The organism is Streptomyces sp. NPDC048275, from assembly GCF_040652275.1.
In the GTDB taxonomy this organism is placed as follows: Bacteria; Actinomycetota; Actinomycetes; order Streptomycetales; family Streptomycetaceae; genus Streptomyces.
Genome location: NZ_JBEZLR010000010.1, coordinates 1 through 53141 on the forward strand (window position 1 = coordinate 1; position 53141 = coordinate 53141).

Here is a 53141-nt window from a genome sequence, read left to right on the forward strand (position 1 = left end):
CTCCTCCGCCTTGCAGCCGCACGCACCAAGCCCCGCTCACCGGCACCTACGAGGTGCCGGTGCTTCCCTGCAACCTGATCCGCCGGACAGGCCCTGGACGACCCCGGGGATGACTCCGTCGTTCGGCCCATCAAGGGCACCGGCTGCAACGCCGAAAAGGACCAAGCGGAGTTGCCCCACCCTCGCGTTCCGGTACGCCTCCGCGCCCCAGGCCGCCCCGATGACGGCGGTCCCGTACCCCGGCCGACAGGCCCGGAGGAGATCCCGCATGCGTGTCTTCCTGCCCCTGACCGCCGTCACCACCGCCGCGCTCCTGCTCGGCACGCTCACCGGCGCGACTCCCGCCGCAGCAGACCGGAACTCCGACGGCACACCACTGGTCAAGGTGTCCCACGGCGATCCGTACGCGAAGTGCACCATCGGAGCGAGGTCCCCCGACAGCATCGTCTACCCGGCCACCGAGGTCGAGCCGTACCTGTCCGTCGATCCGCGCGACCCCAAACGCGTGGTCACCGTGTTCCAGCAGGACCGCTGGAACGACGGCGGCGCCCGTGGCCTGGTGGCCGGCTGGACCACGGACGGCCACACCTTCCACCGGAGCACGCTGCCGTTCAGCCTGTGCGCCCCCGGCGGCGCGGACTACGAACGGGCCTCCGACCCCTGGGTGAGCACCGGACCGGACGGCACGGTCTACGCCGGCGGGGAGGGCGTCGACTTCACGAAGAGCACGCGCAGCGCCCTCCTGGCAGTCACATCCCGCGACGGCGGCCGCACTTGGCAGAACCTCACCACCACGCACGTCGACGAGCAGCCGTTTTTCAACGACAAGCCCTCACTCACCGCCGACCCGATCCGCAAGGGCACCGCCTACCAGGTCTGGAACCGCCTCGACAACGACCCACCCGGCCCCAGCTCCCTCGACGGTCCCGGCTACATCTCCCTCACCCGCGACGGCGGCCGCACCTGGAGCAAGGCCCGGCCGTTCGTCGACACCAGCACCGTGCCCAACACCCAGACCATCGGCCATCTGATCGTCGTCGACCGGCGCACCGGCACCCTGTACGACTTCTTCGACCGGATCACCTACTCCGACGACCTGAGCACCGTCGTCGAAGCCCGCTACGAGGTGGTCACCTCGACCGACGCCGGAGAGACCTGGAGCGCCCCGGTCACTGTGGCCCGGGACACCTCCGTACCGGAGGTCGACCCGAACGACCCCACCAAACTGCTGCGCGCCGCGGCCACCCTGCCGAGCCCGGCCGTCGACCCCAAGACAGGCACGCTGTACATGGCCTACGAGGGCTCGGACTTCTCCGGTGGAAAGTTCGACTCCGTGCAGCTTGTGCGGTCCACCGACGGCGGACGCACCTGGGGGACCCCGGAGTTGATCAGCCCCAAGGGCGTTCCGGCCTTCTCACCGTCGATCGCGGTCACCGAGCGGGGAACGGTCGCGCTCACTTACTACGACCTGCGCTTCCTCAAGCCCGGCAACACCACCACCCTGCCCACCGCCTACCAACTGGCCACGCTGCAGCACGGAAACCCGAAGCTCCGGACCGAACGACGGATCTCGCGGGTCTTCGACTGGCTGCAGGCGCCGTTCGCCGGGGGCTACTTCCTCGGCGACTACCAAGGCCTGGTGGCAGACGGCAAGGGAGTACGGGCGGTGCTCACCAAGACCCACTCCGGCGCACCACAGAACCGTACGGACGTGTACACCAGCAGTCTCCGCACCCGCTGACCGACGCGGACGCCGTCGGTCGCCCGCCCGCCAACGGTTGATCGGGATCTCATGGACGATCTCGCAATGAGCGACGGGCACCACGATGTCCGCCGTCTCCACGGGTCGCCCCTGGACGCTGTAGTACGTCCGCCGGATGTGCGTGACGAGCGCGGCCTTCTGGATGCCGAGCAGTGATGCCTCCTCGGCAGTCGCCTGCCTTGGCTCCGGCTGCTCCACGGCGTGGCTGACGGTGACCCCGATTACGGCCATGCGGTTCACCACGCCCGCCCCCGCGTGGGGCCCTCCCTCAGGGAGGACGACGAGAGTGCCGGCGGTGAGGTCGTACGGCTCCCAACTCGTCGACAGCTGCACTGGCCTGCCGTCCGCCAGGAACTCGTACGTCGTCCGGACACACAGCTCGCCCTCGGCGATTCCGAGCCGCGCCGCGATCTCCGCCGGAGAAGGTGCGGCCTACGGCCGCGCAAACCTTGGCAGCTCGCTGCGCTCGCGCGCGACGGCGTTCGGGAGCTCCCACCCGCCGCATGCTTCCGGGCCGACTCGGACCTGGCGTGCCCGACGGGTCGGCACAGTCCCTGCGACTCTCCCGGCCAGCTCGCGCGGGAGCGCCCCGCGGCGCGTGGCTGCGGGGCGCCTTGTGGGGTTTTAGTCGACCTTCTCCCCGTCGTGCGTACCGCCCTTGCAGAGGTTGTCCGTCAGATCGGCCGTTCCGCCGCCCTGCTTGCACTCGGAAGGGGTGACGTCGGATGGGGCAGCCTGTGCTGCGGTGGCGGCGCCTGTGAGGCCGAGTCCGGCGAGGGCTGCCGTGGCGATGACGGCGGCGAAGGTTCGTCGAATGCGCATGTGGTTCCCCTTTCACGGATTGCCTCGATTGGGGCACTTTGATCTTCACCCATGTGGGCGACGTCCGCAACCGGCCCATGCCAAGAGCCGTGTTGACCTGCGGAAGGCACCCGTCGGCACGCCCCGACCCAGGTGAGCTTGCGGGCTCTGGGGTCGGGGGGTGGGCACTCCCTCGGACGCGACCTGTCACAGGTGGTCAGTACAGGGCCTTGTATCCCTGCCAGCCGGCGGCGATCCCGGTGCGGGGACCGAATGAGCCCTTGCCGTCGCCGTTGTTGCGCCACAGCTTGCCGGAGGTGTCGCGGGAGACGATGTCCGCCCTCCCGTCCCCGGTGATGTCGCCGACGCCCACCACGACGTTGTAGGAGGCACCCCAGTTGTCGGCCACCTTGACCCGTGCCTTGAAGCCGCCGGTCGCCGCGCCCGCGTACCGCCACAGCTTGTTCGATGTGTCCTGCGCCAGCAGGTCTCCGTACCCGTCACCGTTGAGGTCGCCGACGCCGATGATCTTCTTGTAACCGGACCACTTGGAGAAGACCTTCACCCGTGCCGAGAGCTTTCCGCTGCTTGTGGCCTTGTACAGGTAGATGTCACTGGTGGACGCCTGGCGGGCGATCAGGTCCGCCCGGCCGTCACCGGTGATGTCGCCCGGTGAGGTCAGCACGTTGTACTGGTTCCAGCCCGACGTTCCCAGCGTGGTGTACGGCGTGGATGTCGTCAGCGCTTTGCCGCACCCCGGGCGGTATGCCCGCAGCGCACCGCTGCTGAGCCGCACGAGCACGTCGTTGCAGCGGTCGCCGTTCAGGTCTCCGAACGGCACCACCGTGGTCGACGCCGGCCAGCCCGAAGCCGAGGTCTTCGTCGAGAACTTCCCGGCGCCGTCGCCCCGGTGGAAGGAGAGCGCACCCTGGGAGGTGAGCGTGAGCAGGTCACCGATGCCGTCGGACCCGACATGGTCGCGTCTCACCGCGGCACCGCCGGTCAGCTTCAGCGAGCCGGACGCCGTCGCCGACGCACCGTGCTGGTCGGCCGGGGCCACCGTCAGCGTCCAGTTGTACGTGCCGTTCGGCACATACGCGCCCGTCGACGTCCTGCCGTTCCACGACGCATGGACCGCGTCGTGCGCGGCGCCACCGGACAGCGTCCGCACGGTGGCCCCGGTCGCCTTGTTCCTGAGCACCAGCGTCCACGAGGCGGCCGTCTTCGACAGCCACCATGTGCCGTCCCACGAGGACGCCGAGTCCACCAGGCTGACCGAAGGTTCCGTCCTCGCTCCCAGGACCGCGATGTCCGTGGCGGGGATACCGCTCCGTACGACATGGATGTCCTGGGAGGCCGGGTCCACGTAACCGACCAGGCCGGTGTACGGATCGACGTCCCACTTTCCGGCCTTGGCCGCCAGGGTCCGGCTCACCGCGGAGCCGCTCGTGACGTCCGTGAGGGTCAGCGCCCCGGATCCGGAGTCACGCGTGACCAGGAAGCCGTCGCCCAGGTGCTTCTCTCCCCCGGTGGGCACGGCGATGAGCGTCTTCCTACGGGTGTCGTACACAAAGGCCTTCTGCACGCTGCCCTGGGGAAGATCGCACGAGCCGGACCAGTACACCCAGCGTCCCACCGCCTGGAAGTCGCCCACTCCGCAGCCGCTGCCGACCACCCGGAACGACGTGATCGTGTTGCCCGAACGCACCTCCGTGGCCGTGACACCGCCGTCCCTGGCCGCCGTCCACAGCGTCTCCCCCCACAGGGCGGAGGGGACCGCACCGGCCGCGCCCGTGCGGGTGAGCACGACCTTCCGTGTGTCCAGATCCGCCACCATCAGGCCGTCTCCCGCGGGCGAGGGCCCACGCCAGGCCGCATACCGGCCCTCGACGTCCACGAGGCCATGGTCGTCCCGGAGGCCGGAGGTCAACACGGTGCCGGGAAGGGACTGCCCCCGGTCCAGGACGGAGACCTCCCCGGCCGTGTTCCGGATGACCGCCCGGCCGTCACCCGTACCCGACAGGTCGGGACAGTCCCCGTAGTCCCCGGCCATGACCCCGCACCTCGGGGTCGCTCCCCGGTCCGTGCGCGTGCCCGCCGTCAGGGTCCCCGCCGTGGCCAGCGACCGGCTGTACAGGTGCGTCGCCCCGTCGCCGGACTCGTAGGTCGTCAGCTCGCCGCCGCTCAGATCGAGCGACTCGATCCCCATGGGCACGGCCGGAAGGTCCACGATCCGGCGGGCCCGGGGCATACCGTCGGCCCCCGCTTCGACCTTGGCGATGCCGTAGTCCAGAGAGGACTCTCCGCCGGCGAGGACCAGGCCGCCGTCGGGGGTCACGACGGCAGCGAGATCCGCCCGCTCGACCAGGGGCAGCTCTGCGGAGCCGTCGAAGGGCAGCGCTGACACGCTCCAGACGGAGGAGTCGCTGCGCCGCGCGACGACGAGCGCGTCACCGACGACGCCGAGGATCTTGTTGTCGGAGGTGTGGGGGAACGCGACCTCGTGCGCGGGCGCGTCGTAGGCACCCTTGGCGTACACCCGTACCCGGGACGTGTCGTACCAGTTGACCAGGTAGTCGGATCCCACCACGGTGTCCATGTTCGCCACCTGTGGAGGCAGGATCGTGGCGGCACCGGTCTCCGCATCCACCCAGGCGTACTGGAAGACCCGGTCCGGGCCGTAGTAGTTGACGAGGATGCCAGAGGCGGAACCCCTGGGAAAGAAGGGGAAGACCGTCCCGTCCGGGAGTCCGGTCACGGGCTTCTGCACCGTGCTGCCGTTCTCGTTGTGCAGCAGGAACAGCCGAGTCCGTTCCCCACCCGTCGACGTGCTGGTCAGGACCGTACGTCCGTACGTCTGCAGATAGCTCTGGCCCGCCGGGACGGCCACGGTCTCCGTCGTACCGGTTCCCATGTCCCGGAGCAGGACTTGCCCACCACTGCTCTGGGACGGGCGAAGGGCGACGACGTCCGAACCGGTGCCGTACGCACCCGCAGTGCGCGGCGCGAGTCCCTCGCCGCCTTCCACCGGCTTTCGGCTGCCGTCGTAGCTGGTCCACCAGAGGCCGGAACCCTCGGCGGTGGAGCGGTACTCAAGGAAGCCGGAGGCCCCCGCGCTCTGCAGATACGCCGGGCGCGGAGTCGTGCGCATGGTGGCCGGAACGATGGTCTCCGTCGCGGTATCCGCGTGCGCGGGCGCCACCAGCGGCACGGCGGACATAGAGAGCGCCAACCCGATGAGCGTGGCAAGAGAGCCACGCATGAAGGTATGACGAGTCACTTGGTTCCCCTCCCCAACGGAGGGCCCCATCCCCCCGAACAAGCGGGCGGATACTAGCATTCTTTCAAGACGGATGACCTTGCCGAGCCGGTTGGCCGGCCCGTGTGCGGACGGCGGGGCCCGCCCGCGCGTACAAGCCGCGGAGTTCGACGGGCTGACGGCCTCCGACCGCGCCGCGTTGGGCTACTACGCGCCCGACGGGGTTGAAACGGTACGGATCTGGCGTACGTGGGAGGACGGGGACGATCGGATCCCTGGTCAGGCCCTGGCGTACCCGCCGTTCGACGAAATCAGGCGGCATCGTCGAGCAGCTCCTGCCACTGGGCGATCTGGTCACGGGTTTCGCCCGTGCCGGTGCGGATGGTGCGCGGGCGAGGCGGCCGATGCAGGCGAGGACAGCGGCGACTTCGCGTCGGCCCAAAGGCGGGTTGCTCCGTTCCGGTCGGTTCGTCGAGGGCGGCGAGCAGGGCGGCCGTGTACTCCTCGGAGCGCGTCATGCCAGGGGTCCTGGTGGGCGTACCTCTGGGCAGGGCGTAGAGGGTCGGGCGGCCTGGGGTGGGGGTGTGTTCCCGGGCGATCCAGGTGCGCCAGTCGGCAGCGGCTGGTCCCTTCCGGCCACCGGCCTGGGCTGGGCGCTGAGGCGGTGCCACGGTCATCAGCCGGGTCCTCCGAAGTAGACACACCTGTGCTCTGCCGCCCAGCGTGAACTGTCTCTTCGCGTACGCGACTTGGACCCACCCCCGAAGACCCTCCAATTGGGCCCTCGACTTAGGGCACGCAGAGGGCGCGCCACCCCCAAATTGGACTAGACAATAAACAAACCCCAGGCCACTGACCTGGGGTTTCTCTCTGGAGCGGGTGACGAGAATCGAACTCGCACTCTCAGCTTGGGAAGCTGGGGCACTCTGGGGTCAGTTGGTGGGCTGAACTGGGCGAACGGCTGAGGCGTGGCCCTGTGGGGCTCGGTTGCTTTCACCGTGAGTCCCCGCCGTTCCCCGCTCGATCTGGTGCGGTTGTGGTGCGGCTGTTTCAGAGAGCGGATGGCGCGGCGTTCAGTGTTCGCGGAGGCCGCATTCGGCCGCGTACAGGGTTGATCCCGGGATGATCCTGGTCGGTGTTTGCTTGAGTTGGAGGCACGCGGCGCCGGACGAGTCGGCCATCAGGGCTTCGATACATACCGTCGCAGCAGGTTGGACGAAGGACGGCACGTGCAGTTCGGCCTCAGCCGACGGTGGGAGCGGCGTGCCTTCGAGTATGGCGATGGTCGTGAGAGTGCCGTCGGGTTGGAGCTCCGTCTCCTCGATGGTCAACTGCCAGTGATGCTCTGCTTCTGCGAGGAGTTGCCTGCCGAAACGTCCGTGGGCGCGAAGGACAGCGTGACGGCCGCGGATGCGCCGCGCTATGGCGCAGCAGAGTGGGACGTTGGTGCCGTGGGGGGTGTCCACCCGATTGTGGCCGACGGGCGGCAGGGAGCACAGTGCGTCAAAGAGGAGGCCGAGAGCTGCGTCTTTGATGCGCGACCGTCGGCCGTGCTCGACAAGATTGAGCAGGATAGGGGTGGCCGCGTAGGCGGCCGGGATCTGTCGCTGAGTCCCGTGTCGTACCGCGATTCCCCGTGAGACCCCGTCCGTTCTGGCACGAGAGTGGCACGGCCCGCGGACCTTGCCATTTGCCGCAAGTCGATGACAGCCGGCCTCGGTCGCTTCGGTTGCTGTACTTCTCTGCTGTACCGCAGAGCTGAAACCTGTCGCGTTCGTCGTCGAGTAGCGCATCGGCTCAGCCAGCACCTCGGGCTATTGGTTCTCTTCAGCTACTGCTCTCCGCCCCTCTGCGTCGGAACAAGAGTCGGGTGCCGCGCATGAAGAGGATGAACACCGTTCGGACGGCCATGAACACAGTGGTGAGGGCGAGCGCACGGGCAATCACCTCAGAGATCGTGATCCAAGGATCGGGTACGTCAAGGAGTTGTGAGACCTCTGCGATCGCTACGACCAGCCCGAACATGAACGGCAACCATTCCCAGTGAGTCCGTGAGCGCCACCTCACTGCGGCCTGGCGCCTGTGCCGCCACCGACGAGTTACCAGGCTGAGGATGACGCTCAGGACAATCATCGAAGCAGGCGCCCATAGATCCCCCCAGTGCACGGTGAGCTGCACGGCTTCTCCCCCTTGCGGCCTTGGCCTGCCTATACGGGCGGTGAGCGTATCGCGCGATCGGCGGAGCGACTTTGGGCGGGAGCTGCCATGGGGCGAGTGATCATTGCCCCGTAAGCTTCCGGCGAGTCGGGCAGTCTGTGGACCTGCTGATGCTCGACGCGCTCGGCCACGGGAGGTGTTCGGTCGGCGGTGGGGCAGATCAGCAGACGTGGTGCCTCCGAGCCTCAGTGTCAGTGGTGGTCGCTAGCGTGACCGCGTGACTCTTACCGACGATCGGCGATTCCCTGAGGCCCTCGCCGCCGCACTCGTGCTCCCGTTCGACTATGACGACGGCAACGGTGTGGACTTCGAGCCATTCCCGGCCTTCCTGTCCATCGAAGAGACCACCGACTGGTTCCGCGCCTGGACGGGCAACGCGGAGTTGAACGGCGACTGCTTCCGTGTGTTCGGCCAGGACGGCACCGGCGGATACGCGGCCTTCTGGCTCATCCGGCCGAACCGCCCGCTCATCGACCAGCCCGTGGTCTTCCTTGGTTCCGAGGGCGAGATCGGTGTCGTGGCTCGTGACCTGGGTGCCTTCTTGTGGCTGCTAGCCGGGGGATACGGCCCATGGGAAGCAGCCACTTCATACGAACCCGACTGGACCCCGCGCCACAACCAGGAACTAACGGCTGTCGCCGAACGATTCGCGGCCGACCACAAGCAGTCGGCGGCTGCCGTCGTTAAGCAAGCGACCCAAGAGTTCCCACACTTCGATGACACCATCATGGAGCTCTGCCGCTGACCGGCCTCACATACGGCCGTACGTTGCTGGCTGCCAACTTAGACATCCCGAACCCAGGGTTTGAAGACGAGTGAGCAGGCCGGGAGTTCGCTGCCCTGACGGTGAGCGAGTGGCACGAAGAGCACGGGTCCCGCACCGCTGATGACCGTGGTTGTCCGCCCTTACGGGCACGCTGTGGGCACGCGGTTCTCCCGGAGGCGCGGAGAGCCCTTGCAGGTGACTTGCGGCTGCTCCAGGTCTGGAAGCGAGTGGTGGTGGCAATGGCGTCATTGCAGGCGCACACCGAGGAGAACTCAGCGGCGCACGAGCAACTCAGGAGATGACCGCTGACCGCAGCCGCATTGAGCGCGTGTTACCCGGCCACCTGGCTGCGGCAGACCGTATGCGGCTGCGCGCCTCACTCGCCGGTGTGCTCCGCGAGCGTGTGGGCGACGAGTGCGTTGGCGTGGCCGTGGCCCAGCCCGTGTTCGGACTTCAGCCAGTTGACCAGCTCTATGTGCCGGGTCAGCGGCGAGGAGCGGATGAGGTCCTGCCAGTCCGTGATCGGGCGGCCGTACTTCTTCTCGATGGAGGGGAAGTAGCTCGCGGGGCCCTTCACGGCGGTGGTCGAGGTGGTGGTCATGGCGGTGGTGTCTCCCGTCTGGTCCGGTGCAGTCCGTTGTATGACCGATGGCCGCGCCTGAAGTCGTCGGCAGTCGAAGGTGTGCTGCGTCATATGCTGCGCATGCCGTGCCTGTGCCTCACTTGGGCGGCAGGCCCGCCGCGAACGCGCGTCCCTCGTCGACCCAGGTGCCGAGCGCCTCGTCCTCCGCGACCGAGGTGCCCTCCACCACGACCCAGCCGCGCATCGGACGGCCGGTCATGTCGAAGATCCTTGCCTCCGGCCGCGCCAGCGCCGTGTCCGTCGCCTCCGGGCCGACCCTGACCATGAGGTCGTCGCCGGTGACGCCGACGGCCATGTTGCCGCGGTACAGAAACGCGAGCCCGCCGAACATCGTTTTCTCGCTGATCTCCGGGTCCGTGCCCAGCCGTTCCCGGATCCGCTCGGCTAGTCCTTCGTCGTACGCCATCGCCGTCTCACCCCTGTTCCACAAGCCGTGTATGCAGGTCGCGCAGGTCCTTGGCGAGGTTGCCCCGCACCTGGCGGGCGAGCAGGGGGGCGGCCAGGCGGTAGAAGCCACCGCTCCCGCCGCGGACGCGGATGTGGGCGAGGGTGCCGTCGGCGTGGGGCTCGAAGGTGTAGGTGACGTGCATCGGCATCGGGCCCGCCACCGAGACCATGTCCAGCAGCCCGGGCGGGTCGTATGCGGCGACTCGCAGCACGTAGTCGATGCGGCGGCCCAGGAAGTGCGCCGTGCGGGTGACGTCCGCCCCTACGCCGAAGCCCCCGCCGTCCGCCTCCCGCGTCAGCTCGGCCGTACGGATGCCTTGGGTCCAGTCGGCGTCGTGCCGCCAGTCCATTGCGTACGCGGCCACACTCTCGCGCGGCAGCGGGATCACGCGCTCGGCCGTCACGTCGATCGTCATGTCTCCACCTTCCGCTTCCACCTTCCTCGCTGCCGCCTGGCGTCACCACCCGGTGCGCAGCAGATGGTTGAGGAGGAGTGCGAGTACCGCCTGGGCGGCCAGCCAGGCGCGGGGTCGGGTGAGGAACGCGCAGGCCGGCAGTAGCCACACCGCGAAGGGGAGCCAGATGCGTTCCGTCTCGGCCTTGCTCATGCCGGACAGGTCGGCCGCCAGGAGAGCGAGGAGGGCCGCGGACACGAGGAGGGCGAGGCGGACGTGCTCGGGGGGTTCGGTGCGCCGCCGGAGCAGCACGGCGGCACCCGTCCGCCGCAGCCCCGGTGCTGTCGCCAGGCCCGTGATCAGGACCGCGCAGGCGAGGTTCGCCCATACCCAGTAGCCGTACGGGCGGATGCCGCCCACGCCCTGGTAGTAGCGCGTGACGAGGAGGCGGTACGCCTCCCACCAGTCGAACCCGGCGAGGGTGAAGGCCGTTGGCACGACGGCCAGACCGGCGAGCAGCGTCACGAGCAGCATGGGCCGTTCCCGGACGCGTCGTCGGCCGAGCAGTAGCACCGCCGCGCCGATGAGGGCGACGAGGGTGAGGCCGTACGAGAGGTAGCAGGTGAGCCCGAAGAGGAGTCCGGCCGCTGCCGCCCACCACGACGACCTTCCGCTGACCGCGAGTGCCAGTAGCGCCACGGCCCACGCCGCGACCGCCGCGAAGTACGCGTCGGCCGAGGTGCCCATCCACACCGCGGCGGGGGCCAGGAGCAGGAAGGGCGCCGCTCGTCGCGCGAGGCTCTCATCGGCCAGTGCCCGTACCGCGACCAGCACGGCCACGCATGCCGTGGCGCCGACGGCGATGCACCACACCCCGGCCCAGCCGCCGCCCCGCAGGCCGATCCGGTCGAGGAGGACGAAGGTGAGGGTCGCCGCCGGAGGGTGCCCGGCGACATGGGCGGGCCAGTTGTCGGGGGAGCCGATGAGGATGTGCTGGGTGAAGTCCCGCAGGGTGGCCGGGATGTCGTCGAAGCGGTCGATGACCTGAAGGTATTCGTGGCGGGTAGTGAGCCGGCCGGCGATGCCCCGCTGCCAGCCGTCGATCAGGGCGAGGGAGGCGATCCAGGCCGTTGCCGTTGCCCAGGCCGTCGCGAGCAGGGCCCGCCAGGGCAGTCGGGCGGCGAGGGCGGGGCCGTACGCCACCACGGCCGCCGCCACGAGGACGGCGGCCGGGGTGCCGGGGCCGACGTGTGGGTCCCAAGTGGCGAACAACGGTGGCCAGTTGACGAACAGGATGTGGTGGGAGTGCTGGATGTGCCGTCCGACCAGTACGGCCGCCGTGACGAGGAGGGCGGCGGCCAGGGCGGCGTACAGATCGCGGAGGAGGGGGCGGGTCACATCCGCACGCTAGGCCGGGCGATGGGTTGAAGTACCTCCGTCCGGGCCGGATGTCAGCGTTTCGTCATGGGTCGCGGAGCCGTTCCGGGGGTGTGTCGGACCTACGGTCGAGCCATGACACGGTCTCCTTCCTCGCCGGGTTTCTGGCGCAGCCCCCTACGCGGCCCGTGGCTGACCTCGGTGCTGGGCGTCGTCCTGCTCGGCGGGATCACGGTGTTGTTCGTGACGGGGCTGGTGTCCTACGCCGCCTACAACCCGAACCTGTCGCCGGTGAACGACAAGACCCCGGACAAGGGGATCCTCGGCTTCTACCTCTTCTCCTGGCCCACCGACCCGCACTGGCTGTACCGGCTGAACCAGGGTGTTCACGTCACGCTCGGCATCACGCTGGTCCCCGTGCTGCTGGCCAAGCTGTGGTCGGTGATCCCGAGGCTGTTCGCGCTGCCGCCGGCCCGCTCGCTCGCGCACGCCCTTGAGCGGATCTCGCTGCTGTTGCTGGTCGGAGGTGCGCTGTTCGAGTTCGTGACGGGCGTGCTCAACATCCAGCTGGACTACATCTTCCCGGGGTCCTTCTACACCCTGCACTTCTACGGGGCGTGGGTGTTCTTCGCCGCGTTCGTCGCCCACGCCGTCCTGAAGACTCCGGCGGCTGTACGGAACCTGCGCCGCCTCGGGGAGGAGGAACCGTCGGATCCGGTCCCGTCCGATCCGGTCCCGTCCGATCCGGTCCCTTCTGATCCGGTCCCGTCCGATCTGGTCTCCCCGCGCCCGGATCCGCCGACCGTCTCGCGGCGCGGTGCCCTGTGGTTCGTCGGGGGCGGCACGCTGCTGCTGTTCGCGACCACGGTCGGGCAGAGCTTCGACGGGCTGCTGCGGCGCACCGCCCTGCTGGCCCCGCACGGCGGAGCCGACCCGGGCAGCGGCCCGAACGGCTTCCAGATCAACAAGACGGCCCGGTACGCAGGAATCGACGCGGCGGAGACGACCGAGGACGCCTGGCGCCTCGTCGTGACCGGACGCACGGGCACCGTCCGCCTGAGCCGGGCCCAGCTGGCCCGCCTTCCCCTGCACAGCGCGGCGTTGCCCATCGCCTGCGTCGAGGGCTGGTCGACGTCCGACCAGTGGTGGCGCGGGGTGCGGCTGCGCGACCTCGCCGCGCTCGTCGGGTACGTCGACGATCCGCCGGACGTGCTCGTCGAGTCCCTCCAGCGGCGCGGAGCCTTCCGCCGTGCCGCCCTGCGGGCCAACCAGGTCGACGACCCACGCTCCCTGCTCGCGCTGTACGTCAACGGCGAGGACCTGTCCCCCGACCACGGCTTCCCGGCGCGGATCATCGTGCCCGCGGCGCCCGGCGTGCTGAACACCAAGTGGGTGGCCCGTATGACGTTCGGAGACCTGTGATGCGACCGAGGATTCCCGTCGGAAGTTCGTTCCAGCTTCTGCTGCTCGCCGCGTCGTTCGCCCTCGCCGGCTACGCGGGCGTGCGCCTCCTCGCCGACGACTGGTTCGCGGTGGCGGTGTGGTTCGTGGGGGCGGCGCTGCTGCACGACCTCGTCCTGCTGCCGCTGTACGCGGTGGCGGACCGGGCCGTCGTACGGGGGCTCGGTGCGGCCGGGCACAGGGAGTGGGCGATGTACGTCCGTGTCCCGGCAGCGTTGTCCGGCCTGCTCCTGCTGGTGTGGTTCCCGCTGATCAGCGGGATGGTGGACCGGCGTTACCGCCTGGGCACGGGACTGTCTCCGGAGGGCTTCCTGGCCCGCTGGCTGCTGATCACCGCCGTGCTCTTCGGGGCCTCGGCGCTGCTGCTGGCGCTGCGGCTGCGCAGGGCGACGAAGCAGCGGCCGTCGGCCGTCCACTGACCGACAGCCCTCCACCTCGTGCGGCGGGCGTGCCGCAGCAGGGCCGGGGTGCCGAGCCGTGCCCAGGGGAACGTGCCGTCCGATCCGCAGCCGTGGGGGACGTCCACGACCTGCACTTCGACACGCTCGTCGATGTCCACCGGCGCGGTCTCGGCGATCAGCAGACCGCCGGGGGAGAGAAGCCCGGCCACCCGCCTCAGCAGGGCGCGCGGATCGCCGCCGATGCCGACGTTGCCGTCCATCAGCAGCACGGTGCCCCAGCGGCCCTCGCCGGGCAGGGAGTCGAAGACGGAGCGCCGCAGTGCCTGGCCTCCCAGCCGTACGGCGTGGTGGACGGCGGTCTCGCTGACGTCGATGCCGAGGACGGTCCGGCCGCGCGCGGCGAGTTCCGCGACCAGCCGCCCGGGGCCGCAGCCGACGTCCAGCACGGTGCCCTCGCACCGGTTGAGTACGTCCAGGTCGACCGGGTCGGCATGCGCGCACCAGCGTTCGACGTCGAGCGGTAGCAGCCATCCGTCGGCGCGGCGCAGAAACAGCGGGCCGCGACCGGCCTGGAGGGCGGTGGCGTACGGGTCGGCGGCGGCCCAGGCGGCAGGCGTCGTGGTCATGGGCGCGTCGCCGCCCGGCACCGGGCCAGCCGTGCCGCGAAGGTCCCGTGCGGGGCGAGTGCGGCGACGGCGTGGGCGTCGGCGGCCGTGTCGACGTCCCGCAGGCGGGGCAGGTCCCGTACGCGCAGCCCCGCGCGCACGAGCCGCTCCCGTTGTACGGCGCCGGTGACCGGCGTCGACATGGGCACGCCCCGGAGCAGGGCGGGGTCGGGCTCTGCCAACCCGAGGGCCCAGAAGCCGCCGTCCTCGGCCGGACCGAAGTACGCGTCGCAGTCCGCGAAGTCGACGGTGAGCAGCTTGGGCGTCACCTGGGGAGTGTCCATGCCGATCAGCAGGGCGGGGCCGTCGCACCCGGCGAAGGCGGCTGCGAGCCGTTCGTCGAGACCGCCCGTGCACTGCCGTACGACGTCGAAACCGGGCGGAAGCCAGGGACCGGGAGTGCCGTCCAGTACGAGGACGTGGCGGGCGGCGGGCGTGGCGGCCACGGTCCGCAGGGTGTCGGCGAGGGCGGCCTCGGCGAGGGCCGCGGCTTCCGAGGGAGTGAACGGCGGAGTGAGCCGGGTCTTGACCCGGCCCGGCACAGGCTCCTTGGCGATGACGAGGAGGGTGGTCACTGGGCCGTCCTCTCGCGTACGGGTGTTTCGTTCAGCACGCGGCTCATGTCCCGTACCGCCTGCCAGGTGCCGCGCCAGGTGCCCGTCACCTTCGAGGCGCCGGCGCGGGGCAGGTAGGGCACGTCGTGCTCGGCGATGCGCCAGCCCGCGTCGGCGGCGTGCACCACCATCTGGAGCGGGTAGCCGCTGCGCCGGTCGGTGAGGTCGAGGGCGAGCAGGGGCTCTCGGCGGGCGGCGCGCAGGGGTCCGAGGTCGTGCAGGCGCAGACCGGTGCGGCGGCGCAGCAGCAGGGCGAGCGCAAGGTTGCCGGCCCTGGCGTGCGGAGGCCATGCGCCGCGGCTCTGCGGCCGCCTGCGGCCGAGCACCAGGTCGGCCGCGCCGGAGCGGACCTCACGAACGAAGGGTTCCAGCCGGCCCGGGTCGAGGGAGGCGTCGCAGTCACAGAAGCACACGAACTCGGCGGTGGCCGCCGTCAGCCCCGCGTGGCAGGCCGCGCCGAAACCCCGCCGGGGCTCGTGCACGACGGTCGCCCCGAGCGATCGGGCGACATCCGCCGATCCGTCCGTGGAGCCGTTGTCCACGACCAGGGCCCGCCAGCCGGCCGGAATCCGGGCCAGGACCCAGGGGAGGGCCTCGGCCTCATTCAGGCAGGGGAGCACGACATCTACATCCGCGTCGGTGGTCACGGCTCTCACCCTACGAAGAGGATTCGGACATATCGGTCCTTCGCTCCTTACGAAACGCGGACGTCGGAGCCCCGGGAGCCGACCGAAGCCGCACAGAGGCGGGCCCGGTGCGAGGCTGGGGGCATGCAGCAGTCGTACGAGGTCACAGGGCAGGCCGGGCGGATCCTGGTGGTTGACGACGACCCCACGGTCGCGGAGGTCGTCGCCGGTTACCTGGACCGGGCCGGATACACCGTGGACAGGGCCGACGACGGTCCGGCAGCCCTGACCCGGGCCGCCGCGCACTGGCCGGACCTGGTGGTGCTGGACCTGATGCTGCCCGGCATGGACGGCCTGGAGGTGTGCCGGAGGATGCGCGGCCACGGGCCCGTGCCGGTCATCATGCTCACCGCGCGCGGTGACGAGGACGACCGCATCCTCGGTCTGGAGGTCGGCGCCGACGACTACGTCACCAAGCCGTTCAGCCCGCGCGAACTGGTCCTCAGGGTGGAGTCGGTGCTGCGCCGCGCACGGCCCGGCGCGGGCACGCGCGTGCTGAGCGCGGCTGGCCTGACCGTCGACCCGGCCGCCCGCCGCGCCACCAAGAACGGCACCGAACTCGCCCTCACCCTCCGGGAGTTCGACCTCCTCGCCTTCTTCCTGCGCCATCAGGGACGGGCGTACGGCCGCGAGGACCTGATGTGCGAGGTGTGGGGCTGGGACTTCGGCGACCTGTCCACGGTCACCGTTCACGTCCGCCGACTGCGCGGCAAGGTCGAGGACGACCCGGCCCGGCCGCGGCTGATCCAGACGGTGTGGGGCGTGGGCTACCGCTTCGAACCCGACGGCGGGAAGGAGGACTGACCGTGCGCGACACCCTCCTCATCGCCCTGTACGCCTTTGCCGGCTCCGGCGTCACCGGCCTGGCCGGAGCCGGTGCGCTGCGCCTGCTGCGCCGCCGCTCGCTCACCGCGTCGCTCACCGTGGTCGCGGCGGTCGGAGTGGTCGCCATGCTCGCGGGCACGCTCGCCGTCGCCTGGGCGATGTTCCTGTCGCCGCACGACCTCACCGTGGTGACGACCGTGGTGGCGATGGCGGCCGTGGTCTCTCTCGCGACCGCGCTACTGCTGGGCCGCTGGGTCGTCGCCCGCAGCCGCGAACTCGCCGCCGCTGCCCGCTCGTTCGGCGACGGCGGCGACTTCGCCGCGCCCGACGGCCCGGCCACCGCCGAACTGGAGTCACTCAGCCGGGAGTTGGCGGCGACCAGCGCCAAGCTCGCCGAGTCCCGCGACCGGGAACGCGCGCTGGAGACCTCCCGCCGCGAACTGGTCGCCTGGATCTCCCACGACCTGCGCACCCCGCTGGCCGGCCTGCGTGCCATGTCCGAGGCTCTGGAGGACGGGGTCGCCGCCGACCCCGACCGCTACCTGAGGCAGATCCGCACCGAGGTCGAACGCCTCAACGGCATGGTCGGCGACCTCTTCGAACTCTCCCGCATCCACGCGGGCACGCTGCCGCTGTCGTACGCCCGCGTCTCGCTCTACGACCTGATCGGCGACGCCCTCGCGGGCGCTGACCCGCTCGCCCGCGAGCACGGCGTACGGCTGGTCGGCGACGACGTGGACGCCGTTCCGGTCGAGGTCGACGGCAAGGAGATGAGCCGCGTCCTGGGCAACCTGCTGGTCAACGCCATCCGCCGCACCCCGGCCGACGGTACGGTCGCGGTGGCCGCCGAGCGCTCGCCCGAAGGCGTGGTCGTGTCCGTGACGGACGGCTGCGGCGGCATCCCCGAGGAGGATCTGCCGCGGGTCTTCGACACCGGCTGGCGAGGCACGCATGCCCGGACGCCCCCGGCGGGCGCGGGCCTGGGCCTCGCCATCGTGCGGGGCATCGTGGAGGCCCACCACGGGCGGGCCACCGTACGCAACATCCCGGGCGGATGCCGCTTCGAGGTGGTGCTGCCCGCCGCCGCTTCCTGAACACGGGCAGCACCACCGGTCCTACGCCCACCGCATCCCGGCACGCGCGAACTCCGCCATGCCCTCCTCGAAACCGACCTGGGGCTTCCAGCCGAACTCGGCTCGCAGCCGTGCGGAGTCCGCGGTGATGTGCCGGACGTCCCCGAGCCGGTATTCGCCGGTGACGACGGGCTCGGGTCCCCCGCATGCGTCCGCGAGCGCCCGCGCCATCTTGCCCACGGTGTGCGGCTCACCGCTGCCCGTGTTGTACGTCGTCAGTGCCCCGCTCGGCGCCTCGGCCGCCTCCAGCGCGGCCACGTTGGCGGCGGCGACGTCCCGCACATGCACGAAGTCCCGCCGTTGACGGCCGTCCTCGAAGACACGGGGCGCCTCGCCCCGGGCGAGTGCGGACCGGAAGAAGGAGGCGACCCCGGCGTACGGGGTGTCGCGGGGCATCCGGGGCCCGTACACGTTGTGGTAACGCAGCGACACCGCCGAGCAGCCCGTCGACCGGGCCCAGGCGGCGGCCAGGTGCTCCTGCGCGAGCTTGGTCGTGGCGTACACGTTCCGCGGATCGACCGGCGCGTCCTCCCCGACCAGCCCGGGAGCCAGTGCTTCCCCGCACACCGGGCACGGCGGCTCGAACCGCCCCGCGTCCAGATCGGCGACGTCCCGCGGCCCCGGCCGCACCACCCCGTGCCGCCGGCACTCGTAGCGCCCCTCCCCGTACACGACCATCGACCCGGCCAGCACGAGACGCCGAACGCCCGCTTCGGCCATCGCGGCGAGCAGCACGGCGGTGCCCAGGTCGTTGCGCGAGACGTACTCCGCCGCGTCGACGAACCCGTTGCCGAGCCCGACCATGGCCGCCTGGTGGCAGACGGCGTCGACGCCGGCCAGCGCGCGGGCGACCGCCGCCGGGTCGCGCACATCGGCGCCGGGATCCGCCCGGACGTCGTACACGACGGGCTCGTGCCCGTGGGCCGTGAGCGCCTCGACGACATGGGACCCGATGAACCCGGCACCGCCGGTGACCAGTACACGCATACGGCCACGCTAGATCCGCGACGGTGCCGCGCACCCGTGACCGGCCCGGCACGTCATCACTCCGTAAGACGCCGAAGGCGCGTCGGAAGAGGACAAAACGGTACCTTCGCGAGACGCTGCCGTACGCGCCCCGCCCCCGCCGCCCAGGGAGACCGTCATGGCAACGTCGCCTGCCCCCTCCTACCGCTTCGACGACCTCACCGCCCTGTTCATCAACTGCACGCTCAAACCGTCCCCGCAGCTCAGCCATACCCAGGGACTGATCGACAAGAGCGCGGCGGTCATGATGGAGCGCGGGGTCACCACATCCGAGATCCGGGCCGTCGACCACGACATCGCCCCCGGCGTGTATCCGGACATGACCGAGCACGGCTTCGCGGCCGACGAGTGGCCCGCGCTGTACGAGCAGGTGATGGCGGCGGACATCCTGGTCCTGGCCGGCCCGATCTGGCTGGGCGACAACAGCTCCGTCACCAAGAAGGTCATCGAGCGGCTCTACGCCTGCTCCTCGCTGCTCAACTCCCAGGGCCAGTACGCCTACTACGGCCGCGTCGGAGGCTGTCTGATCACCGGAAACGAGGACGGTGTGAAGCACTGCGCGATGAACGTCCTCTACAGCCTCCAGCACCTCGGCTACACGATCCCGCCCCAGGCCGACGCTGGCTGGATCGGCGCGGTCGGCCCCGGACCCTCGTACCTCGACCCCGGATCGGGCGGCCCGGCCAACGACTTCACCAACCGCAACACCGCCTTCATGACCTGGAACCTGATGCACCTGGCGGCCCTGCTCAAGCGCTCGGGCGGCGTCCCCGCCCACGGCAACCAGCGCTCCGAATGGGACGCGGGCTGCCGTGCCGACGCGGCCAACCCCGAACACCGCTGAGACGCTGAAGGAGGCCGGCCTGCTCACCTCCGGGCGGCGCGGCACATGGGTGCACCACCGGGTCGAGCCGTCGGTCCCCGCGGCGCCGCGGGCAACGGCACCGTCCATCAAGTCAAGGCAACCCAGGCACCAGCGATCCAGGGCGGTGGCGGCCGGCGATCACGCGCAAGCGATCAAGCCGGCGGCGAAGATGCCGGCGTGGGCGGTGGAGGCGCGACCGATGCTCTCGTTGCGCTGCGTAACGGCGTCTGACGTTGCGCTGACTGACGCACCACGCACAGGGCCGACTGGGCAGCACGGTCCGGCCACGGATAGGGTGTAAAGAACGCGTCAAGATGGCGCGGGGTGTGCCGGGAAGTCTGGTCGGCGTCCGTAGGGCCGTGTGCCCTTTGCCGACACCCCGGAGGTTCGCCGCCTTGGCCGCCAACCCGCCCCGTACCCCGTTCCTCGGTCTTCTTTCCTGGCCCGAACGGCAGGCTGTGGCCAGGGCCCTGCGTACCGAGACGGTGGGCGGCCTGGTCCTGCTGGTCGCCGCCATAGCGGCGCTCGTGTGGGCGAACACCCCTTTCAGCAGCACCTACTTCACCATCCGCGACTTCCACTTCGGGATACCCGCGCTGGGGTTGGACCTGTCGGTCGGCCACTGGACCTCTGACGGGCTGCTGACGGTGTTCTTCCTGGTCGCCGGGATCGAACTGAAGCGGGAGCTGGTGGTCGGCTCACTTCGCACCCCGGCCACGGCCGTGCTGCCGGTCATCGCCGCATTGTGCGGCATGGTGATACCCGCCGCCTTGTACGCGGTCACTGTCACGGCCGGGGCGGGCAGCATGGACGGCTGGGCAGTGCCCATGGCCACCGACATCGCTTTCGCCCTGGCCGTCCTGGCTGTCATCTCCACCCATCTCCCGACCGCCCTGCGAGCCTTCCTGCTGACCCTCGCGGTCGTCGACGACCTCGGCGCGATCCTGGTCATCGCCATCTTCTTCACCTCCGACCTCAACTACTGGGCCCTGGCCGGAGCGTTCGCGGGACTGGGCGTCTTCTACGTCCTGCAGCGCCTGCGCGTGCGGGGCTGGTGGTGGTACGTGCCCCTGGGTGTGACGGTCTGGGCGCTGATGTGCAACGGCGGTGTCCATGCCACTGTCGCAGGGGTCGCCATGGGACTGATTCTGCGCACCACCCGCGACGGGGGCGAACGGAAATCCCCCGGGGAACGCACCGGGCATCTGCTGCACCCCGTCTCCGCCGGGATCTGTGTTCCACTGTTCGCGTTGTTCGCAGCCGGGGTCAGCGTCTCCGGAGACGCGCTGGCCAAGGTGTTGACCACGCCCGAACCCCTCGGAGTCATCGTCGGCCTCGTGGTGGGCAAGATCCTCGGCATCTTCGCCGGCACCTACCTCGCCGCACGCTTCACCCGCGCCCAACTCAACCCGGACCTGGCCTGGGCCGACATCTTCGGCCTGGCGACACTGGCCGGAATCGGCTTCACCGTCGCCCTGCTCATCGGCGAACTCGCCTTCCCGGGCACCGCCGTCGGCGAGCACATCAAGGTCGCCGTCCTGATCGCGTCGCTCACCGCCGCCGTGCTTGCCACCCTGTTGCTGCGCCGCAGGAACAGCGTCTACCGGCGTCTGTACGAGGAGGAAAACGTCGACGAGGACGCCGACGGCATCCCCGACATCTACCAGCGCACCGAAGGCAGCAGCACATGACCCCGCCACTGCCACCCGCCCGCCTGCTCATCGCAGCAGCTTGGCTGCTTGCTTGCGCCCTGGCCACCGCGGCCGCCATCAACTTCATGCCGGTATGGGCCAAGATCCTGTGCCTGATCGCTGCCGTCACGGCTCTGCGCGTCGCCGCGAAGGCCGTCTGGTCGGTAGCGCGTCCTGCCTCTCAGCAAGCCTCGCAGGGGCCGCTCGTCGTCCACCTGCGCGGAGAGATCACTGCGGCTACCGCGGGCAAGACGACGCAACGGCTGACGGACGTCCTTGCTACCCGGCCAATTGACATGTTCAGGGTCGAACTCCTCACCAACGACGGCGCGACGGCCTTCCTTACAGCGGCCCGCATTGCTCACAAGCAGGGCACCGAGATCGCCGTCCGCAACGCCAACCCTCAAGCGCGCGCCACCCTGCATGTCCTCGGCCTGGACCGAGTCCAGCAGTACCACGACGAATAGATGCCGTTCTCTGCGGGTTCCGGTGCCGGCCACCTGCCGGTGTCCGGCACCGGAACCATCCGTGGTGCTCCCCGCAACCGATGATGCGTCGCCGCAGCGGACCTGCGCATTGCCGGTTCCCGGCAGAGTTCATCAGGGTCTGCATGCCGGTGGCGTCAAGAAAGCGTCAAGGCTGCATCCGGCATGGAGGAGGGCGGGGTGGGCGAGTCGGACACGGCGACGCAGTTTTTGGACGGCTACGCCGAGATCCTCGCCGCTGTCGCCGCCACCGGGCGTCGTCTGACCCGGGACGAACTCCACGCGCGCCGCGTCCTTGGCGAGCAGGCGGCGGAGCACGGGCACAGCCTGCGCAGTCTCGTACTCAGCCACCTGACCGCCACCCGTTCCGCCTGGCCCGGCACTGCGGGTTCGGCCGACAGCGTCCTGGCCGCCGTGGAACAAGCCGTCGACGCCTTCGCCGAAGGGTATGAACGGGCCCAGCGCCTCGCCGTACGGGAAGAGGAAGCCGCGCGGCGGGAGTTCATCGACGACCTCCTCTACGGCCGCAGCGACCTGGGCCGGCTGGCCGAACGCGCCGAACGCGCCGAACGCTTCGGCCTCGTACTGTCCCGGGCCCACGCCGTCGCCGTGGCCGAGGGGCATGCGGCATACGACGACACCGCACCGGTCGCCGAGGCACGCCGCGTGACGCCCTTGAACAGTTCGGCGAGGTCGACGCCCGTGGTGGAGCTGAGGAGTTCCAGGCCCTGGGCGACGTTGTCCGCGACCGCGCGCGGGAGGCGGCCGGCGCCGTCGGTGGAGATGACGGTCATCTTGTCCACCGCGCTCAGCGGCTCGGACGCCTTGGCCACAACCTGCGGCAGAACCTCGACGAGCATCTGCAGGATCGCCGCGTCGCCGTACTGCCCGAACGCGTCGGCCTTCTTCCGCATCGCCCCGGCCTCGGCCGCGCCCTTCGCACCGATCGCCGCCGCCTCGGCCTCACCCTCCAGCCGTACGGCCTCCGCAATCGCGGCACGCCGGGACCGCTCGGCCTCACCCTGCTTCAGGCCCTCGACAGCCTCCGCCTCGGCGAGTGCGCTACGGCGCTGCTTCTCACCCTCACCGGTCAGCCGGGCCCGCTCGGCCTCCGCCTGCGCGGCCGCGATGCCCGCCGACTTCTCCGCCTCGGCCTGCTTGACCCGCGCCACGCGCTTGGCCTCGGCCTCCTGCTCGGCGGCATAGCGCTGGGCGTCGGCGGGCTTGCGCACCTGGGTGTCCAGCTGGCGGTCGGTCAGGGCGGCTTGCCGCTCGGCGACCTTCTCCTGCTCGGCGAGGATGTCCTGCTGCCGGGCAGCCTCAGCCAGCGGACCGGCCGCCGCAGCGCGAGCGGCGGCCTCGTCGGTCTCGGCCTTGATCTCGGCCTGCTTGAGGTAGAAAGTCCGCTGCGCGACCGCGATCTCCTCCTCGGCCTTCAGCCGCGCCTGCTCGGCCGCCCGCCGGGCCACGGCCTCGGCGATGTCGGCCTCCTGCTTGGCGCGTGCGGCCTCGGGGCGGCCGAGGTCCTCCAGGTAGGAGCCCTCGGTGGTGATGTCCTGGATCTGGAAGGCGTCCAGGACCAGGCCCTGCCCGGAAAGGCTCGCCTCCGCCTCCTCCGCCACCTGCCCCGCGAACGCCGCCCGGTCGCGGATGACGTCCTCCACCGACATCCGGCCGACGATCGCCCGCAGGGCGCCGGACAGCACCTCCTGGGTGAACCCGACGATGCCGTCCTGCTGCATCAGGAACCGCTGCGCGGCGGCGCGGATCGAGTCCTCCGTGCCGCCCACCTTGACGATCGCAACGCCGTCCAGGTTCGCCTTCACGCCGCGCAGGGTGACCGCGCCGCGCACGGCCACCGGGATGTGCCGGGAGGACAGGTCGAGGGTGAACTTCTGCTGTACGAACGGCACGACGAAGACACCGCCACCGACCACGACCTTCTGGCCGCTGTTGTCGGTGAAGACCCGCCCGGTCTCCGGATCCGTGGCCTTCTTGCCGCGTCGGCCGGTGACGATGAACGCCTCGCTCGGTCCGGCCACCTTGTAGCGAGTGATGACGACGAGTGCCAGCAGCACGAGGAGTACGACGACTCCCATCACTGCGACGACGACAGGACTCATGGCAATGCCCCCGAATCAAACGTGAGGAAAAGAAGGAAAAGACAGATGAGGTGAGGCGGCTCAGCGATCCACCGGGCGGACCACGACCGATGTGGCGGTCGGCGCCGACTCCACCCACACCTGGGCGCCCCGCGCCATCGGCTCGGCACAGCGGGCCGCGAACTTCACGGGCTGACCCGCGAGTTGGAGCAGTACCTCACCGAAGCCGTCAGCGGGGATGGCAGTCACCACGTTTCCTGCGGTGCCCACGAGGTCGTCGCCGCCCGGCGTGACGGCCGTCTGGTCGCGCATGAGGACACGGCCGAAGCGGTACGTCAGCCATGCCGTCCCCAGTCCGGCAAGCACGCCGGCACCGGTGGCCGCCGCGGGACCCATGCCTGTGGTGCCCAGGGCGATGGCCCCGCCGAAGCCGCTCATCGCCACGAATCCGGCAACGACCGGCAGCGACAGCAGTCCGTCGAGGGCTCCGTCCAGGACCCCGTCCAGCGCTCCCTCCAGGACCCCGTCGAAGACCAGCGACAAGGCGAGCAGCACGACCCCCGTGATGCCGAGTCCGAGGAACCAGGCCATGCGTACCGTCCCCCTCTCGCCCCGTCGCCGGTCTCCGGCTTGGCAGGATCCTCACATGAAGCGGCGGAGGGGTTCATTGCCGCATTCCGGCAATATTTACGCGTCTTTGATGCCGTAGGCCGACGCCCTCACCCCTTACGAGGTAGGGATGCCGTTGTGGCACCTGGACCATCGTCATCCTGGGACTCACAGTCGGCGTCGAGCCGCGCATCGTTCCCCTGGCCACCGCGTACGTCCTGATCCTCGTCGTCGGACCGCTCACCGCATGCTGCACCGAGCCGTTGGCCCGCTGACTCACCTGCCGGTCCACCGCCCCGACACAGGTCGCCCTGGTGGACGCGGAGCGAGTAGAACCCGTACATGTGAACGACTGATCCTGGGACCAGACGGCCCGCGGGCCGAAGACCAGGCACACCGGACAGGGGGAGGCGCACATGACCGCACACGACACACCCGGCCAGTTCCTCGACGGGTACGCCGAGATCCTGGCGGATGCCGCCTCCACCGGCCGCCGCCTTACTCGCGACGAACTCGACTCGCGCCGCGAACTGGGCGCGCAAGCTGCTGCATCGGGCCACGGATGGCGCGTGCTGGTGGGCGAACACCTCGCCACCGCCCGCGCCGCCTGGCCACGCACAGCAAGCCCCGACGACGTCCTGTCCGTCATCGCACAGGCCATGGACGCCTTCGCCGACGGATACGAGCGCGCCCAGCGTCTCGTCATACGGCAGGAGGAAGCGGCCAGACGCGAGTTCATCGACGACCTGCTTCATGGCCGCGGCGACCCTGGTCATCTCGCCGCTCGTGCCGAACGGTTCGGGCTGCGTCTGTCCCGTGTCCACGCCGTGGCGGTCGCCGAGGGCCCCGCCAAGTACGACGAGACTGACCCCGCGCCCCGCAGGGTCGAGGACGCCCTGTTCGGCCGCTTCGAGAACCGCCGGATACTGTTCACCACCAAGGACGGCCGGATGGTCTGCATCGCCCCCGGCGACCAGGACGACGTCCTCACCCACTTCGCCAAACAGGCCCACGCCGCCACCGACGGCGGCCAGGTCGCGATCGGCCGCCCCAGGGACGGCGCTGTGGGGATCGGGCACAGCTATGAAGAAGCCCTCAACGCCCTCGACGTCGCCCAGCGCATGGGCTTCGGCGACCCCGTGCTGCACGCCGCCGACTTGCTGGTCTTCCCTGTCCTGGCCCGCGACCGGCAGGCCCTTCTGGACCTCGTACGCAGCACCCTCAGCCCTCTGGAACAGGCCCGCGGCGGAGCCCGCCCGCTCCTCGACACCTTGACCGCCTACTTCGACTCCGGCTGCGTGGCCGCCGAAACCGCCCGCCGACTGGCGCTGAGCGTGCGGGCCCTCACCTACCGCCTGGACCGCATCCACACCCTGACCGGCGCGAACCCCACCGACCCGACGCAGCGTTACACCCTGCAGACCGCGGTTATCGGTGCCCGCCTGCTCAACTGGCCGACCAGACCTCTGTGAATCCAGCGGCCCGTCAAGGCAGACCTCTCCACACGGACGTCCGGTCGGGGAACGAGTGGGACGAATCCACGTCCTGGGTCCGCGCCGGCGGAGCGGTCGGCGCCCTCATGGTGGGCCACCCCCCTCCGGTGGCGCCTTGACCCTGGTAGCGCTGCGCAACACCCTCGGTGGTCGCCGTTCCGTGCGTCAGCCTGCCTGGGATCACGGTGGCATCGGCAGCGCTGCCTGCCCTCGTCACCGGATCCTCCTGCCCCACATTCCCAAGGCCGCCCCTCACGGCTAGGGTGTAAAGAACGCGTCAAGAACGCGGGGTGTGCCGGGAAGTCTGGTCGGCGAACAGGGGCCTTGTGCCCGTCGTCGCCGATGCCTCGGAGGTCTCCGCCGTCATGGCTGCCGCTCCGCGTACCCGCCCCCCCTTCCTCGGTCTGCTGCCCCTGCCCGAGCGACAGGCGGTCGCCCGTGCCCTGCGTACCGAGACCGTCGGGGGCTTGGTCCTGCTGGCCGCGGCCGTGGTCGCGCTGGCGTGGGCGAACAGCCCCTTCAGCAGTGCCTACGACGCGATACGCGACTTCCATTTCGGCATTCCCGCCCTCGGCCTGGACCTGTCCGTCGCCCACTGGAGTGCGGATGGCCTGCTCACGGTGTTCTTCCTGGTCGCCGGGATCGAGCTCAAACGGGAACTGGTCGTGGGCGAACTGCGCGCACCGGCCAGGGCCGCCCTTCCGGTCATCGCGGCCGTGTGCGGCATGGCGGTACCAGCTGCCGTCTACACAGCCACCGCCGCGGCCGGAGACGGGAGCCTGGACGGGTGGGCGGTACCGATGGCCACGGACATCGCCTTCGCCCTCGCGGTCCTCGCGGTCATCTCCACCCACCTGCCCGCAGCCCTGCGCGCCTTCCTCCTCACCCTGGCCGTCGTCGACGACCTGGGCGCCATCCTCGTCATCGCTGTCTTCTTCACCACCGACCTCAACCTGTACGCGCTGGTCGGCGCCTTCGCCGGACTCGTCGTCTTCTACGTCCTGCAGCGGCTGCGCATCACTGGCTGGTGGTGGTATGTGCCGCTCGGGATCGTCACCTGGGCTCTGATGTACAACGGCGGTGTCCACGCCACCGTCGCAGGCGTGGCCATGGGCCTGATCCTGCGCACCACCCGCGACGAGGGCGAGCGGAGGTCCCCTGCCGAACGCACGGGATACCTGCTGCATCCCCTGTCGGCCGGACTGGCTGTCCCCCTGTTCGCCCTGTTCGCCGCCGGCGTCAACGTCTCCGCGGGCGCCCTGGGCGAGGTGTTCACCAGCCCGGAGCCGCTCGGGGTGGTCCTGGGCCTGGTACTCGGCAAGATCCTCGGCATCTTCGCCGGCACCTATCTCGCCGTCCGCTTCACCCGCGCGACACTCAACCCGGACCTGGCCTGGGCCGACGTCTTCGGTCTGGCCACCCTGGCCGGAATCGGCTTCACCGTCGCCCTCCTCATCGGCGAGCTCGCCTTCCCCGCCGGCGCACTCGGCGAACACGTCAAAGCCGCTGTCCTCGTCGGCTCTCTGGCATCCGCCCTCCTGGCCGCGGTGCTGCTGCGCCGCCGCAACCGTCTCTACCGCCGCCTCTACGAGGAGGAGACCGTGGACGCGGACGCGGACGGCATCCCTGACATCTACCAGCATTCCGCTTGCACTCCATCTGGCGGGGACGATCCGAGCGAGCAGCGCGAGAAGTCCGGCTGATGGCCGACGGCACCTCGCTCCTCGCCCTCGCGATCATCATGGCCGCACTGGTGATCAAGACCGCGCTCGGTGAACTCCGCCAGCCTGGCAGCGCCCGCCAGCAGTGGGCATTTTCCACCGACCGCTACGCCCTCGCCGCCGGAGCCATCGCGGCGGCGGCCACCGTCCTGCTCGGCTGGCAGGAGATCGGCGCCGCCGCAGCAGCCTGGGCCCTGCTCATCGGGGCACTCACCGCCCACTTGATCCACGAGGGCCCTCGCCGCCCGTGATCCTCACGTCGGTGCTGTCGCCCATTTCTGCGGCTGACCCATCCCGGAGACAAGGAGGACCCACACCCATGACCGGAACGGCACACCGATGGCGTCTCACCTGGTCGATCGCCCTCTGGTGGCTGCTGCTCGCGCTGATCCTCTGGCTGCTGGGTACGGCGCTCGGCGAGTCGGCCTCCGTCACGCGGTGTACCGCGTCCGCAGCGCTGCTCGTCGCCATCGGCGAACTCGGAGACTGGCTGCGCCGACGGTGGTGGGCAGACCACACCCGTCGGGTACGGCGGTCACAGGGCTGATCGACGCGCGACGTGCGCCTTCCGTCCGAGTCCAAGCGGGCCGAGTCCCAGCCGCTGCCGCTCCAGCGACTACTGCATGCCGGCGTGTCCGCTGTCCGGCCCGGGACCGGCGTACAGCTCACACACGCGCTCAAGTCCGAGCTGACGCAGAGCACTTAGCGGCTGCCGGCCGACGTGAGTCGCCACCCGCGTGCCGGATTCCCGTGCGGCGCGCAGCACCATGAAGAACACCGCGCCACCGTCGGAACTGAAGTAGGTCACCCGACTCAGATCGATCTCCAGCACGCCAGGTCGCGAGCGCAGAACTTCCAGCAACTCCCGGCCTACGCGCTCGACGTTCCGCGATGTGATCTCTCCGAAGAGCGGTACGACGACCCGACCTGAACGAGCGCGGATGGGCTCATGCCGCAACCATCGCAGGAACCCTCTCCCCACCCTCGACACCCCACCCCGCAGGTGAGGTGCGTGGGCAGGCGACGGGTCGGGCATCCGGAGCTCCAGGGCAGACGGCAGTTGTCTGCCGACCAGACTTCCCGGCGCACCTGAGTCGCAGCCCAAGCGCCGCCGGACCAGACCGCAGCACGTAAGGCACCCCATTGACGTCGTGGCCACGTTCGTCGTCCACTGCGCCGGCGCGTGCGGGTTGATGGCAGTGGCGATCCAGGTAACGACAGGGGTCGACCCGCTCATCCAGGACCTCGCTGTGAGCCGCTCGGCCGTCTCCACCGCGTACCTCATCGGGTCTCTCTGGGGCGCCTTCGTCATGCCATTCTTCGGCATGCTCATGGACCGCTTTGGTCCGCGTGCTCTGATGGCCGGCGTCGCCCTGTGCTTCGGTGGAATTCTCATCGCGCCGAGCCTGATCGCGGGCATGGACGTTCCACATCCTGTGGACCTCATGCGCGATGCCGGCGATGACAGACCCCGAACTCACCGCCCAGCCGGACGGCTTGTTCCGGCGGTGGCAAGCGGGACTGGGCCGGAGGGAGCCGGGCCTGGGCGCTGGTGTGGGAAGGCGTGAGGGCCGCGGGGAGTGATCTCTCCGCGGCCCTCGATACGCGCGTCAGTCAGTCAGTGGCCGCCGGTGAGCTCGCCGCTGAGTGTCTTGTGGATCCGGGCACTGGGTTCGTTCAGACCGACGATCTCGACGCTTTTGCCGCGCTGGGCGTACTTGGTCTCGATGGCGTCCAGGGCGGCGACGGAGGAGGCGTCCCAGATGTGGGCGGCGGTCAGGTCGATGACGACATGGTTGGGGTCGGTGGCGTAGTCGAACTGGCCGACGAGGTCGTTGGAGGAGGCGAAGAACAGTTCGCCGGTGACTCGGTAGACGACGGTGGCGTGGTCGGGGTCGGTGACGGCGGTGACCTCGGCGAGGTAGGCGACGCGCTTGGCGAAGATGACCATGGCGGTGATCGAGCCGACGACGACGCCGATCGCGAGGTTGTGGGTGGCGACCACGCACGCGACGGTGACGACCATGACGGTGATCTCCCCGGCCGGCATCCGCTTGAGCGTCTTCGGGGCGATGGAGTGCCAGTCGAAGGTGGCAACGGACACCATGACCATCACGGCGACGAGCGCGGCCATGGGGATGTCGGAGACGACCGGCCCGAAGACGATGCAGAGCACCATCAGGAACGCGCCCGCCAGGAACGTCGACAGGCGGGTACGGGCGCCGGAGACCCGTACGTTGATCATCGTCTGGCCGATCATGGCGCAGCCGCCCATGCCGCCGAAGAAGCCGGTCACGATGTTGGCGACGCCCTGGCCGACGGACTCACGGGTCTTGGAGGAGTGGGTGTCGGTGATGTCGTCGACCAGCTTGGCTGTCATCAGCGACTCCATCAGGCCGACCAGGGCCATGGCGAGCGCGTACGGCGCGACGGTTGTCAGCGTGTCCACGGTGAACGGCACGTCCGGCAGACCCGGCACCGGCAGGGAGGACGGAAGCTCCCCCTTGTCGCCCACCGTCGGCACCGCGATCCCGGCCGCGAGAGTGATGACGGTGAGGATGACGATGGACACCAGCGGCGCCGGGACCACGGTGGTGACCTTCGGGAAGAACACCATCAGTGCCAGCCCGGCGGCGATCAGCGGATAGACCGGCCAGGGCACGTCCGTCATCTCCGGCACCTGCGCCATGAAGATGAGGGTGGCGAGGGAGTTGACGAAGCCGACCATCACGCTGCGGGGCACGAATCGCATCAGCCTGGCCACTCCGAGGGCGCCGAGGACGATCTGGAAGACGCCGGCCAGGATGACGGCGGCGACGAGGTAGCCGAAGCCGTGCTCGCGGTTCAGCGGGGCGATGACCAGGGCGACGGCACCGGTGGCCGCGGAGATCATGGCCGGGCGGCCGCCGACCACCGCGATGGTCACGGCCATGGTGAACGAGGCGAACAGGCCGATGGCCGGGGCCACCCCGGCGATGATCGAGAACGAGATCGCCTCCGGGATCAGTGCCAGAGCGACCACGAGTCCGGCCAGTACCTCGGTGCGCAGCACCTTCGGGTCGGACAGCCAGGTGGGACGCCGGGAGCCGCGCAGCCAGGCTGCTGGGGACGGTGCGGAGGAAGACAAGAGGAGAGGAACCTGTCGTGCTCGGGCACACCCGGCATCACAGCGGGCGCGCAGGAAGGCGTGGAAGGCCAAGGCGGCCGACCACGAAGTCCGCGAACGGCGGACTGAAGTCAGAGGGCGGCAGCGAAGCGACCCGCGAGGGAATCGGGCGCTGCTCGGGGGCGAAGGGTCACGGCGGGCAGGCAGCGGCGCCAGGCATCATGGACATGCGCACGCTCTCTCCTGCTTCGCGGACTACGGTCTTCGCCGGGGGCGTCGTCGGCCCCGACACGGCTGACGGTCACGGGAGGGCATCCCGCACCATGGAACGGGCACGGCAGGCAGCCGACCCGACACCGAGGAAACTCTACCCTAACGTTAGAGTAGAGATCGGCGGCGGCCGTACGCGGCCGTAGCGAGAGACGAGGAAGGCACCCCGCGTGAGCAGCGAGCACATGCAGATCGGCGAGGTCGCCGCACGGACCGAGCTGTCGCTGCGCACCATCCGGCACTACGAGGAGACCGGCCTCGTCATCCCCTCCGCCCGTTCCCAGGGTGGCTTCCGCCTCTACACCGAGTCCGACGTCGCCCGCCTGATGGTCATTCGTCGCATGAAGCCCCTCGGCTTCACCCTCGACGAGATGCGTGCCCTGCTGGAGGCCACCGACCGCCTCGACTCGGGCCAGGAGCTGCCGCCCGACGAGCGCGAGGAACTGCTGGAGCGGATCCGAGGCTTCGAGCAGGCCGCACAGCAGCGGGTCGAGGACCTGCGTACTCAGCTCTCCCGCGCCGAGGAATTCGCAGCCACGCTGGCCGAGCGCCTCACGCGGACTCCTGTCCTCTGACGCGGTCCCGTGGGCCGCTGGGCCCCTTTAACGTGGGCGGGTGACGATCCGAGTTCTGATCTGCGACGAACTGCCCGTGGTGCGCGGGCGTGGACGGGGTACTCGACCCTGCCAGGGTGTCGGCGTTCGTCGGCGGGTACCGGTCTGTGGTGCCGCTGGAGCCATCAGCGCTGGTGGATGGTACTCGTCGCCTGTGGTGGAGCGGATGACGGACTTCTGGCAGCTGGAGTTTCACTACGACCGCGATGACTTCTCGTTCGATGCGTTGTTCGCCGCGGACGAGGCGTTGCTGCACTGGTGGACGGACCGGCTGGATCAGGTCGAGGACACGTCCGCTGCGGGTGCTCGGCGAGCGCGGCGGTCAGGGGCGCGAAGGCTGTGGAGGCCAGATCCCCGGCGAGCGGGACGGTCGTCAGGGCGCGCACCCACCAGTGAGTGAGGGCGGCGAAGGCGGGCTGGTAGAAGGTGCGGGCCATGGTGACCCCGGCCAGCAGCCAACTTGCTGGCAACACAGGGAAGTTGGGTGCGTAGGCGATGGCCGGCACAGCGACGACTCCGAGGATGGAGCCACTGGTCGTCACGGCGCGCGGGCCGCGGTGGTCGAGGATGCGGCCGACGGGGATGCCGGCGACAGCGGAGACCAGCAGGGCGCCGGAGCAGGCGGCCGTGGTTGCGGTTGCCGACCAGCCGGTGTCGGCTGTGATCTGTGGGTTCAGGACCGGGAAGGCGTAGTAGACGATTCCCCGGCTGGTGATCTGGGTGGCGCAGAGGGCGGGCAGGGCGGCGCGGGGCCGTGACCGGTCCTCCGTTCCGGTCACGGCCCCGCGGGCGTGGAGGTTGGTCATCGGCGGGGGTCAGCAGCAGCCGCCCGCGACGGCCGGTTCCTTGACGGTGGCATCGGCCGGGGTGGCGCAGCAGGTGCTGTCCTGCTGCTTGGCGAGGGTGTCTGCGTCGGCCTTGACGACGTAGACCTCCCAGGGCTCCTGGCCGGGGCCGTGGACCCAGACCTTGTCCTGGAGGGCATAGCAGCAGGTGGTGTCGTTCTCCTCGGCCGTGGCCAGGCCCGCCTCGCTCAAGCGGGTGGTGGCCGCGTGGACGGCGTCGGTCGTTTCGACCTCGACGCCGAGGTGGTCCAGGCGGGTCGCCTCGTCCGCGGTGCCTTCGATCAGGACGAGCTTGAGCGGGGGCTCCGTGATGGCGAAGTTGGCGTAGCCGTCGCGGAGTTTGGCGGGCTCGGTGCCGAACAGCCTGCTGTAGAAGGCGACCGAGGCGTCGAGATCCGGGACGCGGAGGGCGAGTTGTACGCGGGACATGGCGAACCTCCTTGGTGAGGATGCGGGTTCAGCAGCCGCCGGTTGTCGTGGTCGGGGCGCCGATGCCGATCTGCAGGGTGGCCGGGGCCGCGCAGCAGCCTCCGCCTTCGTTGCTCTGGGCGGCGTCGGGGTCGTCGTACAGGCCCGCGCCGCCGCATACGCCGGTCTCCGGCAGGGTGAGTTCGACGCGCTCGGCGGCTTCCTTGTCGCCGGCGAGGGCGGCGGTGATGGAGCGGACCTGCTCGTAGCCGGTCATGGCCAGGAACGTGGGCGCGCGGCCGTAGGACTTCATGCCGACCAGGTAGACGCCCTGTTCGGGGTGGGAGAGCTCGTTCACGCCGTGCGGGTAGACCGTGCCGCAGGAGTGCACGTTCGGGTCGATCAGCGGAGCCAGGGCAGTCGGGGCCTGGAGGCGTTCGTCCAAGCCGAGGCGGACCTCGGAGAGGAAGGACAGGTCGGGGCGGAAGCCGGTGAGCACGATGATCTCGTCGACCGGTTCCAGGCGGCGGCCGTCCTCGGCGACGAGGACGAGCTGATCGCCGTCGCGGTCCACCGCCTGGGTGCGGAAGCCGGTGACCGCGCTGGCGTGGCCGGCCTCGACGGCTTCCTTGGCACGCAGGCCGAGGGCGCCGCGGGCGGGGAGCTGGTCGGCCTCGCCGCCGCCGAAGGTGTTGGTGCCGATGCCCCGGCGCAGGATCCACGCCGCGTGGGTGCCCGGCTCGTCCTTGGCCAGATCGGCGAGGTAGGCGAGCGCCGTGAAGGCGGAGGCGCCGGAGCCGATGACGGCGGTGCGCTTGCTCGCGTACCGGGCCCGGACGGCCGGGTCATTCAGGTCGGGGACGCGGTAGGAGATGCGGTCGGTGGCCTTCTTCTCGCCGAGGGCGGGCAGGCCGTCGGCGCCCATCGGGCTGGAGGTGCTCCAGGTGCCGGAGGCGTCGATGACTGCGCGGGCGGTGATCCGCTCCTCGTGGCCGTCTGCCGTCTGGACGTGCAGGGTGAAGGGCTGCTCGTCGCGGTCGGCGTCGACGATGCGGTCCCGTCCCGCGCGGGCCACACCGGTCACGGTGACGTCGTAGTGGACCTTGTCGCCGAGGACGTCGGCGAGCGGCTGGAGGTAGTGCTCGGCCCAGTCGCCGCCGGTCGGGTAGATGGTGCCGTCGGGGCGGACCCAGCTGGTGGGGGCGAGGAGCTTCTCGGCGGCGGGGTCGGTGACCTCGGCCCAGGGGGAGAACAGGCGGACGTGCGCCCAGTCGCGTACGGCGGTGCCGGCGGAGGCGCCGGCCTCCAGGATCATCGGTTCGAGGCCGCGCTCGACGAGGTGGGCGGCTGCGGCCAGGCCGATGGGGCCGGCTCCGATGACCACGACGGGCAGCTGGTCGGTGGTGGGCGCGTTCACGGGGGCCCCTTTGTTTCGATGTCTGTCGATGTCTTGCGAGATCCAGGATGGCACCTGTATCGACAAGCGTCAACATAGACATTCGCCGAATCAGTGGATCGGTAGGAGTAGATCAATGCCGCTGTGATCGACGACGGGCCACCGGGCGGGGTGTCGTCCGCGTCGCGCGAAGCCTGGTGGCGCCCCCTGCTCGCGACCGAGCCGTTCATCCCTTGGCCAACTGGTTCGACGTATGTCAAAATAGATGTATGTCGAACATGAGGGTGCTGCCGCTGCTGGAACCCGAGGCGTCTGAGGCCGTGGCGCCGTGCTGCCCGCCGCTGACCGAGCGCCCGTTTACCGCGGAGGAGGCCGAGACGGCCGCGCGCATGTTCAAGGCGCTGGGTGACCCGGTACGGCTGCGGCTGTTCTCCGCGGTCGCCTCGCACGAGGGCGGCGAGGCGTGCGTGTGCGACATCTCCGACGTCGGGGTCTCCCAGCCGACGGTCTCCCATCACCTGAAGAAGCTCAAGGAGGCCGGACTGCTCACCTCTGAGCGGCGCGGCACCTGGGTCTACTACCGGGTCGAGCCGTCCGTGCTGGCGGCGATGGGGAAGCTGCTCACCATGGCGCCGGCCGCTGTCTGACCACCCGTGCGCTTCGGGTCGGGCAGGCCGGACGGGGCGGGTCCACCTGACCTTGCCTTGGCGCTCCGTTCAGTTGGCGATCTGCGTCACGCGCCACAGGCGGCGCGGCAGTTCACCTTCTTCGAACGTGAACACTTCGGTCAGGTCCCACCCTGCGGCGAGTTCGTCGACCAGGCGTCGGGGGAAGAAGTGGACGGCAAAGCCGCCGTGTTCGTAGATGTCGTCGCCGTGTGCGACGCCGGCCCCGTAGTGGGCGTCGCCGGTTTGCCGCACGGTGTAGACGAACACCCCGCCGGGTCGTAGTACCCGTCGGACCTCGTCGACCAGAGCATGGATGTCGTTGGTGGACAGTGCCATGCACAGCAGCATGTGTGCGAAGACCGCGTCGACGGAGGCGTCGGGTAGCGGCAGTGGGGTGCGGACGTCGTGCACCGTGGTGCTGATCCGCTCGGCGAGTTGCTCGGCGCGGGCGGCTTCGACGAGCTGGCGCAGGCCGACCGGGCTGAAGTCGGTGGCATGGACGCGGAAGCCCTCGCGGGCGAAGTGCAGGGCGTCACGGCCGTGCCCGGCGCCCAGCTCCAGCACGACCTCGGCCCCGGCCGTGCGGAAGGCGGTGGCGGCGTATGCCGCGGGGCTGGAGGGCGCCGCACCGTACATCCCGGGGTGAGCGGCGTAGGTCTGCTGCCAGTGCTCCTGCTGTGTGGCGGCGAGATCGCCGTGGTGCTGGTGCATCGGGTCTCCGGGGCGCCGGTGCGTCTCCCGCCCGCGGGCGGTCTGTCCCGGCTGATCCTTTCACGGGGAGGTCCCTGCCCTCCGGCGGTCGGCCGGGCTTGCAATCGGTACCCAGGTACAGGTTTACCGTCGGTGGTGTGCCCCGGTCGAGGGGATGACGACGGGAGTGAGCGCGATGACCGAACTGGACTGGGTACCCCAGTCATGCACACTGCCCACCGAGGAGCGGCCACTGCGGATCGCCGAGTGGGACGCACTGTTCACCGAGCACCTGACCTCGTTGTCGCGCCCCGGTGCACAGCGTCTCCGGCTGGAATTTTCCGGCTCCGCGCAGGTAGCGGACCGCACACGTGACCTGGCCGAGCGGGAGAGTGGCTGCTGCTCGTTCTTCACCTTCACCTTCACCTTCACCGCCGATGGCGGGGCAGTCCGCCTGGACGTCGCGGTGGATGCGGTGCATGAGCCGGTCCTGCGGGCGCTGGCCGAGCGGGCCACCCGGCCGGCCGGGCTCACGGAGCAGCGGTGAGCGCCGGCCTGCGCAGCGGTCAGGTGGCTGAAGCTGCCGGGGTGAACATCCAGACCCTGCGCTACTACGAGCAGCGCGGCCTGCTCGCCGAGCCCGAGCGCAGCACCGGCGGACACCGCCTGTACGAGGAGGAGGCGGTGACCGTGCCTCACTGGGTGGATGGCGATGTACGAGACAAAGCAGGGGCTCGGGCAGAAGTACTACCGGTCTGCCCTCGATCTCGCGGCGGAGGGTGGAGACCACATCACCTATTGCCGGACCCTGCGCGGCATGTCGCTACAGGCATCGCACCTCGGCTACGGCGAAACTGCGCTGACGCTGGCGGATTCCGCAGCGGAGGCTGCCCCGGCATCCGGGCCGCGCCTGGTGGCGTTCCTGCGCGGGCAGCAGGCCGCAGCGGCCGCGATGACCGGCGACCGAAACACCGCCCTCACTCGACTACGTGAGACTGAGACCGCGCTAGCCCAGGCCGACAACAGGAAGGATGCCGTGGGCGGTTACGACGAGGCTGCCTACCACTTCCACGAGGCACACGTCAGGTGGTCCCTCAAGGATGGGCCGGGCAGCATCAAGGCCCTGCGCCGCTCCAACGCTGCCCGCAGCCTCCAAGAACGTCAGGGGCGCGTGCACTGCCTCGGGGTGATCGCTCAGCGACAGATGACCGTGCGGCACGTCGAGGCAGCCTGTGACACCTGGAACAAGTTCCTCGACGAACATCAGATGATCAGCTCTGCGCGAGGGGACAAGCATCTGCGGAGCTTGCGCACCGGCCTCAAGCCGTACACGTCGCTGCCGGTCGTGCGTACCCTCGCCGAGCGAGCGCGTGAAGTCGCGCGGCAGAAGGCAGCCTGAAATGACAAAGCGCCCCCCGTATGGCCATTCGTGGCCATACGGGGGGCGCTTCAGGGTCCGCCCGCGCGAGCGCCGTCAGTACTGTGCCGGTACGCCGAGTTCATCGAGGAGCCCGCGGACCCGGCGCTCGATTTCGTCGCGGATGGGCCGGACGTCCTCGACGCTTTGGCCGGCGGGGTCGTCGAGGGTCCAGTCGAGGTAGCGCTTGCCGGGGAAGACGGGGCAGGCGTCGCCGCAAGCCCATGGTGACGACGACGTCGGCGGCGCGGACGATCTCGTCGGTCCAGGGCTTGGCGAATTCGCGGGAGATGTCGATGCCGCGTTCGCTCATCGCGGCGATGGCTGATGGGTTGATCTCGTTACCGGGTTCGGAGCCGCCCGACCAGGCGACGGCGCCCTCGCCGGCCAGGTGCTGGAAGAAGCCCATGGCCATCTGGCTGCGTCCGGCGTTGTGGACGCAGAGGAAGAGCACGACGGGCTTGCCGTCGGTGACGAGGCCCTCGACCTTGGCCAGGGCGTGCAGCCGCTGGCGAGCGAACCGTTCGGCCAGCAGCGGGAGGAAGTTCGGGATGGTGCTGCGGCCGGCGAACTGGTCGTAGCTGGAGGTCAGGAACCGTTCGATGGTCTCCTCGCCGAAGGTGCCGTCGAACTGGCGCTGCAGGTGGGTGGCGGCGGTGCGCAGGGCGAGTTGCTGGTCGATGCTCAGGTTGCGGTGCGGGACGGGCGTGGTCTCAGTCATCGCTGCCTCCTGGAGGGTGGACGGCGGGTGCCAGCCGGTCGACCCGGTCGGGGAGATCACTCAGGGCGTCGGCGAAGGCGTCGTCGGTGCCGGTGCGGGTGGGGTCGGGGACCGACCAGTGCAGGCGGTCGGGAACCTGGGTGCCGAGCTGTTCGTGGGCGTTGTCGCAGACGGCGACCACCAGGTCGTCCGGGCGCAGGGTGTCGTCGATGTGGGCGGTGCGGGCTGGGGTCAGGGAGAGGCCGTGGGCGCGGGCGGTCGCGAGGGCGCGCGGGTGGACGCGCTGGGCGGGCTTGGTTCCGGCTGAGGCGGCCGGCACGGCGCTTTGGCGCTTCCAGAGGGCCGCGGCGAGGTGGGAGCGGGCGGAGTTGTGGGTGCAGACGAAGACCACGCGAAGCGCCGTCCGCGGCGGGGTCGGCATGGTGTCGGCTAGGGCTTGTGTGCGTAGGTGCAGGTAGGTGCGCCGCCCGTCTCCTTCGGAGCGGGACCGCTCGATCAGGCCGACCTGGTCGAGCAGTTTGAGGTGGTGAGCGAGGAGGTTGCTGGGCAGGCCCAGTTCCTGACCGAGCTCGCCGGGCGACGCATCACCCAGCAGTAGCCGGTCAACGATCGCCAAGCGCGCGGGATCCCCCAGCGCCGCGTGCCGTTTCGCTCGCGCCATCACCGATGCAGACCACTCAACGTTCATTGACTCAATTTTTATTGAGGTAATGCGGGGACGGCGCAGTCCCCGGCCGCGTACACGCCGGGCAGCGAGGTGCGCATGTACTCGTCCACCTCGATCGCGCCCATGACGCCGAGCTTCGCTCCCGCGGTGGCGGCGAGGGCGGTTTCGGGGCGCACGCCGACTACGACCAGAACGAGGTCCGCGCCTCGGATGAAGGTCTTTCCGGCGGGGCCGGTGGCCCGGACCTGGAGCAGATTGCCGGAGGGGTCGCGGGTGATCGCGGTGACCTGGGTGCCGGTGAGGACTTCGACGCCGTGGTGGTCGAGTTCGGCGTGAACCAGGGCGCCGAGTTCCGCATCGACGGTGGGCAGGACTTCGGGGAGGGCTTCGATCTGGGTGACGGTCAGACCGCGGGTGGTGAGGGCCTCGGCCATCTCCAGGCCGATGTAGCCCGCGCCGATCACGATGGTCGACTTGGGGCGGCGGGCGGCGAGGGTCTGCATGACCTGGAAGGTGTCGCCCATGCTGTGCAGCAGGTGGACACCGTCCGTCGGGCCGAGTGCATCGGGCCCGGTCAGCCCATCGATGGGCGGGCGGGCACTGACCGCGCCGGTGCCGACGATCAGTGCGTCGTACGGCAGTTGCTCGGTGCGGCCGTCGGCATCACGCACCGAAAGCCGCTTGCCGAGCACGTCGATGCCGGGGCGAGGGTGTCGGTGCGCACCTGCATGCCGGTGGCCGTCAGGTCCGCGAGGGTGCGGTGGGCCAGGTCGCTCCAGCGGCAGACCTCGCCGGAGACGTAGTACGGGATGCCGCAGATGGAGAAGTTCGGGTAGGCGTCGGCCACCACCACGGTGACCTCACCGTCGGGATCCAGCTCGCAGGCGCGCAGGGCCGCGCTGATGCCGGCGTCGCTGCCGCCGACGGCGACGATGCGCCTGCTGGCCACCGGGTACCTCCGTCGGAAGTCCGAGAAAGGGTCTCGGCGAGGCGCTACGGGCGCCCCGCCGAGCGTCGCGTGTCAGACGAGGCGGTCGGCGAGGTCCCGTTCCAGGGCGGCCTTCGGCTTGGCGCCGACGATGGTCTGCACGACCTCGCCGCCCTTGTAGAGGTTCATCGTCGGGATGGACATCACGCCGTAGCGGGCGGCGATGGCCGGGTTCTCGTCGATGTTGAGCTTGACGATCTCGATCTTGTCGCCGTGCTCGGCGGCGATCGCCTCCAGCGAGGGGGCGATCTGGCGGCAGGGGCCGCACCAGGCGGCCCAGAAGTCGACCAGGACCGGCTTTTCACTGTTCAGGACGTCCTGCTCGAAGGAGTCCTCGGTGACGTTCTTGAGAGCCATGACGGTGCTCCAGAAGGTTGGTCAGACGGCGGCGACGGCCGGTTCGCCCGCGGCGTCGGCGTCGCTGAGGGCGGCGAGGTACCGCTCGGCGTCCAGGGCCGCCGCGCAGCCGGAGCCGGCCGCGGTGATCGCCTGACGGTAGGTGTGGTCGACCACGTCGCCGGCGCCGAAGACGCCGGGGATGTTCGTACGGGCGGAAGGGGAGGCGACCTTGAGGTAGCCCTCGTCGTCCAGGTCCAGCTGACCGGTGACCAGGTCGGTGCGCGGGTCGTGGCCGATGGCGACGAACAGCCCGGTGGCCGCGAGCTGGGAGGTCTCGCCGTTGACGGTGTCGCGCAGGGTGAGCCCGGCGAGCTTGCCGCCGTCCTCGTGGATCTCGGCGACCTCGCGGTTGAAGGCGAAGGAGATCTTCGGGTCGGCGAAGGCGCGGTCCTGCATGGTCTTCGAGGCGCGCAGGGTGTCGCGGCGGTGGACGATGGTCACGGAGCGGGCGAAGCGGGAGAGGAAGGTGGCTTCCTCCATCGCGGTGTCGCCGCCGCCGACGACCACGATGTCGTGCTCGCGGAAGAAGAAGCCGTCGCAGGTCGCGCAGTACGACACACCCCGGCCGGACAGTGCGTCCTCGCCCGGGAGATTGAGCTTGCGGTGCTGCGAGCCGGTCGCCACGATCACGGCCTTGGCCCGGTGGACCGTACCCGCGCTGTCCGTCACGGTCTTCACCGCACCGGTGAGGTCGACGGCGACGATGTCGTCGGGGACGAGCTCGGCGCCGAAGCGCTCGGCCTGGGCCCGCATGTTCTCCATCAGCTCCGGGCCCATGATGCCCTCGCGGAAACCGGGGAAGTTCTCCACCTCGGTCGTCTGCACCAGTGCGCCGCCGGCCGTGACCGCCCCCTCGAAGACCAGCGGCTTCAGGGACGCGCGGGCGGTGTAGAGGGCTGCGGTGTATCCGGCGGGGCCGGACCCGATGACGATGACGTTGCGGACGTCCGTACTCGTGCCCGTGCTCATGCCTGGGGCTCCGGCGCGATCTCCTTGATCAGGCCCTCGACCAGCACCTTGATCTCGTCACGGATCGGACGGACCGCTTCGACTCCCTGGCCCGCCGGGTCCTCCAGCTGCCAGTCCAAGTACCGCTTGCCGGGGAAGACCGGGCAGGTGTCGCCGCAGCCCATGGTGATGCAGACGTCCGACTCCTTGACCGCGTCGACCGTGAGCATCTTGGGAACCTCGGCGGAGATGTCGATGCCGACCTCGGCCATGGCCTCGACGGCGGCCGGGTTGACGTTGGCACCCGGGTTGGAGCCGGCGGAGCGGACCTCGACGCGGTCCCCGGCCAGGTGGGTCAGCCACGCGGCGGCCATCTGGGAGCGGCCGGCGTTGTGGACACAGACGAACAGCACGGAGGGCTTGTCGGACATCAGAGGTCTCTCTTGATCTCGCGCCTGCACGGCGACAGAAGAGGGCACACACGCATCAGCACCCAGTGGTGTCAGCCACCACTGATGTGACAGTATCAGTGCATGCTGACGTCAGTCGACACTGATCTGATCCGGGTTCTGGCCGACCCGCTCAGGCTCCAGATCGTGACCCTCCTCGCCCAAGAGACGCTGTGCACCACCCACCTCGTGGAGGAGACCGGTGCCAAGCAGACCAACCTCTCCAACCACCTGAGAGTGCTGCGCGAGGCGGGGGTCGTGGAGACGGAGCCGTGCGGCCGGTTCACCTACTACAAGCTCCGTGCGGACGTCATCGCATCGCTCGCCGGCCAGTTCGCCGACCTGGCCGAGTCCGCACGCACCGCCGCCGGCAACAAGCGGTCCTGCCCCTGATCCCTCGCCGTCCGGCGACTGCACCAAGGAGTCCTGTTGACCGCCACGCACGAGTCAGCCGCCGAGTCGGCCATACCTGCCACCGAGCCGCAGCCCGCCCCGGGCGCCACCCCGCCGCGCAGGCCACTGACCGCCCGGGCAGCCGCCGAACTCGTCGGCACCGCAGCCCTCGTCGCGGTCGTCATCGGCTCCGGCATCCAGGCCACCGAGCTGACCAGGGACGTCGGCGTGCAGCTGCTGGCCAACTCCCTGGCCACCGTCTTCGGCCTCGGCGTCCTGATCCTCCTGCTCGGCCCGGTCTCCGGCGCGCACTTCAACCCCGTGGTCACGCTGGCCGAATGGTGGACGGGCAGGCGCGGCGGCGCGGGGGTGACGATCCGCGAGGCGGCTGTCTACGTCCCCGCGCAGATTGTGGGAGCGATCGCGGGCGCGATCCTGGCGGACGCGATGTTCGGCAAGCCGCTCGTGGAGTGGTCCACGCACGACCGGTCCGCCGGGCACCTGCTGCTCGGCGAGGTCGTCGCCACCGCTGGCCTGATCCTGCTGATCTTCGGCCTGGCCCGCACCGACCAGCTGCGCTTCGCCCCCGTGGCCGTCGCCTCCTACATCGGCGCCGCGTACTGGTTCACCTCGTCGACGTCCTTCGCGAACCCCGCGGTGACCATCGGCCGCACCTTCAGCGACACCTTCGCTGGCATCGCGCCCGGCTCTCTCGCGGGCTTCATCGGCATGCAGCTGATCGGCGCCGTCGTCGGGCTGGCGCTGGTGGCCCTCATCTTCCTGCCCGGGCGGGAAGCCGGCGAGTGACGCGGACGTCCCCGGTGGTGGTGATCGGCGGCGGCCAGTCCGGGCTCGCCGCCGGATACCACCTGCGCCGCCTGGGCCTGGACTTCGTCATCCTCGACGCCCTGACCACAGCGGGCGGCGCCTGGCAGCACACCTGGGATTCCCTGCACTTGTTCTCACCGGCTGCCTACTCCTCGCTGCCCGGCCGCCTGATGCCACCGCAGGCCGGGAAGGAGTACCCCGACGCGCAGCACGTCGTGGAGTACCTCGCCGACTACGAGAAGCGGTACGAGCTTCCCGTCGAGCGGCCGGTACGCGTCCTTGGTGTCCACCGCGACGGTCAATTCCTGCGCGTGGAGACCGACTCCGGGACCTGGCGCGCCCGCGCCGTGATCAGCGCGACCGGCACATGGTGGCGCCCCTTCCTCCCTGCCCTGCCGGGCCGTGGCAACTTCGGTGGCCGACAGCTGCACACCGTCGCGTACCACAGCCCGCAGGACTTCGCGGGCCGCCGGGTGATCGTGGTCGGCGGCGGCAACTCCGGCGCCCAGATCGCCGCCGACCTCGCCGACGACACCGAGCTGACCTGGGTCACCCAGCGCCCGCCCCGCTACCTGGCCGACGACATCGACGGCCGCGCCCTCTTCGACACTGCCACCGCCCGCCGCCGCGCCCTCGACGCAGGACGCACCGACATCGGCGGCGTCGCCTCCCTCGGCGACATCGTCGCCGTACCGCCCGTCCGTCGGGCCCGCGACCGCGGCCTGCTCAAAGCCAGCCCGATGTTCACCCGTCTCGCGCCCGGAGGCGTCGAATGGGCCGATGGTACCCGCGCCGAGGCCGACGCGATCATCTGGTGCACCGGCTTCAGGCCCGCTCTCTCCCACCTCGCCCCGCTCCAACTCCGCGGACGGCGCGGGCACATCGCCACCACCGGCACCCGCGCGGTGGACGAGCCGCGTCTGCACTTGCTGGGCTACGGCGACTGGACCGGGCCCGCCTCCGCCACTCTCATCGGTGTCGGCCGCCCCGCCCGCGAAGCAGCCCGCGAGATCGGCGCGCTGTTCGCGGCATAGCGCGGGGAACGTCAGAGGGCCAGCCACCTGGTCCCCGAAATCGCCGACCTCGTCCGCCGACGCCCCGGGCGTCGTTGGAGTGCTGCGCGGCCGGCAGTGTCGCCGGGCCGCCGAAGGAGAGGTCGTCCCGTCCGTGAACCTGGGCATCGTCGGGCAAGCAGTCGGCCTGTTTGCCGTCACCAACATCGACGACATCCTGATCCTTTCCCTGTTCTTCGCCCAGGGCGCCGGACACCACGGATCGGCTCGCCGCGTCGTGCTCGGGCAATACCTCGGATTCGCCGCCATCCTGGCCGTCGCGGTGGCTACCGCCTTCGGCGCGACCTTCCTGCCCGAGGCCGTCATCCCCTATCTCGGCCTGCTGCCACTCGCCCTGGGTCTCAAGGCGGCCTGGCAGGCGTGGCGGCAGCGGGGCGGGGACGGCGACGAACAGGAAGTGACCGAGGGCGGGCCGAAGGCGCTTGAGGTCGCCGCGGTCACCTTGATCTTGAACCCGGCCATGCGCGGCCTCCTGTCGTCGGGTGACATCGAGAGCCTAATGAGCACCACTGACAACGCGGCTTCTGAGCGGGCTTCGGGGCTTACGCGGTGAGGTGAGTACGGCCGCTTGGCTCCGGTCGGGGCATGGCGCGTCGTGTTCTGCACGCAGCCGCTGTTAACTACTGCTTTGCGTAAGCGACTTCGCGGACTTGCCGCGTGACAGTGGCGCCGGTCACATGAAATGCGTCTCGTTATTTGAGACGCTGGCGAGTCAAGTCGTTCGGATGGGCTCGGTGGCGCCGCATAAGTGACCGCCGTGCCTCGACTTAGGGCACGCCACCCCCAAATTGGCTTAGACAACAAACAAACCCCAGGCCACTGACCTGGGGTTTCATCATGGAGCGGGTGACGAGAATCGAACTCGCACTCTCAGCTTGGGAAGCGACGGCGCTTGGGCGGCCTCGTACCCTGCGACCTGCGCTGATTCGTTGTACTGCTGCAGACATGGCGGTCTGATGAAACCGCTGTTGACCGTGATTGTCCGTTCTGAAGGGCACGCTATGGGCACGAAATCGGCTCAAGCGCGTCTTCATTGCCGGCGGCGCCTTTGAGGTCTTCAGTCTTCGGGTGGAGTCTCCAGCTCCTGGAGTCGTTCACCGATGTCGTCGGCCCACGATTGTGCCCACCGACGCAGCTCAGTGATCGCTGGCTCGTCGAGCCCGTAGGCGGCAAACTCCGTGTCGTCGATCCAGTCGGCCCCGCCCAATCGTGCTTGAAGCTCGCACAGGTCGAAGGAGTCACGGGCGTGGCGACGTCCGAGCTTTTCCAGCTCAATGTGGCTCCAGCGGTCCGCCGCGGCCTGTACGTCGACCAGATCCCTGGCGAGTCCCCGGTCGGCCAGTGCGCGAACCTTGGTGCCGACGACATCTTCGAGGGACAGCACCAGCCCGTGCTCGGTGTGCACAGGGGGCCGCCAAAGTGTCTCCTTGAGGACGTCGACCTCGCACTCCTCACGGCTGGCGGGATCGGTGACGATGAGGCGTGCCGACAGCGGATCTGTCTCCAGTGCCCTCACGCGCCATCCACGCTCTTCCAGGCCGGTGCGCACGGCAGTGGCAATATCCTCCATGCGCTCCGGGTTCTCGGTTGCGACATCGAGATCCTGGCTGAGCCGGTTGACCAACCCATGTGCTTGGACCGCATAGCCACCGGTAAGCGCCAGAGGGTAGACACCGCCCACGTCGAGGACATCCGCAAGCAAGCGACGGTGCAGATCCGTGAGGTTCACGCGGCGGCCTGGGCTCCGTGAGTCAGCTCGTCGAAGGAGCTCTCCCATACCTCCCGGACATCACGGCTGACCAGTGTGCGCAGTGTGGGCCACAGGCTGACCAGAAGGTCGCGATGGAGATACCGGACCAGATCGTCGCGTAGCCCCTCAGCCAGGACGATCCGGTAGTAGCTCATCCGCAGCCGCGGCTGATCGAGATCGAACGTGGTCAGCCCCGACCACGCCAGATGCAGCGGCAGGGTCACTGTGCCGTGCTGAGGGCCGACGAGCTCGGAGAGTGCGGCAGGCGCACGCCGAGCGAACTTGGCACGGCGAAGATCAGAGAGACCGGGCTGTGTTGCCATACGTCGATTATCCAGGAAGAGCCTGCGGCGGGCTCTGTGATCTGCGGACCGGCGCAAGCTCTTCGCAGTCGAATGCCTGTGCTGCTTCGGCTGTTCACCATCCGGCAGTCGGTCGGGCCGCGCACAAGGTTGGAGTCCGCCGTTTTGACTGGCGTGCGGAAGTGCATGATCTTCGATGAGTGTCCGGATGCGCCTATATTCGCTCCTCGCGCGCCCTGTTATCAAAGATGTGGGAGCATCCACTATTTCTCGGGGCAGTCAGGAAAAGGCGCCAGTGCCGGCGAGACCGCCAAATTGTGGAGGGGATGCGGTGGATACTGATCTGCGCTGGGAGAGCATATTCTCCCAGGGGAAGACTATTTGCTATCGGTCGAGGCAGCCCATGCTCCTGAAAGGGAGCCCGAAGGGAAATGTCCTACGGGTCGTCGAGGGATGGGCCTTGGCGACCGACCCGCACCCGGACGGCACGCGTACCTTCCTGGAACTCCGCGGCAGAGGCCAGCTTCTGGGGGAGACCTCGGCGTTGTCGGGTGAGCTGCGAAACGCGGATGTGACAGCCGTCTGCCGCACGGTTGTCCAAGTCATCGGCCACGAACGGTTTCTTGCCGGACTTGGGTGCAATGACGTCCTGGTCGGGATGTTGCTGGACGCGCAGCAGTTGCACAAGACGGCCAATGTACGAGCCGGCTTGCGGCGATTCGGCGTGGCCAGTGGGCTGAGTCGGCTACTGCTCGACCTGGTCCGAACCGCCGGCGTGCCCCTTGTGGCCGGGATTCCCCAGAAGGTGCTGGCCGATGTCCTCGGTGTGACGCCCCGGACGCTGTACGGGGCGGTTGCCGAACTGGGGCGTCGCGGTGCGATCTCGACGCGCTGGCCCGTGGTCCACATCACGGACGAGGTCGTACTGAAGGAGCTGGCGCGCAGCGACGCGTGAGGGTGCGGATCCATCGACAGCGTCCGAGTCGGAGGTGACCGACGCCACTGTGCGGAGCGGAAATTCTTCCGCACGGCATTGCCGCTGGTTTCCGATCGTTGAACCCGAGCGCAGTACCCGGCATTCTTCTGGGGGGAGATTCGCATGTCCGAACAGTCCCGGTCATTCAGGACCGATAGCTGTCAGCTGCCGCCCTACTTCGGTCTTCTGGCAGTGGACGCAAAAGATTCGACCCGCCTACCATCGATTCAGCACGCGCCGCTCAGCAGGTTCATCACCGAAATCATCCACCGCGGCCTGGAAGACGCCGGCCTGAGTGAAATGCGGAGGGAATTCGAGAGTGATACTGGAGACGGGCTCGCCTTCGGTTTCGATCCGTCGTGGCTTCCGCTTGTCATCAGCCCGTTCGCGGATGTGCTGGACACCCTTCTCCATCGGCACAACACCGGAGCCAGCCCGCACATCAGGCTTCGGATGAGCATCCACGTAGGGCCGGTTCCCGTAACTCCGGGACTGCCCGGTGACGGCAACGCCGCTCCGCGCAGCGAGACGCACCGCCTCCTGGACTGCGAGGCCGCGCGCAGGTGGCTCGCCGACGCGGGCGAGGACGGCACACCCCTCGTCGTCATCGTCTCCGACGCTGTCCACCGCGCAGTGGTCCTCGGCGGTTACTGCGCTGTGCCGCCCTCCCGCTTCACCGAGGTACAGGCCGAAGTCACGGGGAAGGATTTCGCACAGAGCGCCTGGATGTATGTACCGTCGCCCTCCGGCGGCCTGCTCCGTCGACCCGTCGCCCCGACAGCACCTGTGAAGAGGCCGACAGGAGAGACCGAGGGCGTGGGCCCTGCCGGCCCGCGACCGGTTCAGGCCCGTGTCCAGCACGTGGAGTCCGGCATCGCCATCATGGACAGCACCCTGCGTGACGTCCACCATCATGGCGCACCGCAGCGAGGCCCGGACTCCTCGTGAGTACGGCGTCGGACCGGCCCGAACCCGACCAGGACCCGGCCGCACCCCCGTCTCTCACCGGACAGTACGTGGGGTGCGGGACCGCTCTCCACGGGGTGTCGGCACACCACATCACCATCTACGGCTCCTCTCCCGGGAGCAGCCAGGTCCCGTCCCGCGTCGCGCCCGGCGTCCCGGCGGCCGGCCGGTACCAGGCACTCGGCCGACTGCGGAGGCTGACCAGTCGGCTCGCTGTGCTCGCCGACCGTATCCACGCGGCGGCCGAAGTCCTTGCGGGCATGCCCGTCCCCTCCGAGAACGTGCCCCCGCATGCGTCGTGCCGCTGCTTCTCCAGCGCGTCGGACGCCGATCGCCCGAGGAGGAACGCATGACCCAGCTGAAGTACACCAGTCTGTTCGACAACATCGAGGCGCACGTCGAAACCCTGCCGACCAGCCTCTGCTTTCGCGGTCTCACGGACACCGGACCCACGGACCTGATGCTGCGGGAGGCACGGGCGTTGATGCACAGCCCGTCACGCAATGAGCCGGCGGTCCAGGCGATCTGGAGCGATGTCCTGGCCGAGGCAGTCACGGATCCGGACCCGGGCGGCGCCTCGGTCCTGATTCTCGTGTGGTGCACAGTCCCCAGACTTCGTCGGGCCGTGTGGCGGATCTCGTCACGCCTTCCGGCCGACCGGGCCGATCTCGAAGCCGAGGTCGTACAGGGTGTCCTGGAAGGCATCAGAGAAGTCGATCCGCCGGCCCCCGGAGCGGCCGAACGACTGATGCGGGCGGCTTCCGGTCGCGCCTGGCGCCTCGCCTGCAACACGGTCCAGGAACGCCTCGTCCCGGACCTCGCCAACGTAGCTGCGGTGCCCCGCGCGCTGCCGTACGAGGATCGTCACCCGTCCCCCTGGGTCGTGCACATCACGCCCCCCGACCGGGCCGGCGGACTTGCCGCACCCATCCGCTTCACCACATCGAAACAGCGCATCGAGGGGCAACGCCTCGGCGCGCTCGCCGAGGGCATGGGTCTGCGCCATGTCGTCCACCGTGCCCGACGCCCCGGCCCGGGACGCCGCATCGGCACCCTGTCCCTAGCCCCCTACGGGAGCCTTCGATGAACCGCACCCGCCGAACACTCACTTTCGCCGAGGCGTTCGACCTCCCGCTGAGCGTCGACCTGCGAACCGCGGCCCGTGCCTTCGCAGTCTGTCCCGCCACCGCATACCGGCTTGTCCACCTGGGGCGCTTCCCATGCCGGGTGGTTCGCATCGGCCACCAGTACCGCATCCCGACCGCGTCGCTCATGCGCGCTCTGGGCATCGAGAACCTTCCCGTCTATGCGGCGGACGTCGAGGCCGGTGCCGAGATGTCCGCCACCCTGACGCATGACGCCGAAGAACAGGAGGACAGGCAGTGAGCACAACGACCCATGCAGCCCCGGACGATCCGTCCCAGCCCACCTGGAACTGCTTCGTGATCGGCCCCATCGGCGACAAGCACGCGGAGTATGGAAGCCCGGAGCGCCGTCTGTACGAGGGGGCGCTGCGCGTCTACGACGAGGTCATCCGTGCCGCCTGCCAGGCCCACGGGTTGGTCCCGCTGCGTGCCGACGCCATCGCGGACACCGGGGAGATCACCGACCAGATCCATCGGCGGCTTCACGAGGACGACATTGTGATCGCCGACGTCAGCGGCGGAAATCCCAACGTCATGTACGAACTGGGCTTCCGCATCGGTTGCGGCAAACCGGTGATCCTCATCGGCGAGAACGGCGATCTGCCGTTTGACATCGCCCAGTTGCGGACCATTCGCTTCCGGCGGACCGACTCGAGCCTGCACGAAGCACGCGACCAGTTGAGCCGCGTCCTCCACGAAGGCGTCACCCACGGGTTCAGGACTGTGGCCTATGCCGATGCGACCACCTCCAGTCCTGCTCCGGCCGACGACGGGGACGACGGGGACGGCGTGGACAACGACGTGCCCGGCATCGTCGATCGGCTGGCACAGGCCGAAGAACAGATGGAATCAGCCCTCGCTGACGTTGAGGCCATGGGTGAGGCGGTACTGCGAATCGGTGAGGTGGCGGAAGAGTGCACCCCCGAGATGAACTCTGCCAACGAGGCCAATCTGCCGGCGAGCGCCCGGCTCGCGCTCGTCAGAAAGTTTTCCACGGCTGTCGCGGAGCCGGCTGCCGCGTTCCGGGCGAGCAGCGAGGCGTTCGCCGAACGCATGGTGGATATCGAAGCCGGTATCCACGCGTCGCTCGATATCATCGAAGACCGATCGCCGGCCCAACGCGACGAGGACATGGAGAGTTTTCTCCACCAGGTCATCGAGATGGTGGAGTCGACTCGGTCGGGGACCACACACATCACCGAGTTCGGATCCTCGATGAGGACGGTCGTGGGATATTCCCAGCTGCTCCGCGCCCCAGGTCGTGACATCGGCATCGCCGTACGTGCGATCACCTCTGTCGCCACGCGCATCGACCCCCTGGAACGCCGGGCCCGCGCCCTCCTCACCCCTGCGGACTCGTCGCCCTCGGCACCGGACCACGACACCGCCGTCCCGACCGTGCTATCCCACGTGAAAGCTTCGTGATCCACCGATCTGCGGTGCGGGCCGGCCTGACACACGAGCAGTGGCTGCAGCGGAATGCAAGAAGGCCCAGGTCTCTGACCTGGGCCTTGATCATGGAGCGGGTGACGAGAATCGAACTCGCACTCTCAGCTTGGGAAGCTGATGTTCTACCACTAAACTACACCCGCGTAAGACGCCGCCCGAGGGCCGGTGTCGAATGCTCGCTCACTCTACCTCATGCCCGGCCCCCGGCGCTGAAGCCGCGGGGCCGGTGTGCGTTCCGGGGGATGGACGAGGCTGCGGGGGACCGGAGTTGGGGCGTACGGTGGGGCGGAGAAGAGGGTTTGCGCGTGGCCGGAGTGCCGCCTGGAGGGCCGTTCCCTTCGTCCCGTAATGTGGCCGTTCGTCGTCAGTCAGACGCGGCTCTTGGGGAAGGGACTCTGAGGACTTGATGGAGCGCACCGTCGTCCGTTGTGCCGAGGGGCACGTGTTCAGCACCGCTTCGTTCCCGATGCAGCAGGCCGAGCGGCTCGGCCCTGGTCGATTGATCCGGTGTCCGCGGTGTATGCGGCTCCGGAACGTCGTTCCGGTCACGCTGGAGAAGCGGTAGGCAGTGCCGCAGGGCGTATAGGGAGTGGAGAGGCGCGGGGACTGTCTCAATTGCTGACAGTCCCCGCGTATCCTCGGGGCGTGCTTCTCTCAGACAAGGACATCCGGGCCGAGATCGCCGCAGGCCGGGTGCGTATCGATCCGTACGACGAATCCATGGTGCAGCCCTCGAGCATCGACGTGCGGCTCGACCGCTACTTCCGGGTGTTCGAGAATCACCGCTACCCGCACATCGATCCCGCCATCGAGCAGGCGGATCTCACTCGGCTCGTCGAGCCCGAGGGCGATGAGCCGTTCATCCTGCATCCCGGGGAGTTCGTTCTCGCCAGTACGTACGAGGTCGTCTCGCTTCCCGACGATCTCGCCTCGCGGCTCGAAGGGAAGAGTTCGCTCGGGCGGCTCGGGCTCGTCACCCACTCCACCGCAGGGTTCATCGACCCCGGGTTCTCCGGGCACGTCACCCTCGAGCTGTCGAATCTCGCGACGCTCCCCATCAAGCTCTGGCCGGGCATGAAGATCGGGCAGCTGTGCATGTTCCGGCTCAGCTCGCCGGCCGAGTTCCCGTACGGCAGCGACCGGTACGGGTCCCGCTACCAGGGCCAGCGGGGGCCGACCGCCTCCCGGTCCTTCCTCAACTTCCATCGGACCCAGGTGTGAGGCTGTGAGCATGTCCGACGTACGAGAGAACCTCACCTACGAGCGGTTCGGGGTCGCGGTCCGCGAGCTCGCCCAGACCATCGCCTACGACGGGTACGAGCCCGACATCGTGCTCAGCATCGCCCGCGGAGGCGTGTTCGTCGCCGGTGGGCTGGCATACGCCCTCGACTGCAAGAACATCCATCTCGTGAACATCGAGTTTTATACGGGCGTGGGCACCACCCTGGAAATGCCCGTCATGCTCGCTCCCGTCCCCAACGCCATCGACTTCTCCGACAAGAAGGTCCTGATCACCGACGACGTCGCCGACACCGGCAAGACGCTCAAGCTGGTGCACGACTTCTGCGTCGACACCGTCGCCGAGGTCCGCAGCGCCGTGATCTATGAGAAGTCCCACTCGCTCGTGAAGTGCGAGTACGTGTGGAAGCGGACGGATGACTGGATCAACTTCCCGTGGAGTGTCTTGCCTCCGGTGCACAAGTCCGGTGAGGCGCCCAAGGAGAACAAAGAAGCGCTCTGAGTTGAGAGGGGGCGGGGGCAGTGAGCTGGGTGGCCAACGTGATGGTCTCTGCCGACGCCGCAGACGGGCAGAACGTTGAAGCTCTGAGCGACTGGCTCCGCGATGAAGCCCCACGGCGTGAGCAACCGGACGTTCTCGGTGTCGGTTCTCTGCGCCTGATCACGGGACCGGATGGCGCATGGGGTGGCGGGAAGAACCCCGAATGTGAGGTCTGGGCCGGCGCTCTCAACCATGCGGACCTCGATGAACTCAGGCGACGGTTCGCCGGGACGCCTTGGCGGGAACCGAATGCCGCACAGCTCTTGATCATGGATCAGGAGGAGGTGTTCTTCCGCCTGTGGATGATCCGAGGCGGTGAGCTGCGGCAGTACGCCCCTTGGGAGGCGTCCGAGCAGGAAGATGCCTTCTACGGCGACTGAGTCGGATCGGATCCACGGGGGCAGGTGACTTCCCCTGGAGTGTTCTGCCTCCAGTGCCTCCGTGTGGTGGTGAAGGCGTTGAAACAACAACGTGGTGAACCATTGGCCAACGCCGTACGCTCCCTCTGATCAATCAGAGACTCCCGTGGGGGGACATTCATGCGTACAACCGCGCGCCTTGCCCTGCTCGGCACCAGCGTCGCGCTGGTCGCCGGCGCAATCGGTGCCACCGCCGCCCAGGCGGAGGACGGCGGTTCGGGCAACATCACGATCGACAAGGTCGTCGTCAACGGCGGCAAGCCGGTCGTGGTGGGTACCACCAATGTGGTGTCCGCCAAGGTCTCCGTGACCGCGTCGGACGATTCGGGCATCGCCGAGACCACGTACATCAGCGCCTTCGGTCCGAAGCCGAACTACGCGCAGATCTGGTACGACGACGGCGAGATCACGTGCGTCAAGGCGAGCGCCACCACGTCGACCTGCACGGGCACGCTGACGTTCGACCCGCAGGCGTCGACCGGCTTCGTCGACAACAGCGCGGCGGCCACCTGGGACCTCGCCACGCTGGTCTCCGCCAATGACTACAACTACATCCACCGGGACGCGGCCACCACGTTCAAGGTGCAGCGCTACTCGAAGCTGACGGTCAACGCCTCGCCGGAGCCGGTGAAGAAGGGCAAGACCATCACGGTCACCGGCAAGCTCTCCCGGGCCAACTGGGAGGACAACGAGTACCACGGCTACGCGAACCAGTCGGTGAAGCTGCAGTTCCGCAAGAAGGGCAGCACCACCTACACCACGGTGAAGACGATCAAGTCCAACTCGACGGGCAACCTCAAGACGACCGTCACCGCCTCCACCGACGGCTACTTCCGCTACAGCTTCGCGGGCACGACGACGACCCCGGCGGTCAGCGCGGCCGGCGACTTCGTGGACGTTCAATAGCCACGTACTGAGAAAGGAGGGGCTCCCCGCGCCGTGCGGCGCGGGGAGCCCCTCCTTCTTCGTACTTCGTACGTCGTCTAGAACGTGCCCAGCTTGATGATCGACAGGATCGCGATCAGCTGGA

The 53141-nt window shown here is 69.4% G+C and carries 58 protein-coding genes, 1 tRNA gene and 10 pseudogenes (1 of these 69 running past the window's edge); 35 read left to right on the top strand and 34 right to left on the bottom strand.

Annotated elements, in window-relative coordinates:
- Positions 1 to 268 precede the first annotated feature (268 nt).
- Positions 269 to 1741 carry a sialidase family protein gene (locus AB0D57_RS08735; RefSeq protein WP_362068943.1) on the top strand — a complete coding sequence of 491 codons (1473 nt, stop codon included), beginning with the start codon at positions 269 to 271 and terminating at the stop codon, positions 1739 to 1741.
- A gap of 33 nt (positions 1742 to 1774) precedes the next feature.
- On the opposite strand, the pseudogene AB0D57_RS08740 reads toward AB0D57_RS08735, so the two are convergent.
- From AB0D57_RS08740 to AB0D57_RS08755, 4 genes and pseudogenes are all read right to left on the bottom strand, one after another.
- Positions 1775 to 2188 (bottom strand): annotated as a pseudogene (locus AB0D57_RS08740) (UTRA domain-containing protein); the annotation flags it as partial.
- A gap of 198 nt (positions 2189 to 2386) precedes the next feature.
- A complete protein-coding gene (locus tag AB0D57_RS08745) occupies positions 2387 to 2584 on the bottom strand; it encodes a hypothetical protein (RefSeq protein WP_362068946.1) in 198 nt (65 codons plus the stop codon).
- A 196-nt stretch (positions 2585 to 2780) separates the two neighbouring features.
- Positions 2781 to 5825, bottom strand: coding sequence for a VCBS repeat-containing protein (locus tag AB0D57_RS08750; RefSeq protein ID WP_362068949.1), 3045 nt, complete (start codon positions 5823 to 5825; stop codon positions 2781 to 2783).
- A 449-nt stretch (positions 5826 to 6274) separates the two neighbouring features.
- Positions 6275 to 6442: pseudogene (locus AB0D57_RS08755) on the bottom strand (helix-turn-helix domain-containing protein); the annotation flags it as partial.
- A gap of 609 nt (positions 6443 to 7051) precedes the next feature.
- On the opposite strand from AB0D57_RS08755, the gene AB0D57_RS08760 reads away from it, so the two are divergent.
- A complete protein-coding gene (locus AB0D57_RS08760) occupies positions 7052 to 7462 on the top strand; it encodes a hypothetical protein (RefSeq protein ID WP_362068952.1) in 411 nt (136 codons plus the stop codon).
- Between the two features lie 794 nt (positions 7463 to 8256).
- Entirely contained in the window at positions 8257 to 8784 is a 528-nt protein-coding gene (locus AB0D57_RS08765) for an SMI1/KNR4 family protein (protein ID WP_362068955.1), read from the top strand.
- Positions 8785 to 9181: 397 nt separating this feature from the next.
- On the opposite strand, the gene AB0D57_RS08770 is transcribed toward AB0D57_RS08765, so the two are convergent.
- The 4 genes from AB0D57_RS08770 to AB0D57_RS08785 all read right to left on the bottom strand — a co-directional run bounded on the left by AB0D57_RS08770 (position 9182) and on the right by AB0D57_RS08785 (position 11688).
- The gene (locus AB0D57_RS08770) at positions 9182 to 9406 is read right to left on the bottom strand and encodes a DUF4287 domain-containing protein (RefSeq protein WP_362068958.1); all 225 of its coding nucleotides are present in this window, start codon (positions 9404 to 9406) and stop codon (positions 9182 to 9184) included.
- Between the two features lie 118 nt (positions 9407 to 9524).
- Entirely contained in the window at positions 9525 to 9854 is a 330-nt protein-coding gene (locus AB0D57_RS08775; protein ID WP_362068961.1) for a TfoX/Sxy family protein, read from the bottom strand.
- A gap of 7 nt (positions 9855 to 9861) precedes the next feature.
- Positions 9862 to 10311 carry an SRPBCC family protein gene (locus AB0D57_RS08780; RefSeq protein WP_362068964.1) on the bottom strand — a complete coding sequence of 150 codons (450 nt, stop codon included), beginning with the start codon at positions 10309 to 10311 and terminating at the stop codon, positions 9862 to 9864.
- A gap of 42 nt (positions 10312 to 10353) precedes the next feature.
- Positions 10354 to 11688, bottom strand: a complete 1335-nt coding sequence (locus tag AB0D57_RS08785; protein ID WP_362068967.1) for a hypothetical protein — start codon at positions 11686 to 11688, stop codon at positions 10354 to 10356.
- A gap of 114 nt (positions 11689 to 11802) precedes the next feature.
- Here AB0D57_RS08785 and AB0D57_RS08790 point away from each other — a divergent pair, with 114 nt between their 5' ends.
- Positions 11803 to 13089, top strand: a complete 1287-nt coding sequence (locus AB0D57_RS08790) for a molybdopterin-dependent oxidoreductase (protein WP_362068970.1) — start codon at positions 11803 to 11805, stop codon at positions 13087 to 13089.
- A gap of 313 nt (positions 13090 to 13402) precedes the next feature.
- Here the strand turns inward: AB0D57_RS08790 and AB0D57_RS08795 are convergent, their stop codons facing one another.
- From AB0D57_RS08795 to AB0D57_RS08805, 3 genes are read right to left on the bottom strand one after another with little or no spacing between them, the layout of a single operon-like run.
- Complete coding sequence (locus AB0D57_RS08795) at positions 13403 to 14155, bottom strand: methyltransferase domain-containing protein (RefSeq protein ID WP_362068973.1); 753 nt, start codon at positions 14153 to 14155, stop codon at positions 13403 to 13405.
- Positions 14152 to 14769 (bottom strand): DUF2064 domain-containing protein, encoded by a 618-nt coding sequence (locus AB0D57_RS08800; RefSeq protein WP_362068977.1) that lies wholly within the window; start codon positions 14767 to 14769, stop codon positions 14152 to 14154. The genes AB0D57_RS08795 and AB0D57_RS08800 overlap by 4 nt, the downstream gene beginning before the upstream one ends.
- Complete coding sequence (locus AB0D57_RS08805; RefSeq protein ID WP_093912214.1) at positions 14766 to 15464, bottom strand: glycosyltransferase family 2 protein; 699 nt, start codon at positions 15462 to 15464, stop codon at positions 14766 to 14768. Before AB0D57_RS08805 ends, AB0D57_RS08800 begins: the two co-directional genes overlap by 4 nt.
- Before the next feature lie 114 nt (positions 15465 to 15578).
- Between AB0D57_RS08805 and AB0D57_RS08810 the strand changes: the two genes are divergently transcribed.
- Together AB0D57_RS08810 and AB0D57_RS08815 are read left to right on the top strand one after the other, a co-directional pair.
- Positions 15579 to 16298, top strand: a complete 720-nt coding sequence (locus AB0D57_RS08810; RefSeq protein ID WP_362068982.1) for a response regulator transcription factor — start codon at positions 15579 to 15581, stop codon at positions 16296 to 16298.
- A gap of 2 nt (positions 16299 to 16300) precedes the next feature.
- Positions 16301 to 17413, top strand: coding sequence for a HAMP domain-containing sensor histidine kinase (locus AB0D57_RS08815; RefSeq protein WP_362068985.1), 1113 nt, complete (start codon positions 16301 to 16303; stop codon positions 17411 to 17413).
- 21 nt (positions 17414 to 17434) lie between these two features.
- Here the strand turns inward: AB0D57_RS08815 and AB0D57_RS08820 are convergent, their stop codons facing one another.
- On the bottom strand, positions 17435 to 18439 hold the full coding sequence (locus AB0D57_RS08820; RefSeq protein ID WP_362068988.1) for an NAD-dependent epimerase/dehydratase family protein: 1005 nt from the start codon (positions 18437 to 18439) through the stop codon (positions 17435 to 17437).
- A gap of 157 nt (positions 18440 to 18596) precedes the next feature.
- On the opposite strand from AB0D57_RS08820, the gene AB0D57_RS08825 reads away from it, so the two are divergent.
- The 4 genes and pseudogenes from AB0D57_RS08825 (at position 18597) to AB0D57_RS08840 (ending at position 21501) form a co-directional block, all read left to right on the top strand.
- The gene (locus AB0D57_RS08825) at positions 18597 to 19322 is read left to right on the top strand and encodes a flavodoxin family protein (protein ID WP_362068991.1); all 726 of its coding nucleotides are present in this window, start codon (positions 18597 to 18599) and stop codon (positions 19320 to 19322) included.
- Positions 19321 to 19407: pseudogene (locus AB0D57_RS08830) on the top strand (ArsR family transcriptional regulator); the annotation flags it as partial. The gene AB0D57_RS08825 and the pseudogene AB0D57_RS08830, both read left to right, overlap by 2 nt.
- A gap of 331 nt (positions 19408 to 19738) precedes the next feature.
- Positions 19739 to 21034, top strand: coding sequence for a Na+/H+ antiporter NhaA (nhaA, locus tag AB0D57_RS08835; RefSeq protein ID WP_362068994.1), 1296 nt, complete (start codon positions 19739 to 19741; stop codon positions 21032 to 21034).
- Positions 21031 to 21501 (top strand): STAS domain-containing protein, encoded by a 471-nt coding sequence (locus AB0D57_RS08840; RefSeq protein ID WP_362068997.1) that lies wholly within the window; start codon positions 21031 to 21033, stop codon positions 21499 to 21501. Before nhaA (AB0D57_RS08835) ends, AB0D57_RS08840 begins: the two co-directional genes overlap by 4 nt.
- A gap of 132 nt (positions 21502 to 21633) precedes the next feature.
- Here AB0D57_RS08840 and AB0D57_RS08845 read toward each other — a convergent pair whose 3' ends face one another.
- Genes AB0D57_RS08845 through AB0D57_RS08855 form a run of 3 tightly spaced genes read right to left on the bottom strand, consistent with a single transcriptional unit; the run spans position 21634 to position 24212 of the window.
- Entirely contained in the window at positions 21634 to 22119 is a 486-nt protein-coding gene (locus tag AB0D57_RS08845; RefSeq protein ID WP_362069000.1) for a hypothetical protein, read from the bottom strand.
- On the bottom strand, positions 22038 to 23642 hold the full coding sequence (locus tag AB0D57_RS08850; RefSeq protein WP_362069003.1) for an SPFH domain-containing protein: 1605 nt from the start codon (positions 23640 to 23642) through the stop codon (positions 22038 to 22040). The genes AB0D57_RS08845 and AB0D57_RS08850 overlap by 82 nt, the downstream gene beginning before the upstream one ends.
- A gap of 60 nt (positions 23643 to 23702) precedes the next feature.
- Complete coding sequence (locus AB0D57_RS08855; RefSeq protein ID WP_362069006.1) at positions 23703 to 24212, bottom strand: hypothetical protein; 510 nt, start codon at positions 24210 to 24212, stop codon at positions 23703 to 23705.
- Positions 24213 to 24370: 158 nt separating this feature from the next.
- On the opposite strand from AB0D57_RS08855, the pseudogene AB0D57_RS08860 reads away from it, so the two are divergent.
- The 5 genes and pseudogenes from AB0D57_RS08860 to AB0D57_RS08880 all read left to right on the top strand — a co-directional run.
- A pseudogene (locus AB0D57_RS08860) lies at positions 24371 to 24499 on the top strand (cation:proton antiporter); the annotation flags it as partial.
- Between the two features lie 147 nt (positions 24500 to 24646).
- Positions 24647 to 25702 (top strand): helix-turn-helix domain-containing protein, encoded by a 1056-nt coding sequence (locus AB0D57_RS08865; protein ID WP_362069009.1) that lies wholly within the window; start codon positions 24647 to 24649, stop codon positions 25700 to 25702.
- Positions 25703 to 26088: 386 nt separating this feature from the next.
- Positions 26089 to 27426, top strand: a complete 1338-nt coding sequence (gene nhaA, locus AB0D57_RS08870) for a Na+/H+ antiporter NhaA (protein WP_362069012.1) — start codon at positions 26089 to 26091, stop codon at positions 27424 to 27426.
- Positions 27426 to 27695 carry a hypothetical protein gene (locus tag AB0D57_RS08875; protein ID WP_362069015.1) on the top strand — a complete coding sequence of 90 codons (270 nt, stop codon included), beginning with the start codon at positions 27426 to 27428 and terminating at the stop codon, positions 27693 to 27695. The genes nhaA (AB0D57_RS08870) and AB0D57_RS08875 overlap by 1 nt, the downstream gene beginning before the upstream one ends.
- A 68-nt stretch (positions 27696 to 27763) precedes the next feature.
- Positions 27764 to 27991 carry a hypothetical protein gene (locus tag AB0D57_RS08880; RefSeq protein WP_362069018.1) on the top strand — a complete coding sequence of 76 codons (228 nt, stop codon included), beginning with the start codon at positions 27764 to 27766 and terminating at the stop codon, positions 27989 to 27991.
- 69 nt (positions 27992 to 28060) lie between these two features.
- On the opposite strand, the gene AB0D57_RS08885 is transcribed toward AB0D57_RS08880, so the two are convergent.
- Positions 28061 to 28681, bottom strand: coding sequence for an STAS domain-containing protein (locus tag AB0D57_RS08885; RefSeq protein WP_362069326.1), 621 nt, complete (start codon positions 28679 to 28681; stop codon positions 28061 to 28063).
- Here AB0D57_RS08885 and AB0D57_RS08890 point away from each other — a divergent pair.
- Complete coding sequence (locus tag AB0D57_RS08890; protein ID WP_362069362.1) at positions 28596 to 29012, top strand: hypothetical protein; 417 nt, start codon at positions 28596 to 28598, stop codon at positions 29010 to 29012. The two genes, AB0D57_RS08885 and AB0D57_RS08890, sit on opposite strands and share 86 nt — an antisense overlap.
- Before the next feature lie 50 nt (positions 29013 to 29062).
- On the opposite strand, the gene AB0D57_RS08895 is transcribed toward AB0D57_RS08890, so the two are convergent.
- A complete protein-coding gene (locus AB0D57_RS08895; RefSeq protein WP_362069021.1) occupies positions 29063 to 30571 on the bottom strand; it encodes a SulP family inorganic anion transporter in 1509 nt (502 codons plus the stop codon).
- A gap of 419 nt (positions 30572 to 30990) precedes the next feature.
- Between AB0D57_RS08895 and AB0D57_RS08900 the strand changes: the two genes are divergently transcribed.
- Entirely contained in the window at positions 30991 to 31395 is a 405-nt protein-coding gene (locus AB0D57_RS08900; protein WP_362069024.1) for a MerR family transcriptional regulator, read from the top strand.
- 341 nt (positions 31396 to 31736) lie between these two features.
- Here AB0D57_RS08900 and AB0D57_RS08905 read toward each other — a convergent pair.
- The 3 genes and pseudogenes from AB0D57_RS08905 to AB0D57_RS08915 form a co-directional block, all read right to left on the bottom strand.
- Positions 31737 to 32240, bottom strand: a pseudogene (locus AB0D57_RS08905) (MFS transporter); the annotation flags it as partial.
- Between the two features lie 9 nt (positions 32241 to 32249).
- A complete protein-coding gene (locus AB0D57_RS08910) occupies positions 32250 to 32708 on the bottom strand; it encodes an ArsI/CadI family heavy metal resistance metalloenzyme (protein WP_362069027.1) in 459 nt (152 codons plus the stop codon).
- 28 nt (positions 32709 to 32736) lie between these two features.
- Positions 32737 to 34104, bottom strand: coding sequence for an NAD(P)-binding domain-containing protein (locus AB0D57_RS08915; RefSeq protein WP_362069030.1), 1368 nt, complete (start codon positions 34102 to 34104; stop codon positions 32737 to 32739).
- 248 nt (positions 34105 to 34352) lie between these two features.
- Here AB0D57_RS08915 and AB0D57_RS08920 point away from each other — a divergent pair, with 248 nt between their 5' ends.
- Positions 34353 to 34730, top strand: a complete 378-nt coding sequence (locus AB0D57_RS08920) for a metalloregulator ArsR/SmtB family transcription factor (protein WP_362069033.1) — start codon at positions 34353 to 34355, stop codon at positions 34728 to 34730.
- Between the two features lie 69 nt (positions 34731 to 34799).
- Here AB0D57_RS08920 and AB0D57_RS08925 read toward each other — a convergent pair whose 3' ends face one another.
- Positions 34800 to 35462 carry a class I SAM-dependent methyltransferase gene (locus AB0D57_RS08925; RefSeq protein WP_362069036.1) on the bottom strand — a complete coding sequence of 221 codons (663 nt, stop codon included), beginning with the start codon at positions 35460 to 35462 and terminating at the stop codon, positions 34800 to 34802.
- 175 nt (positions 35463 to 35637) lie between these two features.
- Between AB0D57_RS08925 and AB0D57_RS08930 the strand changes: the two genes are divergently transcribed.
- From AB0D57_RS08930 to AB0D57_RS08940, 3 genes and pseudogenes are all read left to right on the top strand, one after another.
- Positions 35638 to 35988 carry a hypothetical protein gene (locus AB0D57_RS08930; RefSeq protein WP_362069039.1) on the top strand — a complete coding sequence of 117 codons (351 nt, stop codon included), beginning with the start codon at positions 35638 to 35640 and terminating at the stop codon, positions 35986 to 35988.
- Positions 35989 to 36011: 23 nt separating this feature from the next.
- A pseudogene (locus AB0D57_RS08935) lies at positions 36012 to 36116 on the top strand (MerR family DNA-binding transcriptional regulator); the annotation flags it as partial.
- Between the two features lie 19 nt (positions 36117 to 36135).
- Positions 36136 to 36840, top strand: a pseudogene (locus tag AB0D57_RS08940) (hypothetical protein); the annotation flags it as partial.
- A 75-nt stretch (positions 36841 to 36915) separates the two neighbouring features.
- Here AB0D57_RS08940 and AB0D57_RS08945 read toward each other — a convergent pair.
- From AB0D57_RS08945 to AB0D57_RS08980, 8 genes and pseudogenes are all read right to left on the bottom strand, one after another.
- A pseudogene (locus AB0D57_RS08945) lies at positions 36916 to 37273 on the bottom strand (arsenate reductase ArsC).
- Positions 37274 to 37408: 135 nt separating this feature from the next.
- Positions 37409 to 37579 (bottom strand): annotated as a pseudogene (locus AB0D57_RS08950) (three-helix bundle dimerization domain-containing protein); the annotation flags it as partial.
- On the bottom strand, positions 37572 to 38267 hold the full coding sequence (locus AB0D57_RS08955) for a helix-turn-helix domain-containing protein (RefSeq protein WP_362069042.1): 696 nt from the start codon (positions 38265 to 38267) through the stop codon (positions 37572 to 37574). The gene AB0D57_RS08955 and the pseudogene AB0D57_RS08950, both read right to left, overlap by 8 nt.
- 11 nt (positions 38268 to 38278) lie before the next feature.
- Positions 38279 to 38917, bottom strand: coding sequence for an NAD(P)/FAD-dependent oxidoreductase (locus AB0D57_RS08960; protein WP_362069045.1), 639 nt, complete (start codon positions 38915 to 38917; stop codon positions 38279 to 38281).
- A complete protein-coding gene (locus tag AB0D57_RS08965) occupies positions 38869 to 39195 on the bottom strand; it encodes a hypothetical protein (RefSeq protein WP_362069048.1) in 327 nt (108 codons plus the stop codon). Before AB0D57_RS08965 ends, AB0D57_RS08960 begins: the two co-directional genes overlap by 49 nt.
- Before the next feature lie 72 nt (positions 39196 to 39267).
- Positions 39268 to 39591, bottom strand: a complete 324-nt coding sequence (gene trxA, locus AB0D57_RS08970; RefSeq protein ID WP_362069051.1) for a thioredoxin — start codon at positions 39589 to 39591, stop codon at positions 39268 to 39270.
- Positions 39592 to 39612: 21 nt separating this feature from the next.
- Positions 39613 to 40602 carry a thioredoxin-disulfide reductase gene (gene trxB / locus AB0D57_RS08975; protein ID WP_362069055.1) on the bottom strand — a complete coding sequence of 330 codons (990 nt, stop codon included), beginning with the start codon at positions 40600 to 40602 and terminating at the stop codon, positions 39613 to 39615.
- Complete coding sequence (locus tag AB0D57_RS08980) at positions 40599 to 41012, bottom strand: arsenate reductase ArsC (RefSeq protein ID WP_362069058.1); 414 nt, start codon at positions 41010 to 41012, stop codon at positions 40599 to 40601. The genes trxB and AB0D57_RS08980 overlap by 4 nt, the downstream gene beginning before the upstream one ends.
- A gap of 102 nt (positions 41013 to 41114) precedes the next feature.
- Between AB0D57_RS08980 and AB0D57_RS08985 the strand changes: the two genes are divergently transcribed.
- From AB0D57_RS08985 to AB0D57_RS09000, 4 genes and pseudogenes are all read left to right on the top strand, one after another.
- Positions 41115 to 41423, top strand: a complete 309-nt coding sequence (locus AB0D57_RS08985) for a metalloregulator ArsR/SmtB family transcription factor (protein ID WP_362069061.1) — start codon at positions 41115 to 41117, stop codon at positions 41421 to 41423.
- 36 nt (positions 41424 to 41459) lie between these two features.
- The gene (locus tag AB0D57_RS08990; protein ID WP_362069064.1) at positions 41460 to 42230 is read left to right on the top strand and encodes an MIP/aquaporin family protein; all 771 of its coding nucleotides are present in this window, start codon (positions 41460 to 41462) and stop codon (positions 42228 to 42230) included.
- The gene (locus AB0D57_RS08995; protein WP_362069067.1) at positions 42227 to 43285 is read left to right on the top strand and encodes an ArsO family NAD(P)H-dependent flavin-containing monooxygenase; all 1059 of its coding nucleotides are present in this window, start codon (positions 42227 to 42229) and stop codon (positions 43283 to 43285) included. The genes AB0D57_RS08990 and AB0D57_RS08995 overlap by 4 nt, the downstream gene beginning before the upstream one ends.
- 133 nt (positions 43286 to 43418) lie before the next feature.
- A pseudogene (locus AB0D57_RS09000) lies at positions 43419 to 43691 on the top strand (cadmium resistance transporter); the annotation flags it as partial.
- Positions 43692 to 44381: 690 nt separating this feature from the next.
- Here AB0D57_RS09000 and AB0D57_RS09005 read toward each other — a convergent pair.
- Positions 44382 to 45053: a nucleotidyl transferase AbiEii/AbiGii toxin family protein gene (locus AB0D57_RS09005; protein WP_362069070.1), complete on the bottom strand. Its 672-nt coding sequence runs from the start codon at positions 45051 to 45053 to the stop codon at positions 44382 to 44384.
- Entirely contained in the window at positions 45050 to 45397 is a 348-nt protein-coding gene (locus AB0D57_RS09010) for a transcriptional regulator (RefSeq protein ID WP_362069073.1), read from the bottom strand. Before AB0D57_RS09010 ends, AB0D57_RS09005 begins: the two co-directional genes overlap by 4 nt.
- A 187-nt stretch (positions 45398 to 45584) precedes the next feature.
- Here AB0D57_RS09010 and AB0D57_RS09015 point away from each other — a divergent pair, with 187 nt between their 5' ends.
- Positions 45585 to 46331 carry a Crp/Fnr family transcriptional regulator gene (locus AB0D57_RS09015; RefSeq protein ID WP_362069329.1) on the top strand — a complete coding sequence of 249 codons (747 nt, stop codon included), beginning with the start codon at positions 45585 to 45587 and terminating at the stop codon, positions 46329 to 46331.
- Positions 46332 to 46568: 237 nt separating this feature from the next.
- On the opposite strand, the gene AB0D57_RS09020 is transcribed toward AB0D57_RS09015, so the two are convergent.
- A complete protein-coding gene (locus tag AB0D57_RS09020) occupies positions 46569 to 46817 on the bottom strand; it encodes a hypothetical protein (protein ID WP_362069076.1) in 249 nt (82 codons plus the stop codon).
- Here AB0D57_RS09020 and AB0D57_RS09025 point away from each other — a divergent pair.
- The 5 genes from AB0D57_RS09025 to AB0D57_RS09045 are packed head-to-tail and all read left to right on the top strand — an operon-like array spanning position 46806 to position 49888.
- On the top strand, positions 46806 to 47300 hold the full coding sequence (locus AB0D57_RS09025) for a hypothetical protein (RefSeq protein ID WP_362069079.1): 495 nt from the start codon (positions 46806 to 46808) through the stop codon (positions 47298 to 47300). The two genes, AB0D57_RS09020 and AB0D57_RS09025, sit on opposite strands and share 12 nt — an antisense overlap.
- On the top strand, positions 47297 to 47671 hold the full coding sequence (locus tag AB0D57_RS09030; protein WP_362069082.1) for a hypothetical protein: 375 nt from the start codon (positions 47297 to 47299) through the stop codon (positions 47669 to 47671). Before AB0D57_RS09025 ends, AB0D57_RS09030 begins: the two co-directional genes overlap by 4 nt.
- Positions 47668 to 48405 carry a hypothetical protein gene (locus AB0D57_RS09035; protein ID WP_362069085.1) on the top strand — a complete coding sequence of 246 codons (738 nt, stop codon included), beginning with the start codon at positions 47668 to 47670 and terminating at the stop codon, positions 48403 to 48405. The genes AB0D57_RS09030 and AB0D57_RS09035 overlap by 4 nt, the downstream gene beginning before the upstream one ends.
- Positions 48402 to 48704 (top strand): helix-turn-helix domain-containing protein, encoded by a 303-nt coding sequence (locus tag AB0D57_RS09040; RefSeq protein ID WP_362069088.1) that lies wholly within the window; start codon positions 48402 to 48404, stop codon positions 48702 to 48704. Before AB0D57_RS09035 ends, AB0D57_RS09040 begins: the two co-directional genes overlap by 4 nt.
- Positions 48705 to 48760: 56 nt before the next feature.
- The gene (locus AB0D57_RS09045; RefSeq protein WP_362069091.1) at positions 48761 to 49888 is read left to right on the top strand and encodes a hypothetical protein; all 1128 of its coding nucleotides are present in this window, start codon (positions 48761 to 48763) and stop codon (positions 49886 to 49888) included.
- Between the two features lie 93 nt (positions 49889 to 49981).
- Here AB0D57_RS09045 and AB0D57_RS09050 read toward each other — a convergent pair.
- A tRNA-Gly gene (locus AB0D57_RS09050) sits at positions 49982 to 50055 on the bottom strand.
- A gap of 502 nt (positions 50056 to 50557) precedes the next feature.
- Between AB0D57_RS09050 and dcd the strand changes: the two genes are divergently transcribed.
- The 4 genes from dcd (at position 50558) to AB0D57_RS09070 (ending at position 53017) form a co-directional block, all read left to right on the top strand.
- Positions 50558 to 51133 carry a dCTP deaminase gene (gene dcd / locus AB0D57_RS09055; RefSeq protein ID WP_362069094.1) on the top strand — a complete coding sequence of 192 codons (576 nt, stop codon included), beginning with the start codon at positions 50558 to 50560 and terminating at the stop codon, positions 51131 to 51133.
- A 10-nt stretch (positions 51134 to 51143) separates the two neighbouring features.
- Complete coding sequence (locus AB0D57_RS09060; protein WP_362069097.1) at positions 51144 to 51653, top strand: phosphoribosyltransferase; 510 nt, start codon at positions 51144 to 51146, stop codon at positions 51651 to 51653.
- Positions 51654 to 51682: 29 nt separating this feature from the next.
- Positions 51683 to 52072: a squamosa promoter-binding protein 15 gene (locus AB0D57_RS09065; RefSeq protein ID WP_362069100.1), complete on the top strand. Its 390-nt coding sequence runs from the start codon at positions 51683 to 51685 to the stop codon at positions 52070 to 52072.
- Positions 52073 to 52231: 159 nt separating this feature from the next.
- A complete protein-coding gene (locus AB0D57_RS09070) occupies positions 52232 to 53017 on the top strand; it encodes a calcium-binding protein (protein WP_362069104.1) in 786 nt (261 codons plus the stop codon).
- A 77-nt stretch (positions 53018 to 53094) separates the two neighbouring features.
- Here the strand turns inward: AB0D57_RS09070 and AB0D57_RS09075 are convergent, their stop codons facing one another.
- Positions 53095 to 53141, bottom strand: the end of a protein-coding gene (locus AB0D57_RS09075; RefSeq protein ID WP_362069107.1) for a Yip1 family protein. It continues 937 nt past the right edge of the window; 47 of the gene's 984 nt are visible here — the last part of the coding sequence; its start codon lies off the right edge, out of view; the stop codon is at positions 53095 to 53097.

Excerpts from the sequence above, each read along its gene's own strand:
- AB0D57_RS08735 (WP_362068943.1), top strand. The coding sequence starts at position 269 with ATGCGTGTCTTCCTGCCCCTGACCGCCGTCACCACCGCCGCGCTCCTG.
- AB0D57_RS08745 (WP_362068946.1), bottom strand. The coding sequence starts at position 2,584 with ATGCGCATTCGACGAACCTTCGCCGCCGTCATCGCCACGGCAGCCCTC.
- AB0D57_RS08750 (WP_362068949.1), bottom strand. The coding sequence starts at position 5,825 with ATGCGTGGCTCTCTTGCCACGCTCATCGGGTTGGCGCTCTCTATGTCC.
- AB0D57_RS08770 (WP_362068958.1), bottom strand. The coding sequence starts at position 9,406 with ATGACCACCACCTCGACCACCGCCGTGAAGGGCCCCGCGAGCTACTTC.
- AB0D57_RS08775 (WP_362068961.1), bottom strand. The coding sequence starts at position 9,854 with ATGGCGTACGACGAAGGACTAGCCGAGCGGATCCGGGAACGGCTGGGC.
- AB0D57_RS08780 (WP_362068964.1), bottom strand. The coding sequence starts at position 10,311 with ATGACGATCGACGTGACGGCCGAGCGCGTGATCCCGCTGCCGCGCGAG.
- AB0D57_RS08790 (WP_362068970.1), top strand. The coding sequence starts at position 11,803 with ATGACACGGTCTCCTTCCTCGCCGGGTTTCTGGCGCAGCCCCCTACGC.
- AB0D57_RS08795 (WP_362068973.1), bottom strand. The coding sequence starts at position 14,155 with ATGACCACGACGCCTGCCGCCTGGGCCGCCGCCGACCCGTACGCCACC.
- AB0D57_RS08810 (WP_362068982.1), top strand. The coding sequence starts at position 15,579 with ATGCAGCAGTCGTACGAGGTCACAGGGCAGGCCGGGCGGATCCTGGTG.
- AB0D57_RS08820 (WP_362068988.1), bottom strand. The coding sequence starts at position 18,439 with ATGCGTGTACTGGTCACCGGCGGTGCCGGGTTCATCGGGTCCCATGTC.
- AB0D57_RS08825 (WP_362068991.1), top strand. The coding sequence starts at position 18,597 with ATGGCAACGTCGCCTGCCCCCTCCTACCGCTTCGACGACCTCACCGCC.
- AB0D57_RS08840 (WP_362068997.1), top strand. The coding sequence starts at position 21,031 with ATGACCCCGCCACTGCCACCCGCCCGCCTGCTCATCGCAGCAGCTTGG.
- AB0D57_RS08850 (WP_362069003.1), bottom strand. The coding sequence starts at position 23,642 with ATGAGTCCTGTCGTCGTCGCAGTGATGGGAGTCGTCGTACTCCTCGTG.
- AB0D57_RS08855 (WP_362069006.1), bottom strand. The coding sequence starts at position 24,212 with ATGGCCTGGTTCCTCGGACTCGGCATCACGGGGGTCGTGCTGCTCGCC.
- AB0D57_RS08865 (WP_362069009.1), top strand. The coding sequence starts at position 24,647 with ATGACCGCACACGACACACCCGGCCAGTTCCTCGACGGGTACGCCGAG.
- nhaA (WP_362069012.1), top strand. The coding sequence starts at position 26,089 with ATGGCTGCCGCTCCGCGTACCCGCCCCCCCTTCCTCGGTCTGCTGCCC.
- AB0D57_RS08875 (WP_362069015.1), top strand. The coding sequence starts at position 27,426 with ATGGCCGACGGCACCTCGCTCCTCGCCCTCGCGATCATCATGGCCGCA.
- AB0D57_RS08880 (WP_362069018.1), top strand. The coding sequence starts at position 27,764 with ATGACCGGAACGGCACACCGATGGCGTCTCACCTGGTCGATCGCCCTC.
- AB0D57_RS08885 (WP_362069326.1), bottom strand. The coding sequence starts at position 28,681 with ATGAGCGGGTCGACCCCTGTCGTTACCTGGATCGCCACTGCCATCAAC.
- AB0D57_RS08910 (WP_362069027.1), bottom strand. The coding sequence starts at position 32,708 with ATGTCCCGCGTACAACTCGCCCTCCGCGTCCCGGATCTCGACGCCTCG.
- AB0D57_RS08920 (WP_362069033.1), top strand. The coding sequence starts at position 34,353 with ATGTCGAACATGAGGGTGCTGCCGCTGCTGGAACCCGAGGCGTCTGAG.
- AB0D57_RS08925 (WP_362069036.1), bottom strand. The coding sequence starts at position 35,462 with ATGCACCAGCACCACGGCGATCTCGCCGCCACACAGCAGGAGCACTGG.
- AB0D57_RS08930 (WP_362069039.1), top strand. The coding sequence starts at position 35,638 with ATGACCGAACTGGACTGGGTACCCCAGTCATGCACACTGCCCACCGAG.
- AB0D57_RS08955 (WP_362069042.1), bottom strand. The coding sequence starts at position 38,267 with ATGAACGTTGAGTGGTCTGCATCGGTGATGGCGCGAGCGAAACGGCAC.
- trxA (WP_362069051.1), bottom strand. The coding sequence starts at position 39,591 with ATGGCTCTCAAGAACGTCACCGAGGACTCCTTCGAGCAGGACGTCCTG.
- trxB (WP_362069055.1), bottom strand. The coding sequence starts at position 40,602 with ATGAGCACGGGCACGAGTACGGACGTCCGCAACGTCATCGTCATCGGG.
- AB0D57_RS08980 (WP_362069058.1), bottom strand. The coding sequence starts at position 41,012 with ATGTCCGACAAGCCCTCCGTGCTGTTCGTCTGTGTCCACAACGCCGGC.
- AB0D57_RS08985 (WP_362069061.1), top strand. The coding sequence starts at position 41,115 with ATGCTGACGTCAGTCGACACTGATCTGATCCGGGTTCTGGCCGACCCG.
- AB0D57_RS09010 (WP_362069073.1), bottom strand. The coding sequence starts at position 45,397 with ATGGCAACACAGCCCGGTCTCTCTGATCTTCGCCGTGCCAAGTTCGCT.
- AB0D57_RS09015 (WP_362069329.1), top strand. The coding sequence starts at position 45,585 with ATGCGCCTATATTCGCTCCTCGCGCGCCCTGTTATCAAAGATGTGGGA.
- AB0D57_RS09025 (WP_362069079.1), top strand. The coding sequence starts at position 46,806 with ATGAGCATCCACGTAGGGCCGGTTCCCGTAACTCCGGGACTGCCCGGT.
- AB0D57_RS09035 (WP_362069085.1), top strand. The coding sequence starts at position 47,668 with ATGACCCAGCTGAAGTACACCAGTCTGTTCGACAACATCGAGGCGCAC.
- AB0D57_RS09040 (WP_362069088.1), top strand. The coding sequence starts at position 48,402 with ATGAACCGCACCCGCCGAACACTCACTTTCGCCGAGGCGTTCGACCTC.
- AB0D57_RS09060 (WP_362069097.1), top strand. The coding sequence starts at position 51,144 with ATGTCCGACGTACGAGAGAACCTCACCTACGAGCGGTTCGGGGTCGCG.
- AB0D57_RS09070 (WP_362069104.1), top strand. The coding sequence starts at position 52,232 with ATGCGTACAACCGCGCGCCTTGCCCTGCTCGGCACCAGCGTCGCGCTG.